The 55,000-nt window shown below is 47.7% G+C and carries 49 protein-coding genes, 1 tRNA gene, 3 rRNA genes, 1 other RNA gene and 2 riboswitches (2 of these 56 only partly in view); of the genes, 13 read left to right on the top strand and 41 right to left on the bottom strand.

Going from position 1 to position 55,000, the window contains the following annotated elements:
* From L6442_RS31815 to rpoE, 17 genes are all read right to left on the bottom strand, one after another.
* Nucleotides 1-67 (bottom strand): 16S ribosomal RNA (locus L6442_RS31815) (it extends 1,487 nt beyond the left edge of the window).
* A gap of 340 nt (nt 68-407) precedes the next feature.
* The gene (locus L6442_RS31820; RefSeq protein WP_212981127.1) at nt 408-674 is read right to left on the bottom strand and encodes a pro-sigmaK processing inhibitor BofA family protein; all 267 of its coding nucleotides are present in this window, start codon (nt 672-674) and stop codon (nt 408-410) included.
* Between the two features lie 35 nt (nt 675-709).
* On the bottom strand, nt 710-1,042 hold the full coding sequence (locus L6442_RS31825) for a DUF2508 family protein (RefSeq protein WP_237100147.1): 333 nt from the start codon (nt 1,040-1,042) through the stop codon (nt 710-712).
* Nucleotides 1,043-1,308: 266 nt separating this feature from the next.
* Complete coding sequence (gene recR, locus L6442_RS31830; RefSeq protein ID WP_194234921.1) at nt 1,309-1,908, bottom strand: recombination mediator RecR; 600 nt, start codon at nt 1,906-1,908, stop codon at nt 1,309-1,311.
* A 27-nt stretch (nt 1,909-1,935) separates the two neighbouring features.
* Nucleotides 1,936-2,247 (bottom strand): YbaB/EbfC family nucleoid-associated protein, encoded by a 312-nt coding sequence (locus tag L6442_RS31835; protein ID WP_194234922.1) that lies wholly within the window; start codon nt 2,245-2,247, stop codon nt 1,936-1,938.
* A 46-nt stretch (nt 2,248-2,293) separates the two neighbouring features.
* Nucleotides 2,294-4,042 carry a DNA polymerase III subunit gamma/tau gene (gene dnaX / locus L6442_RS31840; protein ID WP_212981128.1) on the bottom strand — a complete coding sequence of 583 codons (1,749 nt, stop codon included), beginning with the start codon at nt 4,040-4,042 and terminating at the stop codon, nt 2,294-2,296.
* 157 nt (nt 4,043-4,199) lie between these two features.
* An RNA gene (gene ffs / locus L6442_RS31845) (signal recognition particle sRNA large type) lies at nt 4,200-4,468 on the bottom strand.
* A gap of 43 nt (nt 4,469-4,511) precedes the next feature.
* Nucleotides 4,512-5,132 carry a hypothetical protein gene (locus tag L6442_RS31850; protein WP_212981129.1) on the bottom strand — a complete coding sequence of 207 codons (621 nt, stop codon included), beginning with the start codon at nt 5,130-5,132 and terminating at the stop codon, nt 4,512-4,514.
* The gene (locus L6442_RS31855) at nt 5,129-6,085 is read right to left on the bottom strand and encodes a helix-turn-helix transcriptional regulator (protein WP_212981130.1); all 957 of its coding nucleotides are present in this window, start codon (nt 6,083-6,085) and stop codon (nt 5,129-5,131) included. Before L6442_RS31855 ends, L6442_RS31850 begins: the two co-directional genes overlap by 4 nt.
* A gap of 260 nt (nt 6,086-6,345) precedes the next feature.
* Complete coding sequence (gene rpmE / locus L6442_RS31860) at nt 6,346-6,543, bottom strand: 50S ribosomal protein L31 (protein WP_194234924.1); 198 nt, start codon at nt 6,541-6,543, stop codon at nt 6,346-6,348.
* 111 nt (nt 6,544-6,654) lie between these two features.
* Complete coding sequence (locus L6442_RS31865; RefSeq protein ID WP_212981131.1) at nt 6,655-7,935, bottom strand: radical SAM protein; 1,281 nt, start codon at nt 7,933-7,935, stop codon at nt 6,655-6,657.
* Between the two features lie 30 nt (nt 7,936-7,965).
* Nucleotides 7,966-9,303 (bottom strand): transcription termination factor Rho, encoded by a 1,338-nt coding sequence (gene rho / locus L6442_RS31870; protein WP_212981132.1) that lies wholly within the window; start codon nt 9,301-9,303, stop codon nt 7,966-7,968.
* Between the two features lie 172 nt (nt 9,304-9,475).
* A complete protein-coding gene (locus tag L6442_RS31875) occupies nt 9,476-10,729 on the bottom strand; it encodes a UDP-N-acetylglucosamine 1-carboxyvinyltransferase (protein ID WP_194234927.1) in 1,254 nt (417 codons plus the stop codon).
* A gap of 203 nt (nt 10,730-10,932) precedes the next feature.
* Nucleotides 10,933-11,787: a class II fructose-bisphosphate aldolase gene (locus tag L6442_RS31880; protein ID WP_212981133.1), complete on the bottom strand. Its 855-nt coding sequence runs from the start codon at nt 11,785-11,787 to the stop codon at nt 10,933-10,935.
* A gap of 172 nt (nt 11,788-11,959) precedes the next feature.
* Nucleotides 11,960-12,343: a response regulator gene (locus L6442_RS31885; RefSeq protein ID WP_194234929.1), complete on the bottom strand. Its 384-nt coding sequence runs from the start codon at nt 12,341-12,343 to the stop codon at nt 11,960-11,962.
* Nucleotides 12,344-12,670: 327 nt separating this feature from the next.
* Nucleotides 12,671-14,275, bottom strand: coding sequence for a CTP synthase (locus L6442_RS31890; protein WP_212981134.1), 1,605 nt, complete (start codon nt 14,273-14,275; stop codon nt 12,671-12,673).
* A 389-nt stretch (nt 14,276-14,664) separates the two neighbouring features.
* Entirely contained in the window at nt 14,665-15,222 is a 558-nt protein-coding gene (gene rpoE / locus L6442_RS31895; RefSeq protein WP_212981135.1) for a DNA-directed RNA polymerase subunit delta, read from the bottom strand.
* 655 nt (nt 15,223-15,877) lie between these two features.
* On the opposite strand from rpoE, the gene L6442_RS31900 reads away from it, so the two are divergent.
* Complete coding sequence (locus L6442_RS31900; protein ID WP_194234932.1) at nt 15,878-17,038, top strand: S8 family peptidase; 1,161 nt, start codon at nt 15,878-15,880, stop codon at nt 17,036-17,038.
* A 281-nt stretch (nt 17,039-17,319) separates the two neighbouring features.
* Here L6442_RS31900 and L6442_RS31905 read toward each other — a convergent pair whose 3' ends face one another.
* The 5 genes from L6442_RS31905 to L6442_RS31925 all read right to left on the bottom strand — a co-directional run bounded on the left by L6442_RS31905 (nt 17,320) and on the right by L6442_RS31925 (nt 23,006).
* On the bottom strand, nt 17,320-18,429 hold the full coding sequence (locus L6442_RS31905) for a replication initiation protein (RefSeq protein ID WP_212981136.1): 1,110 nt from the start codon (nt 18,427-18,429) through the stop codon (nt 17,320-17,322).
* A 58-nt stretch (nt 18,430-18,487) separates the two neighbouring features.
* Nucleotides 18,488-19,888 (bottom strand): sensor histidine kinase, encoded by a 1,401-nt coding sequence (locus tag L6442_RS31910; RefSeq protein ID WP_212981137.1) that lies wholly within the window; start codon nt 19,886-19,888, stop codon nt 18,488-18,490.
* A complete protein-coding gene (locus L6442_RS31915; protein WP_212981138.1) occupies nt 19,885-20,550 on the bottom strand; it encodes a response regulator transcription factor in 666 nt (221 codons plus the stop codon). The genes L6442_RS31910 and L6442_RS31915 overlap by 4 nt, the downstream gene beginning before the upstream one ends.
* A gap of 357 nt (nt 20,551-20,907) precedes the next feature.
* Nucleotides 20,908-22,587, bottom strand: a complete 1,680-nt coding sequence (gene argS / locus L6442_RS31920) for an arginine--tRNA ligase (protein WP_212981139.1) — start codon at nt 22,585-22,587, stop codon at nt 20,908-20,910.
* On the bottom strand, nt 22,584-23,006 hold the full coding sequence (locus L6442_RS31925; RefSeq protein ID WP_194234937.1) for a YwiB family protein: 423 nt from the start codon (nt 23,004-23,006) through the stop codon (nt 22,584-22,586). Before L6442_RS31925 ends, argS begins: the two co-directional genes overlap by 4 nt.
* 304 nt (nt 23,007-23,310) lie before the next feature.
* Here L6442_RS31925 and L6442_RS31930 point away from each other — a divergent pair, with 304 nt between their 5' ends.
* Nucleotides 23,311-23,895 (top strand): GNAT family N-acetyltransferase, encoded by a 585-nt coding sequence (locus tag L6442_RS31930; RefSeq protein ID WP_194234938.1) that lies wholly within the window; start codon nt 23,311-23,313, stop codon nt 23,893-23,895.
* Nucleotides 23,896-24,123: 228 nt separating this feature from the next.
* Here L6442_RS31930 and speB read toward each other — a convergent pair whose 3' ends face one another.
* Entirely contained in the window at nt 24,124-24,993 is an 870-nt protein-coding gene (gene speB, locus L6442_RS31935; RefSeq protein ID WP_212981140.1) for an agmatinase, read from the bottom strand.
* A gap of 15 nt (nt 24,994-25,008) precedes the next feature.
* On the bottom strand, nt 25,009-25,836 hold the full coding sequence (gene speE / locus L6442_RS31940; RefSeq protein WP_194234940.1) for a polyamine aminopropyltransferase: 828 nt from the start codon (nt 25,834-25,836) through the stop codon (nt 25,009-25,011).
* A gap of 563 nt (nt 25,837-26,399) precedes the next feature.
* Between speE and L6442_RS31945 the strand changes: the two genes are divergently transcribed.
* Together L6442_RS31945 and L6442_RS31950 are read left to right on the top strand one after the other, a co-directional pair.
* A complete protein-coding gene (locus L6442_RS31945; RefSeq protein ID WP_212981141.1) occupies nt 26,400-28,484 on the top strand; it encodes a transglycosylase domain-containing protein in 2,085 nt (694 codons plus the stop codon).
* 260 nt (nt 28,485-28,744) lie between these two features.
* Nucleotides 28,745-29,806 (top strand): endonuclease/exonuclease/phosphatase family protein, encoded by a 1,062-nt coding sequence (locus L6442_RS31950; RefSeq protein ID WP_212981142.1) that lies wholly within the window; start codon nt 28,745-28,747, stop codon nt 29,804-29,806.
* Between the two features lie 280 nt (nt 29,807-30,086).
* Here L6442_RS31950 and L6442_RS31955 read toward each other — a convergent pair whose 3' ends face one another.
* Nucleotides 30,087-30,596, bottom strand: a complete 510-nt coding sequence (locus L6442_RS31955; RefSeq protein WP_212981143.1) for a YwhD family protein — start codon at nt 30,594-30,596, stop codon at nt 30,087-30,089.
* A gap of 246 nt (nt 30,597-30,842) precedes the next feature.
* On the opposite strand from L6442_RS31955, the gene L6442_RS31960 reads away from it, so the two are divergent.
* The 6 genes from L6442_RS31960 (at nt 30,843) to L6442_RS31985 (ending at nt 36,802) form a co-directional block, all read left to right on the top strand.
* Nucleotides 30,843-32,825 carry a M1 family metallopeptidase gene (locus L6442_RS31960; RefSeq protein ID WP_212981144.1) on the top strand — a complete coding sequence of 661 codons (1,983 nt, stop codon included), beginning with the start codon at nt 30,843-30,845 and terminating at the stop codon, nt 32,823-32,825.
* Nucleotides 32,826-32,836: 11 nt separating this feature from the next.
* A complete protein-coding gene (locus L6442_RS31965; RefSeq protein ID WP_212981145.1) occupies nt 32,837-33,670 on the top strand; it encodes a hypothetical protein in 834 nt (277 codons plus the stop codon).
* Between the two features lie 288 nt (nt 33,671-33,958).
* Nucleotides 33,959-34,099: riboswitch (cyclic di-AMP (ydaO/yuaA leader) on the top strand.
* 5 nt (nt 34,100-34,104) lie between these two features.
* Entirely contained in the window at nt 34,105-34,572 is a 468-nt protein-coding gene (locus tag L6442_RS31970; protein WP_194234946.1) for a C40 family peptidase, read from the top strand.
* 387 nt (nt 34,573-34,959) lie between these two features.
* A riboswitch (cyclic di-AMP (ydaO/yuaA leader) is annotated at nt 34,960-35,098 on the top strand.
* Between the two features lie 4 nt (nt 35,099-35,102).
* Nucleotides 35,103-35,594, top strand: coding sequence for a C40 family peptidase (locus tag L6442_RS31975; protein ID WP_194234947.1), 492 nt, complete (start codon nt 35,103-35,105; stop codon nt 35,592-35,594).
* A 195-nt stretch (nt 35,595-35,789) separates the two neighbouring features.
* Nucleotides 35,790-36,281, top strand: a complete 492-nt coding sequence (locus L6442_RS31980; protein WP_212981146.1) for a GNAT family N-acetyltransferase — start codon at nt 35,790-35,792, stop codon at nt 36,279-36,281.
* 158 nt (nt 36,282-36,439) lie between these two features.
* A complete protein-coding gene (locus L6442_RS31985; protein WP_194234949.1) occupies nt 36,440-36,802 on the top strand; it encodes a c-type cytochrome in 363 nt (120 codons plus the stop codon).
* Between the two features lie 93 nt (nt 36,803-36,895).
* Here the strand turns inward: L6442_RS31985 and L6442_RS31990 are convergent, their stop codons facing one another.
* Both L6442_RS31990 and L6442_RS31995 read right to left on the bottom strand, forming a co-directional pair.
* Nucleotides 36,896-37,201, bottom strand: coding sequence for a 4a-hydroxytetrahydrobiopterin dehydratase (locus tag L6442_RS31990; RefSeq protein WP_194234950.1), 306 nt, complete (start codon nt 37,199-37,201; stop codon nt 36,896-36,898).
* A gap of 193 nt (nt 37,202-37,394) precedes the next feature.
* Complete coding sequence (locus L6442_RS31995; protein WP_194234951.1) at nt 37,395-37,688, bottom strand: hypothetical protein; 294 nt, start codon at nt 37,686-37,688, stop codon at nt 37,395-37,397.
* A 314-nt stretch (nt 37,689-38,002) separates the two neighbouring features.
* Here L6442_RS31995 and motA point away from each other — a divergent pair, with 314 nt between their 5' ends.
* On the top strand, nt 38,003-38,803 hold the full coding sequence (gene motA / locus L6442_RS32000) for a flagellar motor stator protein MotA (protein ID WP_212981147.1): 801 nt from the start codon (nt 38,003-38,005) through the stop codon (nt 38,801-38,803).
* Nucleotides 38,787-39,590 (top strand): flagellar motor protein MotB, encoded by an 804-nt coding sequence (motB, locus tag L6442_RS32005; protein ID WP_194234953.1) that lies wholly within the window; start codon nt 38,787-38,789, stop codon nt 39,588-39,590. The genes motA and motB overlap by 17 nt, the downstream gene beginning before the upstream one ends.
* A gap of 140 nt (nt 39,591-39,730) precedes the next feature.
* On the opposite strand, the gene rluF is transcribed toward motB, so the two are convergent.
* Nucleotides 39,731-40,435, bottom strand: coding sequence for a 23S rRNA pseudouridine(2604) synthase RluF (gene rluF / locus L6442_RS32010; protein ID WP_194234954.1), 705 nt, complete (start codon nt 40,433-40,435; stop codon nt 39,731-39,733).
* Nucleotides 40,425-42,740, bottom strand: coding sequence for an ATP-binding protein (locus L6442_RS32015; RefSeq protein WP_212981148.1), 2,316 nt, complete (start codon nt 42,738-42,740; stop codon nt 40,425-40,427). Before L6442_RS32015 ends, rluF begins: the two co-directional genes overlap by 11 nt.
* A 468-nt stretch (nt 42,741-43,208) precedes the next feature.
* Here L6442_RS32015 and tadA point away from each other — a divergent pair, with 468 nt between their 5' ends.
* A complete protein-coding gene (gene tadA / locus L6442_RS32020; RefSeq protein ID WP_373871862.1) occupies nt 43,209-43,730 on the top strand; it encodes a tRNA adenosine(34) deaminase TadA in 522 nt (173 codons plus the stop codon).
* Nucleotides 43,731-43,857: 127 nt separating this feature from the next.
* On the opposite strand, the gene L6442_RS32025 is transcribed toward tadA, so the two are convergent.
* The 12 genes from L6442_RS32025 to L6442_RS32080 all read right to left on the bottom strand — a co-directional run.
* The gene (locus tag L6442_RS32025) at nt 43,858-44,940 is read right to left on the bottom strand and encodes a hypothetical protein (protein WP_194234956.1); all 1,083 of its coding nucleotides are present in this window, start codon (nt 44,938-44,940) and stop codon (nt 43,858-43,860) included.
* 285 nt (nt 44,941-45,225) lie between these two features.
* On the bottom strand, nt 45,226-45,384 hold the full coding sequence (locus tag L6442_RS32030; RefSeq protein ID WP_194234957.1) for a small acid-soluble spore protein P: 159 nt from the start codon (nt 45,382-45,384) through the stop codon (nt 45,226-45,228).
* Nucleotides 45,385-45,404: 20 nt separating this feature from the next.
* On the bottom strand, nt 45,405-45,581 hold the full coding sequence (locus L6442_RS32035) for a hypothetical protein (RefSeq protein WP_194234958.1): 177 nt from the start codon (nt 45,579-45,581) through the stop codon (nt 45,405-45,407).
* Entirely contained in the window at nt 45,578-45,943 is a 366-nt protein-coding gene (locus L6442_RS32040) for a hypothetical protein (RefSeq protein ID WP_212981149.1), read from the bottom strand. Before L6442_RS32040 ends, L6442_RS32035 begins: the two co-directional genes overlap by 4 nt.
* A 155-nt stretch (nt 45,944-46,098) precedes the next feature.
* Nucleotides 46,099-46,184 (bottom strand) — tRNA-Ser (locus L6442_RS32045).
* Between the two features lie 74 nt (nt 46,185-46,258).
* Nucleotides 46,259-47,545, bottom strand: coding sequence for a serine--tRNA ligase (gene serS, locus L6442_RS32050; RefSeq protein ID WP_194234960.1), 1,287 nt, complete (start codon nt 47,543-47,545; stop codon nt 46,259-46,261).
* A 256-nt stretch (nt 47,546-47,801) separates the two neighbouring features.
* Entirely contained in the window at nt 47,802-48,380 is a 579-nt protein-coding gene (pdxT, locus tag L6442_RS32055; RefSeq protein WP_212981150.1) for a pyridoxal 5'-phosphate synthase glutaminase subunit PdxT, read from the bottom strand.
* Between the two features lie 19 nt (nt 48,381-48,399).
* Nucleotides 48,400-49,281 (bottom strand): pyridoxal 5'-phosphate synthase lyase subunit PdxS, encoded by an 882-nt coding sequence (gene pdxS, locus L6442_RS32060; RefSeq protein WP_194234962.1) that lies wholly within the window; start codon nt 49,279-49,281, stop codon nt 48,400-48,402.
* Between the two features lie 82 nt (nt 49,282-49,363).
* Entirely contained in the window at nt 49,364-50,683 is a 1,320-nt protein-coding gene (locus L6442_RS32065; RefSeq protein WP_212981153.1) for a D-alanyl-D-alanine carboxypeptidase family protein, read from the bottom strand.
* A gap of 222 nt (nt 50,684-50,905) precedes the next feature.
* On the bottom strand, nt 50,906-52,363 hold the full coding sequence (gene guaB, locus L6442_RS32070; RefSeq protein ID WP_212981151.1) for an IMP dehydrogenase: 1,458 nt from the start codon (nt 52,361-52,363) through the stop codon (nt 50,906-50,908).
* 1,009 nt (nt 52,364-53,372) lie between these two features.
* Nucleotides 53,373-53,489, bottom strand: a 5S ribosomal RNA gene (gene rrf, locus L6442_RS32075).
* A gap of 152 nt (nt 53,490-53,641) precedes the next feature.
* Nucleotides 53,642-55,000: ribosomal RNA gene (locus L6442_RS32080) — 23S ribosomal RNA — on the bottom strand; it runs 1,570 nt beyond the window's last position.

Below are 55,000 nucleotides of genomic sequence, written 5' to 3' on the forward strand. Positions count from 1 at the left end.
GCTCGACTTGCATGTATTAGGCACGCCGCCAGCGTTCGTCCTGAGCCAGGATCAAACTCTCCAAGAAAGTTGATATAGCTCATTTTGAATCTGACGAGAAATTAATTCTCATTTGCTCGATCATCGGTTCAGACAGTTGTCATGAACCCGACAATCTCGCATTTCGGTTTCGTTACCGAAACCTTTATCTCACTCGTTGTTCAGTTTTCAAAGATCAAAATCTTTCATTTTTCGTTACCGCCGTTTAGCTCAGCAGCAACTTTTATAATATATCATGTTGCCCTTCATTTCGTCAAGTGCTTTTTTTCTAAAAACTTTTTTCAAGTTTTTGCTTATCAATTTGACAAGCTTGTACCTTCCTTAAAGGGACGAGATATAATGTACCACAGGATATAGAGCTACGTCAACTACCCCATCAAAGATAATTTTAATCCGTATAATAAGGCCACTCCGGGCAAGCCTAATACTGTCACCGTACCCACTGTCGTCGGGTTCAGGGGAATATACACCTCCGGGATGAGCCCTGAGAAATTAACTATATACAACCCCAATGCAGCAAGTACCAAATGGGTGCCGAATGCCGTCAACCAGCCAAAGCCGATTTTTTTTCGAACCACGATCATCAAAAGCAGCAGTAAAGACACTGCCATGATTCCAATAGCTGCTAACTTCATTTTTCATCCCCTCCTCATTTAGGAACTCCCGGTCTTTATGCTTCAGCGCTATGATGAAGCGGAAGCCGCATCGAATTAATCTTCAGGCGTTTCGCTGCCTTCAGATGCATTTGGTATTTAAGCTCCGCAGCTTCAAGCATATAGATCGCATAATCAATCTGCTCTTCCCCCACAGCTTCTTCAAAATAATGCCGCGCCCGCTCCCACTCCGATTGGGCCTTCATTACATCCATATAGACTTCAAGCTCTTCTTCCCGCGCTTCTTTTGCCTTCCACACCAAATCTTTCGAAGTTTTGTTCCCGAACCACCGCATATTCCATCCCCCGATTCGTAAAATGATCCCGCCTTGGCGCACTTCCATTTTCATTCATACGATCCGGAGGACAAACTTAGAACATCAAAATGATATTTCGTATTACGCGCACTTCCAACTGCTATACAGCAGCGTTGCATGGTGACGGTTCACCTTTTCACATTCCACAGGAAGAGATGTCGATCAACGGCGAGGAATGTATAGTATATTTCCATGCTCCAAGATTGCTCTCCAGCGGATTCTTATAAATACAAAAAAAGGAGCCCCGTCGGGACTCCCTTAAGATATTACTTATTTTTGCTGATAAGCTTAACATGATATCAATTTAACTGACGCCGTCCTTCCAGCGCTTTGGATAACGTCACTTCATCCGCGTATTCCAAATCCCCGCCTACCGGCAATCCATGCGCAATCCTGGTAACGGTGAGCTCAAACGGGCGGACAAGCCGCGAAATATACATTGCCGTCGCTTCGCCTTCAATATTAGGATTGGTCGCCAATATAAGCTCTTTCACGCGTTCATCGCTAAGACGCGTCAGCAGCTCTTTCAGCCGGATATCATCCGGTCCTACCCCTTCCATTGGCGAGATTGCGCCTTGCAGAACATGGTAATAACCGTTAAATTCCTTGGTACGCTCCATGGCAACAAGATCTTTGGGGTCCTGTACCACGCAAATAATGGATGAATCGCGCGTTTTGTCCTGGCAAATACGGCAAGGATCGGTGTCCGTGATATTGCAGCAAACGGAGCAGTAATGGAGATTCCGCTTCACGCTGACGAGCGCCTTGGCAAAATCAATCACGTCGTCTTCCTTCATATTCAGCACATGAAAAGCCAGACGGGCCGCAGTCTTCGGCCCGATGCCCGGCAGTCGTGTAAATGCGTCGATCAGCTTAGAGATCGGTTCGGGATAATACAAAATGCAGGACTCTCCTTCTGCTTAAAATTAGAACAAGCCCGGAATTTTCATGCCGCCTGTAAATTTGCCCATATCCGCGTTAGCGATTTCGTCTGCCTTAGTCAACGCGTCGTTAACGGCTGTCATGACCAGGTCCTGCAGCATTTCCACGTCATCCGGATCAACAGCTTCCGGTTTAATGGTTACAGACAGCAATTTCTTATGACCGTTCATTTCCACAGTAACGACGCCGCCGCCGGAGGTGCCTTCTACCTTTTTATCAGCAAGCGCTTCCTGGGCTTTCAACATTTGCTCTTGCATTTTTTTCACTTGCTTCATCATTTGGTTCATATTATTCATAAGTATCGTCTCCTTTTTTAGCTTTAGACGCACTATAAAGTGCGGATTAATCCTTTATGATTACGAGATCTTCTCCAAATATTTGGAGCGCCTCATCAATCCATGGCTTCGCGTTCGGATCTTTGCCCTCATGCTCATGCTCCAGCTTCAGTTCCTCTTTCTGCTGGGGACCTGCCCCTTCCAGAGCATCCGTCCAATCCTTTTGCATCATCGTGACCAGACGATAAGGTTTGCCGAGCTTCTCTTGCAGCACGCCCTCGATGACCTGCTTATTAGCCGGCTTTTCGGTCGTCTCGCGGTGAATATTGTTTTTAAAAGCAACCAGGATGGTATCTTCCAGCACCGATACTGGATCCCCGTCCATGAACCAAGCGTGAACGGTAACCTTCTCGTCTTTGACGCCTTGAAGAATCTGTCCCCATTGCCGCTGTATTTCCACAAATTCGGGGCTGCTCTTATGAGCCAGAAATTCCCGCAGATTAGCCGGGATTTTGGCAGCCGAGGAAACACGTTGCGCGGGAGCGCTATGGGACTGCCGGGCAGATCCCCCTGCAGAAGCGCCTGCCTGCACCGAGCCGCTTTGAACAAGTTTCTCGAGCTTCTTTTCCAGGGCGGCCACCTGGCGTTTAAGCTGATTTACTTCCGTAGAATCCGCAGGGGCTGCCGTTTGCTGCTGCGCTTGGGATTGTTCATGCCCCGCGAAAGCTCCTTGCGGAGTATTGCAGAGCTTCAAGAGCGCCACCTCAAACAGCGTCTGCGGCTGGGAAGCGTATTTCATCTCGCTTTGATAGTGATTCAAGGTGTCAATCATATAAAAAAGCTGCTGTCTGGAAAAAGAAGCCGCGATTTCCTTATATTCTTCCGGGTGCAGTACCCGGTCCGTCAACTGATCAGCGTTCGGAATCATTTGAATCATCAGAAGATCACGGAAGTAGTACAGGAGGTTCTCCATGCATTTATCGGCGCTTTTCCCCTCCTGCATGAAATCTTCCACCATTTGCAGCACCAGGCCCGCATCGCCCTTTCGGATAGCCTCAGCCAGTCTGCCGAATTGTTCGGAGGCAATCCCTCCGGTCATACTCAGCACCTGTTCATAGGATACATGACCACCCGTAAAGGATGCAATCTGATCCAAAATACTTAAGGCATCCCGCATGCCCCCGTCGGACAAACGAGCTATATATTGAAGCGCCTCATTATCGGCTTCCATTCCTTCTTCTTGCGCAATTTGCCGAAGCCGCTGCGTCTGCTCTTCCAAGGAAACTCTGCGAAAATCAAAACGTTGACAGCGGGAAATGATGGTCGCCGGCAGCTTATGGGGCTCCGTAGTCGCCAAAATAAACATCACATGCGGAGGCGGCTCCTCCAGTGTCTTAAGCAGAGCATTAAATGCTTCTGTCGTCAGCATGTGCACTTCGTCGATAATATACACCTTTTGCCTAACTTCCGTTGGCGCGTATTTCACTTTCTCACGCAAATCACGGATTTCTTCCACGCCCCGGTTGGATGCGGCATCGATCTCCTGCACGTCCATCACCGCGCCGGCCGTAATTCTCTTGCACGCCTCGCATTCATTGCAGGGTTCGATTGCCGGACCGCGTTCGCAGTTAACCGCTTTGGCCAATACTTTGGCCGTCGTTGTCTTACCGGTTCCTCGCGGACCGCTGAACAGGTAAGCATGGGAAACCCGCTGTTCGCGAATGGCGTTCTGCAGCGTTTGAATAATATGCTGTTGTCCAACCATGTCCTGAAACGACTGCGGCCGCCAGGCACGGTAGAGCGCTACATGTTTCACTTGCTATACCCTCTTTCAACTTCCACTTGCGTGCATGTTTGTCGCTTCATCATTATACTATAATCCGCCGCCAGACAAAACGTCTATCAGCAGCGCTTCAAAAAAACAAAAAGCATCTTTGCCGATAAGGCAAAGATGCTGATTTTCAGAAGTTATACCGCGCACCTGTTATTGATAATTGCGATCCAAGCGGCACCCCTGAGTAACAACTCGGGCTAGGCTGCCCTCCGGCACAAGAGCGGACTTGCTTATGGCTGCTTCCTTCCGGACCTGACCAGGTTCACAAGTGCTCATTGCGGAGGACCCAGCCGTCAACATTGCACTCAGGGACCAAACCTCACATCGGCAAAACCTCTAAACAGGAATTAAACCTCGCTACAGCGGATTGCGAGTTACAGGGCACCGCTACCTCCCCGTCTAGCGCGGTATAACATAGTATAGACGATTTGCTGCAAAAGTGCAACCAATGTCAATTGTTAACAGAAATCGCGCCGCCTTCATCTTCTGTTGTTTCCACCCCGAATTCTTGTTGCTGCAAATATGTGAAGAAAAGACATATTGCGGCGCTTATGATGCCTGCTGCGATATCGATTCCGATCATCTTGCCGGGCAGCGGATAAACCCACTCGACGACGCATGCCGATAGCATGGCCCACACAAGCGTAAATGTGATCCAGAACACGTCTGGATTCAGATCCTTTTTTCGTAATAATTCCAGTATAATCATGCCAACCAAAGCGCAACCTACCACTATCAGGCTAAGCCATGCAAGTTGAATACTTGTTAAAATCGGCCAACCCCAAGCCGGAAAGGACTTTGCCCCAATCTGGAAAGCTCCATATACGAAACCTGCAACAATAAAGGTTGAAGCGACTGTGATCAGAACTTCACCTATGACGTTTCGCACTTCTCTATCCGAAACCTGCTCCCCCTCCATTTTCAAGCGCTGCGGTCTGCGATGGCTCCATTCTCCGAATACGGCAAATAACGATCCCAGCACAAGCGTTGCTCCAACGACCGAAATCGGCAGCTCGCCTTTCAGAATATGCCATAGAAATCCGAGGCTAAGCATCAACAATTTTTCTATCATTGCCCGGAAACTCCATTTCCTTCAAAGCCCATTTCAAAATCTAGGTTAACCGGCTCATCAGGCAATTGACTATTATCTACTACGCTTCCGGTTGTCGGCACAGACTGATCCACAATATCAAAGCGGATACCATCTAGCCATACCTTGCCCGGACCGCTTAACAGTACGCCAAATGCAACTGCTTCGGCATAAGGCGGAATGTCGAGCACAACTTCATATTGGCCCCACGCCGTCGTCCCCGAAACGGGGCGATCACTCATATTATCAAAATTTAACGGCACCTCATCTTTGCCATCTACGCGCATCCATAATCCAGAACAATCCTTCACATTTTCCGTCTTTAGAAACCCGGATAATCGGAGGCGCTGACCGGCGTATTTTCCTGGTTTGAACATCTGCATCAATGTGCAGAATCCTTGGGGATCCGCATCATCAGCCCCCCGAACCATCCCGGAGGCTTTCCCCCGATGGACATGGATTGGGTCTATGTTTACTTGATACTGATGAGTATACACTCCGGAAATCATCCATCCCTTAGGAGCCGCCTGCCTTTTAATAAGCTGAGCTTCCTTGTTTTCTTCGAAATCTTTCATTCGGTTCTCCTCCTTAGCACGCCTGAAGCATCGGAATCCTTTGCGATATTCATTCGGGGTCATGCCATACAATTGCTTGAAGGAACGGGTAAAAGAATCTTGTCCGGAAAAACGGTATTCCAGCGCGATGTCCAGAATCCGTTTATTCGTCGACAAAAGCTCTACCGCCGCTTCCGCCAGCCGGCGTTCCCGTAAATACACGGCAGCATTCAGACCGATGTGGCGACGGAACACCCGATGGAAATGAAAGCGGGATACAGAGCAGTATTCAGCGATGTCGGCAACATCCACATCTTCTCTCATATGCCTTTCGATGTAGGCGACTGCATCCTTAACCCATTGTTCATGCTCCCGCCACATAACAATCCTCCGTTCTTCCTTCGTCTTTTGCTTGTTTCGTCTTTCCAGTATTAACCCCGATTGATTCTATCCTATCGCATTCACCGAATTTCGTTTTGACATTTTGTGCGATTTAGGCGCGATCAAAAAAATAATAGACCATTAGATATTTTTGATCGCGCCTAGAAAAGATGGTTTAAGAGCCTGCTCGAACCCAGACACAAAAAATGGACCCCCTAGGCCGTTGCCAGCAAGGGAGTCCATATTTATAAGCAGATGTATTAGATACCGTATTTCTTCTTAAATCTATCAACACGGCCGCCGGCGTCAACAAATTTCTGTTTGCCTGTAAAGAATGGATGGCAGTTGGAGCAAATCTCAACGCGCAGATCCTCTTTTACGGAACCTGTTTCGAACGTATTTCCGCAAGCACATGTTACGGTAGTTACGTGGTATTTTGGTTGAATTTCTTGTTTCATGTCTTTCACCTCTTTTTGCCCTGAGTCTCATGCGTACACAGAGTTATATAATGACACAATAAATATATTATAACAGGGACAAACACAATAATCAATGTATTGTTGAAAAGTTTAATCCCTTGCGAGCACGGGCTTTTTCGGTCTTCTATGGCCTACAGGCGGCACGTGGGTATAAGAACCAATGACGACATCCGGGAGTTCAGCCTGGAATATCTCAATCATTTGCTTCATGCCCAAAATATCCCCTTTAGCCGGTGGAATCAACTCGAGATAGCTTTCCGGATCGATGTTCAAATTACGCATCTGGATCAACTTCAGCCCGGTGCGGCGTACAAATTCGATCATCGCTTCAATCTCTTCCTCACGGTCGGTAACCCCAGGGAATATGAGGTAATTAATCGATGTATATACCCCTTGATCGGAAGCATATTTCAAGGATTTCTCCACATTGGCAAGCGTATATTTGCGCGGCTTGTAATAAGCATTGTAATGATCATCAAGAGCGCTGATCGTGCTTACGCGCATCAAATCAAGACCCGCATCAACGATGCCGCGGATAAAATCGGTTAAGCCGGCATTGGTATTAATGTTGATATATCCCATGTCGGTCACGGAACGAACCTCGCGCATTGCCTCAATAATGATTTTAGCCTGCGTCGAAGGTTCGCCTTCACAACCCTGTCCAAAGCTGATGATCGAATCCGGTGTTTTGAGATGTTCAAGCATGATCTGGACAAGCTCTTCCACCGTCGGTTTAAAGTTCATGCGCGTTTGCGGAGCCACAAATCCGCTGTCATCAGGCTGCTCGGAAATACAGCCGAAACAGCCTGCATTGCAGGAATAGGATACTGGAACCGCACCTTCCCAACGATTTAAAAAGGTATTGGAAGCCGTAAGGCACTCATAACCTAACGCGCAGTTTGACAGATGTTCATACAGGCGGTTATTCGGGTATTTTTCGATCAGCCGCTTGACGCCAAGCTTCAGTTCCTTCAAATCGCAATTCAGCGGGTTCCATTTTTCGGGATCATCGGAAAGGCGGGCTGTTGTATAGAAACGCCCATCCTTCCACACCACCGCAGAATATCCGAATAACGGCAGTTTATATTCTTTATCCGTTTTCACATATCCAGGCAGACACAACCGGGTAAATCCTTGCGGAAGGAGCGCGCCAACAGCCTGCGCATCGCTAGGCATCGACATCATCTCCCCGGTTTCAGGGTCCATGCCGATCGCACGCGTGTTTGGAAGTCCAACCAGCGTAGCCCCGTCAGGCAGTGGTATCAGTTCATCCTCCAAGATTTCTACGATCATATCGCCGCTGCGGGCAAGCCCATAAAGCGAAGGATGATCGAATACATTGCCTTTCTCATCTGCATATACCAGGTACATGATGGTTCTCCTCTTTGTTCGTAAAAGTTGTTAAGTAAGCGGTACGGAGGCTGCGGCAGTTCTCGTCGTCCGTCTGTTGCCGCCGTTTTGGCTGCCCGATCCCTTGCCGTTTGAACTTGCGCTTGCATTGACGTCAAAGGATGCCAAAAATTCCGCATTGGTCTTGCAATCCCGCAGCTTCTTTAAGAAGCCTTCTACAAAATCAGCCGATTCATTCATGTTTTTGCGGATCGCCCAAATGGTATCAAGTTCTTCCTTCGTTAAGAGCACTTCTTCACGCCGTGTGCCTGAACGACGGATATCGATCGCAGGGAAGATTCGGCGCTCGGCCAGCTTGCGATCCAGATGCAGCTCCATGTTGCCCGTCCCCTTGAACTCCTCGTAAATGATATCATCCATCCGCGAGCCCGTATCAATCAGCGCCGTTGCCAAAATCGTCAGACTGCCGCCTTCTTCCACATTCCGGGCCGATCCGAAAAAGCGCTTGGGACGATGGAATGCAGCCGGATCGATACCGCCGCTTAACGTACGTCCCGATGGCGGAATAACCAAATTATAGGCACGCGCTAAACGGGTAATGCTATCCATTAATATCACAACATCCTTCTTATGCTCCACCAGACGAAGCGCGCGTTCCAGAACCAGCTCAGCTACTTTGATATGGTTCTCCGGCAATTCATCAAATGTTGAAGCAACCACTTCTCCTTTAACAGAACGCTGCATGTCCGTCACTTCTTCGGGACGTTCATCAATAAGCAGTACAAATAGTTCAATTTCGGGATTGTTGGTAGAGATGCTGTTGGCAATTTCCTTTAAGAGGAGCGTTTTACCTGCTTTCGGAGGTGCAACGATCAAACCGCGCTGTCCCAAACCGACGGGAGCAAGCAAGTCCATAATTCGGGTAGACAAATGGTTGGGGGATGTTTCAAGCACAAGTTTCTTTTGCGGAAAGAGAGGCGTAAGCGCAGGGAAGTGAAGACGTTCCGCAGCGGTTTCCGGGTTTTCTCCGTTGACCGCATTCACTTGCAGCAGACCAAAGTACCTTTCATTTTCTTTCGGTGCCCGGCATTTCCCTGAGACCAGATCTCCTGTCCTTAAATCAAACTTGCGAATCTGCGAGGCTGAAATATAAATATCCTCCGTACTCGGCAAGTAGTTGATTGGACGCAGAAAACCGTATCCTTCAGGAAGGATTTCCAAAACACCCTCCATGAACATGAGTCCGCTATGCTCTGCCTGTGCCCTCAGAATGGCAAAAATCAGTTCTTTCTTCTTCAGCTGCCCGTAGTACGGAATTTGATATTTCTTTGCAAGCTTGTACAGATCGGTCAGCTTCATTTCTTCCAAATCGGCAATTTGCAAATCCATGTAATAACCACCTATTCAATTTTATAAGTGCAATCTAACTAAAACCATGTTTGTTTCTATAAGTCTATGAAAAATCCTTATTAGGATAGCATTACCCAAATTAGAAGGAGATATGCAATTTGCCGTAAAATCAAGTTTCCGGCAGTAAACCTATCCCCTTCATTGTAACGGTTTATTCCTGTTCACGCCACACATCCGCACCCAGCATACGAAGGTTAGGTACCAGATGGTCATACCCCCGGTCGATGAATTCAACACCGGTAACTTCCGTTATGCCTTCCGGAACGGTAAGTCCGGCAATGACAAGCGCAGCCCCGGCGCGAAGATCCGTCGCCTTAACCTTGGCCGCATTCAACCGGCTGCGTTCAATAATGGCCGACCGGCCTTCCACTCGGATTTTGGCGCCCATGCGCACAAGCTCCGGCACATGCTTAAAGCGGTTGCTGTATACGAAATCGCTCAATACGCTAACGCCTTCCGCTTGCGTCAGCAAACTGGTCATCGGCGATTGTAAATCCGTAGCAAATCCTGGATAAATCAGTGCTTTCACGTCGACATGCCCATATTGCTGCTGACCGATAACACGAATGCTCTCATCCAGCTCTTCGATACCAACCCCCATTTCGATGAGTTTGGCCGTAAGCGCCTCAAGATGTTTAGGAATAATATTATCGATGAGAACATCACCGCGGGTAGCGGCAGCGGCAATCATATAAGTACCTGCCTGAATTCTGTCTGGGATAATGGAGTGGCGGCAGCCGTGCAGTTCGGAAACACCTTCAATCCGGATGGTCTCCGTGCCTGCCCCTTTAATGACGGCCCCCATGGAATTGAGAAGAGTTGCTACATCTATAATCTCAGGCTCTTTGGCCGCATTTTCGATAATTGTGGAGCCTTTGGCTTTTGAGGCCGCCAGCATAATGTTAATAGTCGCGCCTACGCTGGCTACGTCCAGGTAGATTTTGGCGCCCTTCAGCTCCTTGGCATGAAGGTGAATCGCCCCATGCTCATTGGTCACCGTTGCGCCCAATGCTTCAAATCCCTTAATGTGCTGATCAATTGGACGGGGTTCGAAATTGCATCCCCCGGGAAGGCCGATCACCGCTTCCTTGAAACGGCCAAGCATGGCGCCCATCATGTAGTAGGAAGCTCTCAGCTTTTTGACAGGGCCGTTCGGCATCGGAATCGCCTTAATATCGGAAGGGTCGATTTGCATCTGGTTTTCCTTCCAACTCACTTTACCTCCAAGTTCCTCCAAGATCTCGGCATAGACCGCCACATCGCTCAGAAGCGGCAGGTTATCTAGCACGACTTCGGACTCAGCCAGAATCGTGGCAGGAATCAAGGCAATTGCGCTGTTTTTGGCTCCGCTGATTGTTACGGTACCATGTAGTGGGCGCCCACCACTAATCATCAATTTTTCCATACGTTTCAGGTTCCCCCCACATACTTCGCAGCAGCAACATCGTCTGGTGCCAATTTTGGTGTATGAAATGGAAAAACACCGGCTAAGCGGTGTGCCTCCATTCCAACCTATATGATTGGACAGCCCACGCCAGGGCTGTCCACTTTCCTATCATAGGAATTAAATTCTTGAGTGCAGAAATGCACGGAATGTAAAAAATCGTTTTATGCTTTGTTGTTAGAACCGAATTCGCGGATTTTTCCGATAACCGTTGCTTTAATTGCATCGCGGCCTGGAACGATATATTTACGTGGATCATAAGCATCCGGTTTAGCAGCAAGCACTTCGCGAACGACTTTCGTAAACGAGATTTGGTTCTCCGTGTTTACGTTGATTTTGGATGTACCCAAAGAAATGGCTTTTTGAATGTCATGTGTAGGAATGCCTGTACCGCCATGAAGCACGAGCGGGATATTCGTTGCATCTTTGATTTCTTCCATTTCTTTGAATCCAAGGTTTGGTTCGCCTTGGTAAGGACCATGTACGGAACCAAGCGCAGGCGCAAGCGTATCGATGCCTGTTTCTTTGACGATACGGATGCAGTCTTCAAGTTTAGCATACATGATGCCGCCGACAACATCGTCTTCCTGTCCGCCGACAGTACCTACTTCAGCTTCAACGGAAACGCCTTTGGAATGAGCATATTCAACCACTTTTTTGGTGGTTTCGATGTTGTGCTCAATCGGGCTATGGGAATCGTCGATCATAACGGAAGTGAATCCGGCATCGATCGCTTCTTTACATTTTTCAAAACTGGAACCATGGTCCAAATGAATGGCTACAGGAACCGTGATTTTCATATCTTCGATAAGGCCCTCAACCATTTTTACTACCGTATAGAAACCGCTCATATGACGAGCAGCACCTTCGGATACACCGAGAATTACCGGAGATTTTTCTTCTTCAGCGGCACTAAGAATCGCTTGAGTCCATTCAAGGTTGTTGATGTTGAATTGACCCACAGCGTATTTTCCTTCCAGCGCTTTGTTTAACATGTCAGTCATGGATACCAATGGCATGGTTTCAATCCTCCTAGGTTTGTTTTTGTCTCTGGTTTTAAGCCGACTTCTCTCACTTCGGAATTATTATACCACATCATGTTATAAATACTAAACAAGCATTTGAAAATAAGCTGTGCCCTATGATACAGGAAACAAAAAAAGAATTCTGCCTAAGCAGAATCCTGGTCTGTCACCCATATTGCACTGGGTTATGTTTGAGCTGCATATTTACCGCAACGCGCATTTCGTCAATGTCAAACGGTTTGGTAAAATGCATTAAAGCTCCGAGCTCGGTGGCTTCCTTAATCATATCGAGCTCTCCGTAGGCGGTCATCATAATGACTTTGATGGCTGGGTTCATTTCCTTGATATGTTTCAGAATTTCCAGCCCGTCCATACCTGGAATCTTCATATCAAGCAGAACCAGATCGGGCGCATCGTTTTCTACGATTTCGAGCGCGATTTTTCCATTGGCTGCCTGGTATGTCGTATAACCCTCGCTGCTGAATACTTCCATTAATAATATCCGTATTCCGTTCTGGTCATCGACAATCAAAACCTTCTTCTTATCCACTTAAGCAAACCTCCCCACATCAGCCTGACCCTGCCTATTCTAAATCCGCACTTCATGCTAAATAACACATACATATCCAGTTTATGTTATTCGCCCTCTAGTTACGAATTCCTGCTGCTGCATAAAAATGAAAAAAGGACCCGGAAAAGGCCCTTTTTTTAAGAATATAGAATATCTATAAGTTTTTAGGGTCCCCGCAAAGTATTTGGAATAAGCATCAAAGCATAAGCTCCACTCCGTACTTTTGCTCCGCAAAAGCGCCCCTCTTTGAGAGGCGCCCTCACTTCTTTCCGATACTCTTTGTGGGGTTATTTCACAAATGGCGAATTATATCGTTTTATGCGCAATCGATGCTTTGACGAATTCGCGGAACAACGGTTGCGGACGGTTTGGACGGGAAGTGAATTCCGGATGGAATTGCACGGCCAGGAACCAAGGATGGTCCGGAAGCTCCACGATCTCAACCAGGCGGCCGTCCGGGGAGGTACCGGAAATGCGCAGACCCGCTTTCTCAATCGCTTCACGGTATTGGTTGTTGAACTCGTACCGATGACGGTGTCTTTCGTACACAAGCTCGTCATTGTAGCATTTCATTGCCAGCGAGCCTTCAACCAGCTTGCATGGATACAGGCCGAGGCGCATCGTGCCGCCAAGATCTTCGATATCCTTTTGCTCAGGCAGCAGGTCGATAACCGGATACGGAGTAGCCGGGTTGATCTCCGAGCTGTTGGCGTCGTCCATACCCAAGACGGAACGGGCATATTCGATGACCGAAACCTGCATGCCAAGGCAAATGCCGAAGAACGGAATTTGCTTCTCGCGCGCATAACGAATGGCGGAAACCTTGCCTTCGATGCCGCGGTCCCCGAATCCGCCCGGAACGAGAATGCCGCCTACTCCGCCCAGCAGCTCGTTGACGTTTGCATCGGTAACTTCCTCTGCATTGACCCAGCGGACTTTCACATCTGCGTTAGCTTCAAATCCGGCATGGGAAAGCGACTCAACCACACTCAAATAAGCATCATGAAGTGCGACGTATTTGCCGACAATGGCAATCTCCACCGTTTTTTCAAGTTTGCTGATCCGGTCTACTAAGCTTTCCCATTCGGTCATATCCGGTTTTGGCGTCGTCAGCTTCAGGTAGTTTACAACGATTTCATCCAGACCTTCGTCGCGCAGGTTCAGCGGAACCTCATACAAGGTCGAGGCGTCGCGGCATTCTACAACCGCATTTTCATCGATATCGCAGAAGAGGGCGATTTTGGCCTTCATGTCGGCCGACAATTCATGCTCCGTACGGCATACGATCACGTTCGGCTGAATGCCGATGCTGCGCAGTTCCTTTACGCTGTGTTGGGTGGGTTTTGTTTTCACTTCACCCGCAGCTTTAATGTAAGGAATCAGCGTCACATGGATGTACATCACATTTTCCCGGCCGATTTCGCTTTTGATTTGACGAATGGCTTCGAGGAAAGGCAAGCTTTCGATATCGCCTACCGTACCGCCGATTTCGGTAATGACCACATCGGATCCCGCTTCGCGGCCCGCACGGAATACACGCTCTTTGATTTCATTGGTAATATGAGGAATAACCTGTACAGTGCCGCCCAAATATTCGCCGCGGCGTTCCTTGCTGATCACTGAAGAATATACTTTACCAGTGGTGACATTGCTGTTCTTGGACAGGTTGATGTCAATAAAGCGCTCATAGTGCCCCAAATCGAGGTCTGTCTCGGCCCCATCATCTGTCACGAATACTTCGCCATGCTGATAAGGACTCATGGTACCCGGATCCACGTTCAAATAAGGATCGAATTTCTGGATCGTTACCTTCAATCCCCTGTTTTTCAGCAGCCTGCCCAATGAAGCAGCAGTGATCCCTTTACCCAGGGAAGACACAACCCCGCCCGTCACAAAAATATACTTTGTCACAATAAAAACCCTCCTATTTAAAGTCCAGTAAAATCAGGCGACATATGATGTTTAGCGTAACCCTTTTTCATGAATTCCACCCGAAAAACAGGCCGCGCCGGTTCTATTGCATTTACCCCCGCTTGAACAACAATGCGCCATTTGAAATCAAATGGCACAAGTCGTAATCCGGCATCTATATAGAGTGAACTTTTGACGTGCGAGTCCATTCTACAGAAACAAAACAGTCCAATCACGGAAACTGTTTTGCATCAAAAAACAAAAAAAGTGACACCCGCGCAAAGACGGGGCACTTTTTATTATTTTACGCATATTTAAATCTCAATCATAAGCCCAAGCAATAGTTTACCCGTTGCCTCCCCCTCTGTCAAGAGAGAATGGCAAACCGATTAATATTTATTATCATCGTCATCGGTATCGTCTTCGGATTCCTCATCTTCATCGAGATCTTCGTCTTCATCAAGCTCTTCATCTTCGATGATGCCGTCCTCTTCGATATCCTCTTCGGAATCGTCGTCGGAATAAATATCGTCATGGTCATCGTCAAGACGGTCGAAATCTTCGTCGCTGTCATCCACATTGAAGCTATCGTCTTCATCCGTGAACTCGTCGTCTTCATCCTCGTCATCGTCATCATTGATGATGCGCGGACGCTTGGAGCTTGCAATCGGATCTTCGGAGCGGTCGATCGGATACCAGCGTTTCAATCCCCAGAGATTCGTTCCTACGCAAGCAAAACGGCCATCGATATTAATTTCTGTATATAGCTGCGCAACGGTTTCTTTCATTTCTTCTTCCGTCAAGCCGCGAAGCTTGGCAACCTCTTTCATCAGGTCAAGATAATAAAATGGCGTATTCGCTGCCTTCAGTACGGCAAAAGCCAAATCCACCAATGGCATTTCCCTGATCTTTTCAGGGTCCAGCTTTAATTGGAGTGAATTACTCACTAACGGACACTTCCTCTCACGCAATGTTCACTTATACGGAAATCTTGAAGTTGTTAAGCCCGTATAACAACCTACTTAGGCGCGATCAAAAAAATAGTGAATCAGATTTACACGGAAAATGCTTGAGGCAAATCAAATGGTCTATTATTTTTTTGATCGCGCCTTAATAACAACATATCCATTATCAAAACTAAGTAAAACCTATTTGGAACTAAATTGCAAGTTTTTATCCGCAAACAAAAGGCAGGCCTTAAGGCAGCGAAATAACCCCACAAAGTGGAGCCTATGCTTCGATGCTTATTCCAAATACTTTGCGGGGGCTCAAAAAAATATAAATCTCGAAAAGGGCAGGGTTCCCCCCCTGCCCTCTGACTGTATCCACCCGGACATGGCTTCCCCTGCCGGGAATTTCGGAAGAGTCGCCTTTCGTCTCTTCCATTTATCTTATGTCCCCAAGTGTTTTTTGCCATTCAGGGCGAGGCCTATTTCCGTAAAAACGCTTGACGCACCCGCTTAGCTTAATGGCGAATGCACCCTGTACCACTGAAAAATTTATTCAATCAATATGCTTTTATAAGGGCAAGTTCCCACTCGAAGCGACACCTCTTCACATACAATGCTAAAGCAGGGTTCATTATGAGGGGGACTGCCCAATATGGACTACACCGGATTCATACAAATGCTGCTTGAAGACATGGAGAGTCCCGCACCATCCGGAGCTAAACGCATACTCACTTTTACAGATCCCCGGGACTACAACGCATTCCAACAAACGTGGCAGGAGCTTAAAGCCCTTCATCCCGAATGGCCAGACATCCCATCATCCCATGTGCTCAAATCGATCATCACGCCTCTGTCCGGCAGCGGAAAACATCTGAATCCTTATAAAAATGACATTCTAATCGAGGAAGACAGCCTGGTTCAGGTCCATACATTGGCGAACAGATCCAATCAGGGCCCGGGCATTCCCTATGGCGTCAAACAAATCCAAGCTCCGAAAGCTTGGTCCACCTCCACAGGATACCGGATTAAAATCGGTGTTATCGATACCGGTGCCGACTATTATCACCCGGATCTCCGCCAATCCTTGGCCAAAGGCATCAATCTGCTGAACCGGCATATGTTACCATTTGATGACAATGGTCATGGTACACATATTGCAGGCACCATCGCGGCTGCCAACGGCACGGAAGGCATGATCGGCGTCGCACCTCGGGCCACCATTTATCCAGTCAAGGCATTTGACCATAACGGCTCGGCATACGTGTCCGATATCATCCAAGGTATCGACTGGTGTATTCGGAGCCGCATGCATCTCATCAATATGAGCTTCGGGATGAAAACACGCAGCAAGGCTCTGCTGGATATCGTAAATAAAGCCTATATATCCGGCATATCGATCATCGCTTCCTCCGGCAATGACGGAAAGCGGCGCAACATCGACTATCCCGCCAAATATCCCCAAACCATCTCGGTGGGGGCAACGGACAGGAATCGGCGTATCGCCAGCTTCAGTAACCGAGGTGAGTATATTGATATTTATGCGCCCGGAGATAAAATTATTTCTTCATGGACTCACGGGAAATACCATGAGATGAGCGGGACCTCCATGGCCACTTCTCATGTGAGCGGCGCGATTGCCCTTTTACTGGCGCAAAATCCCGATCTGCAGCCGGCGGAAATCAAGGCATTGCTTCAGCAAACGGCCACTCCCTTGAGAAACAAAAGGGGACAACGGCGGTCAGGCGATGGCCTTGAAGTCAATGCGCTCAAACTGCTGAAGGAAGGTATGAAAAGAAAATCGTCCAAACCATAGAATGAAAATAAATGCCCATCTTACTTGGAACACCGTTTTAGCCGACAACCAAAAGAAAGCTCTATCGCTGCAAGTGCGGCATAGATGTCTTATAGTTTAGCAAAGAAGGCTGTCATTGGCCCGTTAACCGGGCCAATGACAGCCTTCCCTTATTGATGATCACCAAACTCGCAAATACCAAGCAGAGACCGGCAATATTCACCTGCACAAGCCTGATTATAACGAAAATACCAGCGCGGCGGCCTCCATGAATTTCCTATATGGAATTCAAGCTGGGCAGATTATTTGCCGCTTGCCGCCGGATCGTAAATCAGGCACCGCAGCGTTTTTTCAGGATAACGCAGCTCTACGGTATAGGAACTTCCGTCCTTCAGTTCGATGGATACGGCAACAACGCCGCGCTTATCATAGACCTGATCCTGAATGATTGTCGATTTTTGAATGGCGCGCGTCTCCCCCTGTTTTTTGAGGACAACGTTTTTTGCCGCTTCAATCCAGCTTGGATCCTGTCTGATCTGCTTATTCATTTCAGATGTGATCGGCGTTTTTTTATATGCCGAATTAAAAATCGTGGTGTCGATCACTGTCCCGCTCAAAGCATCGATCATGACATCATACATCATATAAGCACTTCCGTTTGCATCCAGCGTAAGGGCTCTATAAGGCTGAAAATGGACGAGCCACTCTCCCTTTTGTTCCGGCCCAAATTTATTAAATGCCGCACTCGCTTTCATTTTGGATATATCGGCATCAAACAGCTTGCTCACACTTTCGCGGGCCTTAGCCATTGCTTCTTCTTTTCCTATATCTTTCGCATCCGGCTGCTGATTTTGATACCGTTTGGACAAAGCGAAGTTAACCCGATAGTTCCAGTCAATATGTTGCAGCAGTTCCTCATCTGTCAGCTCGCGGTCAGGATAAATCCAAATATCCTTGCTCATGTCAAAGTAAAAGCTCGAAATGCCTGGTTTAAGAGGCAGCTTGTTTTGGGGGCGGACGCCGTCATAGACATATCGATCTTCCAACGCCTGCCGCCGTTTGCTCTCTTGGGCGCTCATTTGCCGATTCGCTTTTAGGAATTCATTCTTGCTGTTGTCGACATAATTGTATATTTGCTGCATCTCTTCAGCCGTCATCGTTCGTTCCAGCTCATCTTTCACGGTCGAGACCGGAACTTTCTCTTCTACATTCAACACCGGAACATTGCTGCTTGCGAGTGTGATTGCCGACTTCTCTTGCGTTGCCGACGCTACAAACGACTGTGGAGCATGGGGGTTGGTTTGCGTTAACGTTGCAATATTCGGAACCGCATATGCGTTGAATGCAAGCAAGCCGCCAGAAACCGCGCAAAAGGCAAGCGCCGTCAATATATTTTTTGTCTTGTTTTTCATCTGCATAACCTCCATTTATAGACCAGGCCCGGCCAATCCATACTTTAAACCAAGGATGTTATCGAATAAGGCCTTCGTTGTTATGGAGTTGTAAAAAGATGCGGATACAGGTCCCCTCATTTTCCCGGGATTCGAGAGATAATGCCGCCTGATGCGCCTCCGCTATTTGTTTGCAGATCGATAATCCCAAACCGGCTCCCCCATATTCCCGCGAGCGGGCTTTATCCGCCCGATAAAAAGGTTCAAATGCCCGCTGAGATTGCCTTTCGCTCATTCCCTTGCCGAAATCCCGAACTTCCAGCACCGCAGCTGAATGTTCCTCATAAGCCGACAAATGGATTTCGGAACCTTCCGCCGAAGCGTGGATGGCATTGTCGATGCAATTGATCAGAAACGACGCAAGCAGATCCGGATCTCCCCATACGCTGTCTATGGAATTATGAAGGATAAGCTTCATGCCGGCTTGCTCCAGATTTTCCCGTTCCATCTGCTGGACAGATTGAAACAGCTCATCAACTGATAAACGGTTGCGTTCCACCGACTGATGGCGTAAAACGGACAGGTCCAACAGCTTGAAGACCAAATTTTTCAAACGAAGCGTCTCGCTCCAAATATAACCGCTTGCCGTGATCCGTTCCTCCTCGTTAATATGGGCAGAATTCAAATACTGCGCAAAACCCTGCATGCTTGTCAATGGGGTGCGCAATTCATGGGCCAGATTATCAACGATACGCTGTTTTTCCTCCGCCATGTCGGAAAGCTCGGTGACGTGCTGCTCAACGGCCTCCGCCATCTGATTGAAATTTTGCGCAAGTTCCCCGAACTCGTCATTCTTTTTTAATGCCACGCGTTCGTTGTAATTCCCGCCGGCGATCGTTTGGGTCGTCTTGGACAACAACCGCAAAGGTTTGGTTAATTGGCGGATCAGGACATATAACAAGAAGGCAAGAATCGGACCGGCAATGACATTGACGTAAACAAAATAACGATTCAATTCCTTTTGACTTGTATACAGTTCTTCAATATTCCGTTTATACACCAGCTTCAACTCTTGATACGGAGCAGGCAGCTCTCCTGAGGTTACAATTTCATGAACATTTTGTTCTTCCGTATGCGTTTGAGCTAAGCCTTGCTGCTTCTTGGCCGTTAAAGCCCCATCGTACACAAGCTGTTCCCGATCCCACAATTGCAGGGAAATGTTTTGCTTCAGATAATACTCTGCATAGGAGCGCGCCACATCAAACAATACGTCGTCACTCATGGTCATGCCCCGCGATTTGATCGAGTTTAAGTTCTCATAGATGTTGTTGGCGATTAATGCCTGCTCATTGGAAGATCTCTGCATCTCCCTTTCCATATTCAGCTGCCAGCTTTTATGCATAATCATAATAACGCTGACATCGAGTGCCACAATAAACAAAATCAGCACGACCAACAATGTTTTCTGCCAAAATCTCATCGTTCACCCGGCACTTCCAGACGGTATCCAAGTTTGAAAACGGTCTTTATCCGCTCTTCCCATCCCAACTTTTTGCGCAGCTGCCGGATATGCACGTCGACCGTGCGTGTCTCCCCTTCATAATCATACCCCCAGGCCAGCTCCAGCAGTTTTTCCCTGGATAACGCAATATTCCGGTTTTGGACCAAAACTTCGAGCAGTTCAAATTCCCTTGCGGTCAATTCCACGGCACTTCCAAGTTTATATACCTGCCGCTCCAATGGCCTGAACTCGACATCATCGATAATCAATGCGGATTGCTCTTTGGTACTCCGGCGCAGCACCACATTGATCCGGGCCAGCATCTCTAAAATTTCAAAAGGTTTGATAATATAATCATCTGCGCCCAGCTCGAAACCGGTAATGCGGTCAGCCAAAGAGTCTTTAGCCGTAATAAATATAACCGGAATATTCAGGCTTCGAATTTGCCTCATCAGTTCAAAGCCGTCCAATCCAGGCAGCATCACGTCCAATAAAATCAGATCAATATTCTCCCGTTCCAAAATAGACGGCACTTCCGTTCCGCTGAAAGCCTTAAAAAACCGATGTCCAACCAGCCTCAAATTCATCGTTATCAGATCATTGATCGGTTTTTCATCTTCAACTACCAATATGGTCGCCATGTTCCGATCCCCTTTCCCCTGTGTCTCCGAACATATTCAGACGGGCGTATTTGGTCGTTATTCTACAATAAACGGTTGTTTCCTCTATAATTCAACAAAATGATGTTTCTTTGTCCATAAGAAAAACGTCTATCGACGTACTTTCTAGGAAGACAGACCGCATTTAGCGGATGTTTTTCTTGCGATTATAGGATTTCTTAAGCTCCGCTTAAAATTTATAAATTCTATAATCTTCAAAAAAACACCCCTAACCGCCTGCGTTGGAAATCCACAAAGGTTTCCAATTCCTGAGGGGAAGGGGTGATTGTGTCAATCAAGCCTCACATCTAAAGGCCGATTGATCCGCTCAGCAGCTCGCTACATTTGTTCCGGCGCGCTTACGCCCACAAGTCTGAGCATATTGGCAATGACCGTACGCACGGCGCCAAGGAGGGCAAAACGTGCCTGCGTTTGCGCAGCATCTTCCGTAATGACGCGCTGCGCTCTATAGTAGCTGTGGAACAGCGACGCAAGGTCATAAACGTAACGGATCATGCGATGAGGCGCATAGTTGGCCGCAGCCACGGCAATCTCCTCCGGAAGCTCGCCGATTTTGCGGAGCAGGTCATATTCATGTTCGGTATTCAGCAAGCTCAAATCAATTTCGGACAGCGGCAACAGCGTAATTCCCTGCTCCTCTGCCTGGCGGTAAATACTGCAGATACGGGCGTGGGCATATTGCACGTAGTAGACCGGGTTTTCATTGGAAGTGGAAACCGCCAAATCCATATCAAAGTCCAAATGCGAATCCATGCTGCGCATCGTAAAGAAGTAACGGATCGCATCAACGCCCACCTCTTCCATCAGGTCTTCCATCGTTACGGCTTTGCCTGTTCGTTTGGACATTTTCACCTTTTCCCCGTTCTGGAACAGGCTCACCATTTGGGCGATCAATACGATCAACTTCTCCGGATCATAACCGATCGCTTCCATAGCCGCTTTCATCCGCGGGATATATCCATGGTGGTCGGCGCCCCAAATGTTGATCACGCGGTCATAACCGCGCTCATACTTATTGCGGTGATACGCAATATCCGGCGTCAGATACGTGTAAGTTCCATCATTTTTCACCAGCACGCGGTCTTTGTCATCGCCGTATTCGGTGGTGCGCAGCCAAGTGGCTCCCTCCTGCTCGTACACTTGCCCTTTGGCTTTCAGCTCATTCAGAGACTCTTCAACCAAACCGTTCTGATACAGCGAAGTTTCGCTAAACCACTCGTCAAAGTGAACTCTGAACCGGTTCAGATCGCGCTTGATTTTGTTCAATTCCTTTTCAAGTCCGTACTGGCGTAAAAATGCGGTCCGCTCTCCCGGCTCCATCTGCAGCAGAGAGTCGCCTTTTTCGGCCACCAGCTCTTTGGCAAAACCTTTGATATCTTCCCCATGATATCCGTCTTCAGGCATTTCAGCATTTTGGCCAAGCTCCTGCAGGTAACGGGCTTCAATCGACTTGCACAGGTTCTCCACCTGATTGCCGGCATCGTTAATGTAATATTCCCGCGTCACTTCGTATCCGGCAAAATCAAGCACATTACACAGCGCATCCCCTACGGCCGCCCCGCGCGCATGGCCCAAATGCAGGCTTCCCGTCGGGTTGGCGCTGACGAATTCCACCTGCACTTTTTGGCCATTGCCGAGATTGGTACGGCCGTAATTTTCACCCTGCTCATTCACCTGCTGAATGATCGGATACAAGTAGCTTTTGTTCAACGTGAAGTTGATAAAACCCGGACCGGCAATGTCGGCTTTTTCAATGGAAGCCTTGCTCATGTCAAAATGCTCCAAGATCGCTTCAGCGATCTGGCGCGGATTTTTCTTCGCGATACGGGTCAACTGCATGGCGGCATTCGTGGCCAAATCCCCGTGAGACTTGTCCTTTGGCACTTCCAGCGCAAATACCGGCAGCTCTTCGCGGCTTGCGATCCCCGCAGCAACCACTGCGTCGGCAAGCGCTTCGGTCACCAGCTGATTAATATGTTCTAATGGATTGGTTGTCATTGAGTGTCCTCCTGTATATGCAAACTAATATTAAAATGTCCCGTGCATTCTTCATGGACGTACAGATCATAAGCCCAGCGGATCGTTCCTGCGGTACCGTTCAGGCGGATCTCCAGCAGGCTTGTCTGCGTCGAAAGATTAAACGAGGTATAGGGTGAACGATAAAAGCCCGGAAGCCTTTGCCCTTCCTGAAAGGACTGTTCCGATTCCACCGCACCGTGACGGATCATCTTCAGGCTGTCCGAGGTAATTTTCAGCAGCGTACGAATCTTTTGTCCTTGCAAATCCGTTTCCGGCTCCTCATATTTCAGATAGAGCGCACCGCCGCGCTCGAACACCTCGGCTTCCGTCTTCTGCACCACATCCTCGCCTTCATGGCGGCTTTGAAGCTGAATGCGGGCTTTTTTGGCATCCTGCATAAGTATACGGCTCCATTCTGTTTCTTTCCTATTGTAATACTATATCCAGTTCAGTGTCTCAATTCAACAGGAAGAGATATATTGAAAATAACGCTGCCGCCCCTTTCCCTTCTGCTATTATACAGCTTTCCACCTGCTGTTTTCATATTCTTTCGCCCCAAGCGGCCGTTGTATATCCAAATTGCGGGAAAGAATTTTTTAAAAAAAGGAAACCGGGACCGTCATGCGAATTTTAAGGGGTATCAGGATAAAAACAAGCATTTATACCTGCATCATCTTTCATAGATACTAAGGAGGTCATGGTTTGACACTATACAAGGATAACAATCTGATCATCCGGCCCGTTCGCGAGCAGGATTTGCCTCAATTATGGGAGCTTTCGGTCAAAGAAGAAGCGCCGGAATGGAAAAAATGGGATGCCCCCTATTACGAACATAAATCCACTCCCTTCGAAACATATATGGAAAGAAAGGAACAGCTGGTCGCACAGGACGACTTTTGGGCAATCGAGGTGGACGGGCAGCTGATCGGCACCGTCAGTTATTATTGGGAACATGAGCCTTCCCATTGGCTTGAAATGGGGATCGTTATTTATCATCCTTCCTATTGGAACGGAGGTTACGGAACACGGGCGATCACGCTTTGGATTCATCATCTGTTCCAAACCCTGCCCCTGATGCGCGTCGGATACACCACGTGGTCAGGCAATTACCGGATGATCCGCCTCGGCGAAAAGCTGGGATTTACGATGGAAGCCAGACTGCGGAAATGCAGGCTGTACAACGGTGTTTACTATGATTCGATCCGTATGGGAATCCTGCGCGAAGAGTGGGAAGATTTCGTGGAAAAAAACGGGTTATCCGGGATGCTGGAACATGCGGGCAAATGAATATACTTTCTGAGATCTAAAATAACCCCACAAAGTGGAGCCTATGCTTCGATGCTTATTCCAAATACTTTGCGGGGACCCCCAAAAAAACTTATAAATTCTATACTGCTAAAAAAAAGCATCTTAAAAGGTTCCGCCAGGATCAGACTTTCGTCATCCCTGGCGTTCCTTAAAAGATGCTTTTGGCATTGCGTTATATCATTCTAAGCAACCGAAATTCCCGAATCCCTACTTTACAAAGCCGAGCAGCATTTCACGAATCAGTTTGGCTGCCACAATTTGCGTTTGCTGAGTAGGATCGTAAATCGGCGCTACTTCAACCAAGTCGCAACCGACGACATTCACCGCGGAACCGGCAATCAGGTGAACGGCTTCCAGCAGCTCTTTGGAGGTGATGCCTCCGGCTTCCGCCGTACCCGTGCCCGGGGCTGCGGATGGGTCAAGCACGTCGATATCGATCGTCACATAAACCGGACGATTGCCCATTTTCGGAAGAGCTTCCTTCAGAGGAGCCACCACCTCAAACGGATGGAAATTAATATGCTCATACCCAAACTTAAATTCCTCGCGTGAACCGGACCGAATGCCGAATTGATAGATGTTCTTCCCGCCCATCAAAGCCGCAGCTTTGCGAACCGGCGTGGAGTGCGAAAGCGGCTCGCCTTCGTATTGCTCACGCAGGTCGGCATGCGCGTCGATATGGATCAGGATCAGATCCGGATATTTGGCATGCATCTGCTCGATGATCGGCCAGGTTACCAAATGCTCGCCGCCAAGACCGATCGGGAATTTATCGTCATCCAGCAGCTTGCCGACATATTCGCGGATAATGTCAAGGCTGCGCGATGCATTGCCGAAAGGCAGCAGCAGATCGCCTGCGTCAAAATAAGTGATATCTTCAATGCTCTTGTCCAAATAAGGACTGTATTCTTCAAGGCCTACCGACGCCTGACGAATGTGGGAAGGGCCGAAACGCGAACCGGGACGGAAGCTGACCGTATAGTCCATCGGCATTCCGTAAATGACAGCTTTCGAACCTTCATAATCCTCGGAACTGAGGATAAACACATTGCCGGAATAAGCTTGATCGAGTTTCATCGTGTCTATGGCCTCCTACTTCGTCAAATCTTCCACAAATTTGGGCAGTACAAACGCCGCTTTATGGAGGCGAGGCGTGTAGTATTTCGTATCCATTTCCGGAATATCCGCTTCGTTCACTTCGAGCGGATCGTGTTTTTTACTGCCGATCGTAAAGGTCCACAGACCGCTTGGGTACGTAGGAATGTTGGCCCCGTATACACGCACGATCGGGAAAATCTCCTTCACGTCGCGGTTTACCTTTTGAATCAGATCGGCTTTGAACCAAGGATTATCCGTTTGAGCTACGAACAAGCCGTCATCCTTCAGCGCTTCATAAATGCCTTGATAAAAACCGCGCTCGAACAAAGGCGCAGCAGGGCCTACAGGCTCGGTGGAATCCACCATGATCACGTCATATTCGTTTTTATGCTCGTGAATATGCATGAAGCCGTCATTCACATGCACCTCAACGCGCGGATCTTCAAGCTTGCCCGCGATCGATGGGAGATATTTTTTCGAATATTCGATGACCTTGCCGTCGATGTCGACCAGCACCGCCTTTTCCACTTCGGGATGCTTGATAATTTCACGGATGACGCCGCCGTCTCCGCCGCCGACCACAAGCACATGCTTGGGGCTTGGATGCGTGTTGAGCACAGGATGCGCCACCATTTCATGATAAACGAACTCGTCCTTTTCGGTGGTCATGACCATGCCGTCCAATAAAAGCATATTTCCAAATTCTTCAGTCTCCACCATTGCCAGATCCTGAAAATCCGTTTTTTCGTTTACATAGGTTTGTTTGATTTTAGCCGTAATCCCGAAAGCGGGGGTCTGCTTCTCCGTGAACCACAATTCCATCGTTATTACCTTCTTTCCGCTAGAATAGAGGGGATTTTGTTCAGTTGTTCCTTATTCCCGGATGATTCCGGCTGGGCTGAATCCCCGCTTTAGAAAACCGCCTTTTTTGCACAGCCTGTTTTCCATGAATTTCATGAGGGGAAAAGTGTTTCCTTGGATAAAAAATTGAATATTTAACCTCTAGAAATCAAACTTTCCGCCTGGCTTTCTTCTTCGAACATTCGGCATGCTAAATGCGGTCTGTCTTCTTAGAAAGGACGTCGATAAGACGTTTTTCTTATTGTACCAAACTATGGATGCTTAACACATCTTTTGCATTATACGCGATTGGGGAAATGGATGTAAAGAATGTCTATCCATAAACATTTATTACCAATACAGCCTTAATTCAGATTTAGTTTTTTTGATTTTATGATAACCAGTTGAAACCACCTTTCCCTCTCTTTTTGCATTTGTTCAACAAGCTTCCGTCCCTGTCAAACCACTGCTTTCACAAGTTCCCATCCCGCTTTCCTCCATGCTTGGCCGAGCAAAATGAATATCCCGTCCGCTCCTTTCCCATAATGAATGTATATAAATGGAAGGGAAGAAACGCCGTGCCGCAGTCACATAACTCGAAGCCCCGACGAAAAAGCCGGTTGGCCGCGTTGATCAAGCTGATTTTGGCCTCCATAATGGCCGTTGTTCTCGCTTTAGGCATCTTGTTAGGGTTTCTATACAATAAAAGTCTTCCCGTCGCTGACACCGACCGCAATTCCCGTCTGCTGGACAGCCAGGGCGGCATCGTCGCCACTTTCTCGGCAAGCGGCCGCAGATACGAGCCCGTGCAGCTCAATCAGATTTCGCCGCTGCTCGTTCAAGCAACGCTTGCTGTCGAGGACCGGAAATTTTATGACCATATCGGGTTCGATCTTAAGGGAATGGGCCGGGCCATTCTTGTGAATTTGAAGGAAATGGAACGGGCGCAAGGTGCCAGTACGCTAACCCAGCAGCTGGCGCGCAATCTGTATTTATCCCATGCCAAAACATGGACCCGTAAAATAAAAGAAGCCATGTATACCGCCCAGTTGGAGATGAAATACAGTAAAGACGAGATACTGCAGATGTATCTGAATGAAATTTATTACGGTCACGGTGCTTATGGCATCGAAGCCGCTTCGCTGATGTATTTTGGCAAACATGCCTCCGAGCTTGATTTGGCGGAAAGCGCAATGCTGGCGGGGATACCGAAGGGACCGACCTATTATTCACCGTACAACCATATGGATCATGCCAAGAAACGCCAAAGAACCGTCCTTGGCACCATGGTTGAAAACGGCGATATTACGCAGCGGGAAGCGGACATGGCCGCGGCCAAGGAGCTGCATCTCAAGCCTCAAGGCGGGCTGCAGGCCCGCATGGCGGCCCCCTATTTCCGCGACTATGTCAAACACCTGGTCACCAGCCAGCTTGGCATTAGCGAGGAGCTTTTGGATCACGGCGGGCTGAATATCTACACGACGCTTGATCCCGAAACGCAAGCCGCGGCAGAGGAGTCTGTCGCCCAGGGCATGGACCCGCAAAGCGAGCTGGAGACGGCGCTCGTCTCCATCGATCCCCGTACGGGCTATATCAAAGCGATGGTAGGAGGCAAAAATTATAAAACCAATCAGTTTAATCATGTGTTCGCCACAACGCGCCAACCCGGCTCGACTTTTAAGCCGATCATGTATTTGACGGCTTTGTCTTCGAAAACCATGTCGAGTCTGAGTACGTTCAACAGCGAACCAACCCTGTTTCGCTATGACAATAACCGGAAGACATACCAACCCAGCAACTTCGGCGGAAAATATTTAGGCGAGATCAATATGCAGGAGGCGATTGCGGCCTCGGATAATATTTATGCCGTTAATACGCTCCTGAAAGTGGGAACAGGCAATGTGATCGCAATGGCCAAAAAGCTTGGTATCGAAAGCCCGCTCAAACCCGTCCCTTCGCTTGCGCTTGGCACCTCGCCAATCAGCCCGTTCGAAATGGCCTCGGCTTTTGCCGTGATCAGCAACGGCGGCAAACGGATGCCGCCCGTCGCGGTAATTAAAATCACGGACGCCGCCGGCGAGGTGCTGTACCAGGCTCCCGAATCGAACGGCGAGCAGGTGGTGGATCCCGCTTCAGCCTATGTGCTGACCCATCTTATGGAGAGCGTATTCCAATCCGGGGGAACCGGAAGCCGCGTCTCTACGATGATCAAACGGCCTGTCGCCGGGAAAACCGGCACGACCGAAACCGATGGTTGGATGGTCGGCTACACGCCGGAGTTAGCCACAGCAGTCTGGGTGGGTTATGACAAAGGCCGGAACATCACTACGCTTGACGGACACCGCGCCGCTCCGATTTTTGCCCGGTTTACCGAAAAAGCGCTTGAACATGCGCCTCCACGGATTTTCGCCATCCCCAGCGGGGTTGTTACGGTATATATCGATCAGGAAACCGGCAAATTGGCAACCACAGATTGTCCAGACAAAAAACTCCAAGTATTCGTCGCAGGCACAGAGCCGACAGAGTACTGCCCGACTCACGTGGGAGAACACAGCAATTCAAACAATAAGTCCGAAAACACCGTGAAGCATTCATGGTGGGACTCCTTCAAACGTTGGCTGACAAGATAAAGGATTATAGGGGGCCTCCTCTGACGGCATGCAAATGACCTAGAGGAAGGCCTTTTTTACATATCAGAATTTCCGGGGTCCCCGCAAAGTAATCGGAATAAGCTTCGAAGTCGACACGTCACTTTGTGGGGTTATTTTATCTGGACCCCGCCCATTTCCGCGTGATACATTAGGGATGCATTCAAGAAGCGTATCAGAATATGTTCGGCTTTTCTTATCAAAAGCGGACTTTTTAAACAACCTCATAAAGGAGTTTTTGAATGGTTAGAAAAATGCTGTGGAGCCTGGGCGGTATTCTGCTGGCGGCCGTGCTGCTCGTCGGCGGCTTTTTGCTGTACGTGACTTTGACCGACTACAAACCGAAGCCAACCGAACCGGTTGCGGTCGCAAATAATCCGGAACGGATGTTAAAATCGGGAGACCCTTTTACGATCACCACCTTTAACATCGGGTACGCCGGACTGGATCAGAATGAAGATTTCTTCATGGATGGCGGGACTCATTCCCGTTCAAGCAGCAAGGAGCAAACCCTGACGAATCTGAACGGTATCGGAAGCTTTTTAACCAACATGAACTCAGGCATCATTTTGATCCAAGAGGTTGATGTCAAATCGTCGCGTAGCTATGACGTGAACGAGGTTGACGCGCTGCAGGCCGTTCTGCCGGATTACGGTCTTTCCTATGCGGATAATTACAAGGTGCCGTGGGTGCCTGTACCACTGCTTCATCCCATGGGCCATGTCCACGGCGGAATCATGACGCTTTCCAAATACAAAAGCACTGCTGCCACAAGGTTTGACCTGCCCGGCAAAGAAAAGTGGCCCCGTCAGCAATTTGATTTGGACCGCGCCTTCATCGAAAACCGGATTCCCGTGGAAAACGGCAAAGAGCTTGTCCTCGTCAATCTCCACCTGTCGGCATTTGATAAAGGCGGAAGCATCCGCAAACAGCAGCTGCAGTTTTTGGGAGAATATATAGCGCAGGAAGCGAAGAAGGGAAACTACCTTATCCTGGGCGGGGATTGGAACCACTCGCTGCCCGGTACCGATCCCAAGGCATTCCAAACGACTCAGGATTGGCCGGAGTGGCTGCAGCCTTTCCCCGAGAGCTTCAAGCCGAAGGGCTTTGAGTGGGCGGTGGATAAAAACACGCCTTCGGTTCGGACAGTGGATGTCCCATATCGGGAAGGCGTGAATTTCCGGGCTGTCATCGATGGATTTTTAGTCTCGCCGAACGTGGAGATCGTCAAGGTTAAGGGGCATGATTTAAAGCATGAATTCAGCGACCATAATCCGGTAACTGCCGAATTCCGGCTTAAATAAGCCTCCGCATGCAGCACGGCAGAAGCACAATAAACGATCCACAATCTCAACAAAATAATCCCACAAAGAGTATCGGAAAGAAGTAAGGGCGCCTCTCAAAGAGGGGCGCTTTTGCGGAGCAAAAGTACGGAGTGAAGCCTTTGCTCCGATGCTTATTCCAAATGCTTGCGGGAACCCCAAAAAATTTATAACCTCTAAAAAGGGTCTGCCCTGCTTTGCCTAACCACAGCAAACTACCCGGCAGACCCTCTTCTATTTCTTTGTACGGCAGAAACTGCAATTACGCTTCGAGAGCCTGCTTCAGTTCTTCAGGGGATCTTTCCCACCATTCTTCGTTATGGGAAACGAGCAGGTCTTTAAGAAGCTTTTTCTCCTCGGAGCCGAGCTCATCCAGCATAAATTTGCGTTTTAGCGAGGCATCCATCCGGTTGACATGATCCGCGAGGATTTTCCAGCCCCGGCGCGCTTCCTCATCAATCCACATTTCACAGGCGGTTGCCCCGCCGTAGAATTGGCCTTCTTCATTACGGTCCACCGCTACCCATACAATCCACACCTGGCGTCCATTCGGCACATCTTCACGATTTCCGGAAAAACGGATCCGGCGTTCCGGCTTGCTCTTGGCATGCATGGCACCGATATCGATCACGGCTTCGCCACGGTCAATGATTACCGGCGAAATGTTGTTCAGGTCAATGGAACCCGCTCCAAACCCCATTTTATGTTTGCTTTTACCGCTCACGATATTCAGGGCAATCTGTTTCTTGCCTATCTGCTCCTTGTTTTCCATTTCCGTGTTCCTCCTATTAGAAAAACGTCTATCGAACGGCCCCCGCAAAAAAGCGCTTCTCGGCCGGGTGCGCTGTCCGAATAGGCGTCCTGCTCTTCATCATTTTTATTAGGGGCGATTAAGAAAATGGCTGCTCAATTTTCCTGATCGCGCCTTATTGAACAACTTAATTTTATTTTAACTAATAATCGCTGGAAAGCCAACATATACATGCTGTAGATGCTTGTCAACGGGAGGTATTCGTATATGGCACCAGCACGCGCCAAAATCGTCATTTCGTCGTTACTAGCCCTATGTCTCCTGCTAGCAGGGGCAAAGTGGCTCATCTCCAGGGATACACCGGAATCGCAGCCTTCCTACGCTCCGGATCAGGCCAAGCCTCCCAAGGTATCCACCCCAATGGTACAGGAAAGCGTACAGAAACCGACAGCCCAGATCCTCAGCAACCGGGTTGTGGAATACCATATTGACACCACGCTCGATCCTGAGAACCGCGTCATCAAAGGAACTCAGACTATGACATGGTCCCACCCCGGCAAAAAAACGGTAGGCGAGCTGTACTTCCATCTATATCCCAACGCCTTTTCATCAATGGACACCACTTTCATGAAAGAATCCGGAGGCAGACTCCGGGATGACAAAATGCCTACAGACGGCTTCGGTTCCATGACCATTACGGATATGAAAACTTCGGAAGGTCTTTCCCTCATGCACCGCATGCAGTATGTTCAGCCTGACGACGGAAACGTAAAGGACAAGACCCTGGTAAAAGTTCGGCTCCCCAAACCTGTCAAGGGTGGAGAGAGCATCACGCTCAGTATCCAGTTCGAAGTCAAATTGCCCAAAATCTTCGCCCGAATGGGCACTGCTGATGAGTTTGTCATGGCCGGACAGTGGTTTCCCAAAATCAGCGTTTACGAACCCGTAGGCCTGAGAGGCCGTACGACGGAAGGTTGGAATCTGCATCAATACCATGGCAACTCCGAATTTTACTCCGACTTTGGCATTTATAGCGTCCGAATTCATGTACCTGCCAACTACATTGTCGCAGGCACCGGTATTATGCAGTCCTCCCAAATCCGAAACAAGGAAAAAATCTATCAATTTTATGCGGATGATGTGCATGATTTCGCCTGGTCGGCATCGCCGAATTTTATTTATGCCGAAGAGCCGTTCTCCTCTGCCGAAGTGCCGGGCGTGAGAATCAAGCTTTATTTGGACCCTGTCCACAAGGACCTTAAGGAAAGATACTTTTTTGCCGCCAAATCCGCGTTGAAATACTTCAGCAAATGGTACGGAACTTATCCTTATTCGACATTGTCCATCGTCGTTCCGCCCGATTCCGGCAATGGCGCCGGCGGTATGGAGTACCCAACGCTGGTCACGGCCTTCGGAGCCAAAGATGAATCACCGGGTTATGATCTCGAGCGCACCGTCATTCATGAAATTGGACATCAATATTTTTACGGCATGATTGCAAGCAATGAATTTGAAGAAGCCTGGCTGGATGAAGGTTTTACCTCTTATGCCGAGGATAAGCTCATGGAGCAGGAATATGGCGTCATTCCGAATTTGCCTATACAAGCCTCCCTGATCTCATCCCCGATGTCTTTAACGCAGGAGGCATGGAAATACGGTTCGCAGGATCAATACGCCTTGAATGTTTATTATCGCGGCAAGCTGCTGCTGAAGGCGATGGAGCAGCAGGCCGGAAGCCAAACCATGAATAAAATTATGAGGACTTACGCCCAAAAGTTTCGGTTTAAGCATCCCGCCACGGCGGATTTTCAAAAAGTGGTCGAGCAGGTCACCCGCAAATCATGGCAAAACTTCTTCGACCAGTATATTTACGGCAAGCAGATGGCCGACTTCGCGGTCGATTCCATCTCAGTAAAGAAAAAAGAGGGCGAAGCCGGTCCGGTTTACGAATCCACAATCAAAATATTAAAAAAGGGCGGCGACTTCCCGGAAGTTCCGATCCGGTTTACCTTTACCGACGGCCATACCTTGAACAAGGTCTGGAACGGTTCGGGCGACAGCGCCGAATACAAGTTGGAATACAGCGCTCCGCTCGCCTGGGCGATGGTTGATCCTGATTACTCGATCGTGATCGAGAACAAGCATATCAACAACTATTTGAAGGCGGACATGGATAAAAAGGTGCTGATCCGCTGGAACGCTAGCATCACCAAGCTGATTGAGACTCTGCTTGGAAGTCTGTCCTGGTGAGGTGAGAACTGGTGAAAGCACATATTGCAAATGGCTGGAAAAGTCTAAAAAACCAATTTTATATCGTCATTCTTCTCTTTTTATACCAGCTGATCTGGGGATACTTCTTGTACCGCCTGGTTCATTCGGCCGTCACACCGCTGCTGATGCGATATCCCGATCCGCCGCCAAATGAAATAAGCCAACTGCTCTACTATATTGAGGGCAAAATGAGCCTCGCTACGAGCGGGAAGGTTCATATGTACCTTGGAATTCTGCTCCTCATGTTCCTCATCCGCCTGCTTCTGACGCCATTTATTCATGCCGGGATTTTCCATGGGCTGCATCGGGAACGCGAAGGCGAGATCGGTCTGTATTTCTTTCAGGGAATGAAACGCCATGGGAAAACCGTGCTTTTATTTCATCTGTTCGAATGGGCGCTCATGGCCGTCCCGGCTTACTGGATTGTACTCAAGGTGTATCGAACTATCCTGAGCGGTATGCCGATGGAAACCATAGCTCTGCAGCTTCTTCCATATATAGCGGCCTGGCTTTTATACAACTACATCATTCACCAATTGATCCTTTTCATGCAGTTCGGCAAAACCGGCGGCACGGGCCTGCTGGCTCCCCTGTGGTTATGCTTGCGCGGCGCGCTGCCCCTCATCGCTATTTCTGTTGTCCTTGGTATGATCAGTTTGCTCCTATTCGGTCTTTTTGCAGGCATTTCATTTTTCTGGTCCGGAATCATTGCTCTCATTTTGCTCCAAGGTCATCATCTGGTCAGCTGTACCATGAAAATTTGGGGCATTTCAGCTAAGTTTGATCTTTGGCATCATCAGGCACATAGGAGCTCAGAGGAATAAAAACTAGAATAAAGGTTAAATTTTTGTCATTACTTCAATCCCATGATAAAAGAAAAACCCCACCCTTTTTGTTAGAAAGGGGCGGGGTTTTGTCGGTTTTTATCGGTTCATGGATTTGCAAATACAGCAATCCTCTGTTAAAATAATCCGAGTAAGACTTAGTAACAAGTTTGTAATATTTGCTGTAACTTTTCAAATTCATTTCATTCATGCTGTAACGATTTTTCAACGAAAAGAAACCGAAAGAAGTCAATGGATAAAATAACGAGTTAACGATTTATAAGGTGCAACGATTAAAGGCCGAATTCCTTGGCACCGGGAAGCGGGGGAACCATTTATGGGTGAATTGATCTCGCAGTCGAGGGATCATAGGGGGCGACCTTCTACCGAATCCTTTAGCTAACTTCGCAGGCAACCGGAAGGGGTTTATTTTTTTGAAAAAGAAGTTTGCAGCAATTGCACTTGGCGTAACACTTATGTTTTCGATGGGAACCGGCAGCGCTTTTGCGAATTCATCATTAAACAGCGTTGTTCATAAGACCGTCGGCGTTTCATACAAAACTGGCGGATCAACCACTAAAGGATTTGATTGTTCCGGATTTACGCAATATGTATTGAAAAAAATGGGCGTTTCCGTTCCGCGCCAATCCAATGCCCAATTCAGAACTGGCACTCCCGTCTCCAAAAGCCAACTTCGCGCAGGAGATCTGGTATTTTTCAATACGACTGGCGGCGGCGTTTCCCATGTTGGTATCTATATTGGGAATGGAAGCTTTGCACATTCATCCTCTTCCAAAGGGGTTACGATCAGCAAGCTTAGCAACAGCTATTTCGCCAAACGCTACATAGGCGCAAAACGAGTTATGAGCAATGCCAAATATAAGGCAGCAGCCTTCAATTAAAATAACTTCATAAATGTTTACGATCTGGCCCGCAAACGGATGATTTTTGCCGAAATCACCTTGCGGGTTTCTTACTGTTTCGTGCTCATACTTATTAGACGAATGAGACGCGCAAAAGGTAACAGTTTTTCAAAAAAAACTTTTTGATAATTTTTTCCTGTCCATTTCCATTTACCCTGTTTATCCAACAAATAAACATCTTTTCCTATTATATGTTCTATAAATCCGCCCTTTCTTATGAAAAAAACTAATTTTTTTTGAATCTTTGTGGTAGAAACAATTGCCAAAGTGGTGTTCCTTTGTTACAATAAGTCCAGTGAGTTAGTAACAACTTTGTAATCTTTATAAAATCGTTTGTAACCAAGGACGTTTCCTGAATTATATAGTGTAAAGCATATGCCGAATTCTCTCACACTAGGGAAGCGGGGGAACCATTTATGGGTGAATTGATCTTGCATCAGAGGGATCATAGGGGACCTTCTACCGAATCCTTAAGCTAACCTCGCAGGCACCGGAAGGAGTATATTTGTTTGAAGAAGAAACTTGCAGCAGCTGTCATGAGTTTTGCCATTGTCTTCACTGTCGGGGCCGGAAGCGCTTTCGCGGACTCCAAAATGGACAAAGTCATCGATGATGTTCTAGGTACAAAGTACAGAACCGGCGGCACGACTACTAGCGGTTTTGACTGCTCCGGATTCACCATGTATGTCTACAAACATCTCGGCATTAATTTGCCTCATCAATCCGGATCGCAATTCAGTATGGGCACTTCTGTTTCCCGCAGCGACCTCAGAGCGGGAGATCTGGTATTCTTCAATACCTCCGGCGCTGGCATTTCCCATGTCGGAATCTATATGGGCGACGGAAAGTTTGCACATGCCTCTACTTCACGTGGTGTAGTTGTAAGTTCGCTTAGTGAAAGCTATTACGTTGATCGCTACGTCGGCGCTAAACGAGTCATGAGCACGGATACATATGAATCCACTGCTATTGATTCCCCGGATAACGATGACGTACAATAATTCCAATTAGTTGCTACACGGTTGTACGAAAGGCCCGTAACGAGATTTTTGCCGAAATCTCAGTACGGGCCTTTCGTACATGGAGCGGGCTTCCCCTTCCATGTGTACCGTGAATGTCCTTCATAGGAATAGTTTTTTAAGAATGTTCAAATCCTATGAATCAACGCACTTTCGCAAGGAATGAGGTCGTAAGCCATGAGCGTTGCCAAAAAAATTTTTATGGTCATCCCGATGATGCGGGAACATGCCGAAGTTTGCAGCAACTGGAAATATGAGCCTCCATACGACCGAATTTACAGCTGGCTTCCCTGGGAGCAGATGGAGGCGCTCGGCATTGAATTTGGGGATCCTGATATACGGGAACGCCAATATGTATCGATTATGGACGCTGAAGGCATCCTGTGCGGGTTTGCCCAGCTTTTCCCGATGGTCAATGTTATTCGGCTTGGAGTCGGCTTACGGCCTGATTTATGCAATTTGGGAATGGGTAAGAGCTTCTTGGAGGCCATCGTCGCGGAAGCCAAAAAGCGATATCCGGAACTGCCTGTTGATCTGGAGGTGCAGGAATGGAATCAACGCGCAATCCGCGCATATTTAAAAGCGGGCTTCGAGATTACCGACACCTACGAAAAATGGACGCCTGAAGGCCTCGAACGCTTACACTGCATGGTCTATCGGGAACATTAAAAACGTCAATGATAAATGGTACAAAATTGTGTATTTTTGGTGGCTTTTTCTCTGCTTTTCGTTTGATTTTTTGTCACAAACTATTTGATGTACAAGCTTGTTCCGTTATAATGAAGAAATGAGAGGACTGTCAGTATACATAGAAAGGACGAAAACGGATGCAAAAATGGATCATGAGCGGTTTGATAACAATCGCATGCGTATTTGCCATTGTGCTTATATTTACGCTGCCTGGCAAGGAAGAAGTAGCTGAACAAAATAAACCACCAGCCATGCCTGAAGTAACCATGGACGCAGCGGCGGCTGAAGCTACACTCAAAGCCCAAGGCTGCATTAGCTGCCATGGTGACCAGCTGCAGGGAGGCGCCGGACCTAATCTGCAAAAAATCGGATCACAGCTCTCTGCCGAAGAGATCTACAAAATCATTACCAAAGGCCAAGGCGGAATGCCTTCGTTCAAAGACAAGCTGAAAAGCGAAGAAATTGCCAACGTAGCTCAGTGGCTTGCAGCCAAAAAATAATCCTTTTTTTCCTAAATAAAAAACACGCTTCATGGGGAACCCTTTCAGGACTGCCCAAGCGTGTTTTTTTGCCGTTTCGAACATATTCGTTTGTTACCGTTTCTCTCCGGATCGCATCTTTTCAAATAACTCGTTAAACTGATGAGCTTCCTTGATATCAAGGGCGGTAATGCCCCCTTCATCCCAGGAGGTCAGCCGTAATGTTACATTCTTATAATCAATTGTGATAAAGGGATGATGATCAAAGGCTTCGGAGATCGTTGCTACTTCATCGACAAATGAAATCCCCTTCATGAAGCTTGCGAAAACATATTTTCGCACAATCCAGCGTCCTTCTTCCAGCTGCCAGCCCTCCAGCTTCGCTAAATGCGCTTCCACTTCTTCTTGTGTATAAACCATTTTTCATATCCTCCCTGAAACCCACATCCCTACGGATCGATGACCCTCAGGATGCGTCTTTGCCTGGCTTTCCATCAACTTTTTCCATTGTATTCCGATCACTGAGTGTTTATGAATATGGCCGTGCTCAGGCCCCATCGCTTGATTATATTTTAACACGCCAAATATTCAAAAATCTAATCCGCCCCTCGGATTAGATCAACGGAACTACCGTCAGCTCATCTTCTCCAATCAGCAGATTGATTCGATGCTGTTGCTTGTCATACATGACAACGCCGCATCCGACCTCAATTACCGGCTCCGCACCCAACCCATAAAAAAGATCCTCGGCCAGCGCTTCATGCACCTCTTGTTTCTCCCCTGGGCTGAGCTGCTGCCACTCGTTTCCTTCCATCTCGAAAAAAAGATAACTATCCGGGATTTGCCCGATCGCTTCCGTCAGATCTTTTAATATTTCGCCATATTCCCGTCCATGTTTTACACCCATATTTGTTACCTCCACCCTGGTCTCATTTTGTCTATACTGAATAGATTGACGAAAGCCTCACTTTCGCCCATGGGGTAAGCGCTATCTCAAAAGTTAGCCTTCCCGCTTCTTTAGTACAATCTATGGAATAGAGTTGTTGCTGGATAGGGCTCGCCCTCCCTTTGTTTCATTATACCGGAAAAACCCCCTTAAAAAAAAAGCCGATCCTGACGATAAATAATATATTACGTTCTTGGTGCAGCACACCATGTTGCAAGGATGCAAACTTGGTGCACGAAAGGATTCAATTCTATTTCTCATGGATGAGGTGTGCAATGGAAATTTCAACACTTATCGGCCTAATTCTTGGTGTGGTCGCAGTCCTTGTCGGTATGTTTCTCAAAGGGGCGCCTTTAATCTCTCTTCTCACCCCCGCGGCTTACGTCATTATTCTCGTGGGGACCGCTGCAACATTGTTTATTGGTTTCCCCATGTCAGAGCTCAAGAAGTTTCCGAAGCTGCTGAAAATGGTATTTGTGAAGCAGAAATTAGTGGAACGCCGTGAACTGATCTCCATGTTTATGGAATGGGCGTCCATTACCCGCCGTGAAGGCCTGCTCGCTTTGGAAACCAAAGTAGAAGAGATTGATGACGACTTTCTCCGCAACGGCATGCGGATGATTATCGACGGCAACGACCAGGATTTTGTACGTGATGTTTTAATGGAAGATATCGCGGCTACGGAGGAACGGCACCGCGCAGGTGCATTGATCTTCTCCCAAGCCGGCATGTACGCTCCTTCGCTCGGGGTACTCGGCGCCGTTGTCGGTCTGATCGCCGCCCTGACGAAGATGGAGAACATGGGAGAGCTAGCACATGCCATCGGTGCGGCATTTATCGCGACCCTCCTAGGTATTTTCACAGGTTATGTGCTGTGGCATCCGATCTCAAACAAATTGAAGCGCTTGTCCAAAAAGGAAATTGAGCTGAAGCTCATGATGATCGAAGGACTCTTGTCCATTCAATCCGGCGTTTCCACGATAGCGATCAGCCAGAAGCTTTCTGTTTTTCTGACCCCTTCCGAGCGTGCTCAAATGAATGAGAAGGAGGCTGTTGCAGGTGAGCAAAAAGACTAGACGTGAACATCATGAAGAACATGCGGACGAATCATGGCTCTTGCCGTACGCTGACCTTTTGACACTGCTGCTCGCTCTGTTCATCGTAATGTACGCCATGAGCACGATCGACAACAAAAAATTCGAAGAAATGAGCAAAGCCTTTAATACAGCTCTTAGTACCGGTAACGGCGTGCTCAGCTTCAACTCCGAAGTTAAGACGGAGAAAAGCTCCAGCAAAAACAGTGACAACACCCTGCCGACCAGCTCGGACAAGAAGAAACAACGGGAGCTGCTGGCGAAGCAAGAACAGGAAGATATGGAAAAGCTGAAAAAACAGCTGGATCAATATATTAACAACAATGGGCTTACGAATTTGCTGAACACGAAGCTGAATCAATCCGAGCTGACGATTTCGATCCGAGACAATGCGCTATTTGACATAGGCAGCGCAGTCGTCAAGCCTGAATCCCGTCAATTGGCTGTGGCCATCAGCAATATGCTGCAGCAATTCCCTAGCTACAATGTGATTGTTTCGGGGCATACGGATAATATGCCAATCTCGAATAGCGAATATGCCTCGAACTGGGATCTAAGCTCTGACCGTGCATTGCACTTTATGAAGATTTTGCTTACGAATCCAAATTTGAATCCGTCGAAGTTTACTTCCACTGCTTATGGAGAATATCATCCGGTTGCTTCCAACAATTCGGATGTAGGCAGGGCAAAAAACCGCCGGGTCGAAGTCTCCATCATACGGAAATATACCGATGGTGGCGAACAGCAATTGCAAGTTCAAAACAAATGACATTCATTAAAACCAAAAGCTGTATTCCCCACTATATGAGGGATACAGCTTTTTTACTCACCGATATCCTATGGACTAAAGATTAGTCCTCTATCCTCGATTCTTACCTTATAATAAAAGAGATATCCGCTTTGGCTATATTATTGCAGCTGATAATGCAGCAAACGGCCAAGCTCCTCTTTCTCGCGATCCGTCAGATCCCGCCATTTTCCCTTCGGCAAAGATCCCAAATGAATATTCATAATCCGGATACGCTGCAGCTTGCGGACATGATACCCAAATGCGCTGCACATCCTGCGAATCTGCCGGTTTTTTCCTTCCGTCAAAATGATTTTGAAGACCCGCTCAGAAACTCGAGTCACCGTGCAAGGAAGGGTCATCTCCCCTAATATTTTGACTCCGCTGGCCATTCCCGTCAAAAACGATTGGGTAACGGGCTTGTCTACCGTCACGATATACTCTTTTTCATGTCTGCCTTCAGACCTTAAAATTTTATTGACGATATCCCCGTCGCTTGTCATCAGAATAAGCCCTTCCGAGTCCTTGTCCAATCTACCGATTGGAAAAATCCGCTCCGAATGGCCCACAAAGTCCACGACGTTCCCTTGAATATGGCGCTCAGTCGTGCTTGTGATGCCTACCGGCTTATGTAAGGCAATATACACATGGCTTTTTTGCTTGGCTTTCAGAGGCCGTCCGTCAATACGCACATCATCCCCTTCCTCAGCCTGGCTGCCAAGTACCGCGGTAACGCCGTTAATCGTAACTTTGCCGCTCTCCACTAACTTATCCGCTTCGCGACGGGAGCAAAACCCTGTTTCGCTAATAAATTTATTAATCCGCACCGGGATCTTCCCCCTTGTCATTGATGTTTTGCTCCCCAGCCAAAGGCAACACGATGTCAACCCGAGTCCCTTTGCCTTCTTTACTGAATATTTCCATCATACCCTTATGTCCTTCAATGATACCTTGGCTAATCATGAGACCTAAACCGGTTCCGTTCTCTTTGCTCGTAAAAAACGGCTCGCCCAGTTTCGGCAAATTTTCGCTCGGTATCCCAATACCTTGGTCCGAAATCGTTATTCCGACTTCTTCCCGGCTTAATCTGAACAATTCAATCGTAATGATTCCGCCTTCTTCCATGGCTTCAATCGCATTCTTAATAATGTTGATAAAAACCTGCTTCATCTGGTTTTCTTCACAGTGGACTTTATATACCTCCGGCTCGAATTCAAACTTGAATTCAATGCCAAACAAATGAGCCTGGCTGCTGAGCAGCGAAATGACATCATTCAGAATGTTTCTAATGTTTTTCACCTGAAACTGAGTAGCTTGCGGTTTGGCCAGAATCAGAAACTCGCTGACAATCAGGTTGATCCGGTCCAGCTCGGATAACATAATTTCATTATGCTGCGGCGAGAAACTATTATTCTCGCGCTGCAGCTGCAGAAATCCGCGCAGCGTCGTCAGTGGATTGCGTATTTCATGCGCGACGCCTGCGGCAAGCTGTCCAACCGTGGTCAGCTTCTCGGAGCGCCGCAGAAGCTCCTCCATCTTGTTCCGCTCGGTCATGTCCCGGGATACGCTGATAAAGGAAATGATATGGCCGTCCTCATCCTTGACGGGAGCTGTACTGATGCTGACTTCCACCAGAGAGCCATCTCTCCGGAGACGAAGGGTTTCTGTTGGAGGCAGCTGTTCTCCGCGCCGCAGCGCCTGAACGTTCCTGGCCTCCTCTTCCTCCAGAAAATCGGGCACGATCTCCAGCTTCTTGCCGATAATTTCATGGCTTTCCCAGCCGTATAAATCTTCGAAAGCCTTGTTCACCTGGATAACTCTGCCTGACCAATCTACGGTATGAATGGCATCGGCAATCTGCTGGATAATGGACTCCAAGTGGTCTTTAACGGACTTATTCTCATCGGCAGCCTGCTTCAGCTGGTTGGTATAGTGATTCAGGCTTGAGGTCATCGCGTTAATCCTGCTGGATAACAGCCCCATCTCATCTTTGCTGTTGATGATCAGCGGAGTGTCAAACCGCCCCTCTGTGACATCCTTGACCTTCACCAGGACCAATTTCATCGGACGGATGATGTATACCGCCATTACATAACTCCCGAGAACCACAACGAAAAGCAAGCAGACAGATATGATGATATAGTTGACCAGTTGCTCATGAAGCACCTGAGAGATCGCCTTGTAGTCCATCACGACACTGATAATATAAACCGATTGATCCGGATTAAAAATCGGAATAAAGCTTTTCAGAACCTTCTTGCCTTTAACCTTGGTGTCGAATGTTACGTTCGAACCGGTCTTAATCGCCTCGGCAACCGCTTCCCTATCCCTAAGCAATTCCCCGTACGCATAGGTCCCGTATAGAATCGGGCGGTTACGCAATTGTATATTATAACTGTCAAAATCCATGGATGTCATATTTCCATTGCCAAATGTCTGTGGATTGATGCAAGTAATCTCCAGGATTTGCTCATTCACTTGCTTGGTTTTATTGAGAACGGCCTCAGGACTAAAGATCTTCGCATAATCATTGACGGCGTCGCTTCGAATATACGGATTAATCATATAATTCCGTCTGCCGTCATAATAATAGCCCCATTTATCGATATAATCCGAATCCGACGCCGAATGCTCCAAAGGCCCTGTCCAAAATCTGTCCAGATACATTCCTTGGGACACCGTAACCCGCTGCATATTAAATAGCTGCTTTAATGCAATATACCAATATCCCCAATCCCGGGTGGACGTCCCCAATTCATCGGGGTTTGAGGATTTAACAACAACGATATCATCCCTGGCCCGTGCCAAAAGGGAAATATCAGTAACTCCGATTTCCTTGCTTAGCTCTTTAAGCTGATCATTATCAATCTCATGATAATCCTCCGGCAGCACCTTTGCTGCCAGGACAGAGGCCAACCTCAACAGCCTACCAACTTGTTTCTCCACATATTCCGAGCTGTATTGGCTTTGCTCGATGGAAGCTGCAACTTGCCTGGCCACATCAAGCATTTTATTTTCGCTGTCTTGTTTTAAATTGGCTTGTGTTGTATAAAAACTGAGGAGGATGTATATAAGCAATATCAGCAGCAGAGAGCCAGACATGATCAGAGTTAATTTATACTTAATGGACAAAGGATCACCTCTTGGCAAATGAGAACTTCGGCGGGAATGACAATACTCCTATCATCATAACTCCAAACCCTCTGGTTTGAAAAGACTGTGGTGAACCGAATCGCTTCATATATATGGTCTATGGTTAAATGATCTCACGATTGCTATTCGCTTGATCCTTCAATACAATAAGAAAAACATCTATCGATGTATTACCTAAGAAGACAGACCGCTCTTAGCAGTAGTTTATTCTTGCGATATCAGGATGCTCCTCCTCGTTGTTTTTACATGTCTGATATCTAAAGAAAAACATCTATCGATGCAATATCCGTTGAAAATTATGCACATATTCACATTTAACTAGGAACAAAATGTGGATAAAGTTGTGCGTAACCTAAATGTTATCCACAGAAGTGTGCACAGCATGTTAACAAACGAATGCACGTTCGTGGAATAACAGTTCTGTAGTGTAAAAGGAGGCTTTTTATCTTGAATGAACAACAGAAACATCCTTCCGTTGGGGATGAAACTGTGGATAAATCTGTGCATGAACGGTGGATGAACGAAGCTATTGCTCAAGCACGAATGGCTGAAGCCATTGGAGAGGTTCCGATTGGAGCTGTGATCGTGCGCGGAGATGAAATCATCGGCCGCGGATATAATTTGCGCGAAACGTCGCAGGACGCCACCGCCCATGCGGAAATCGTCGCCATCCGCGAAGCCAGCCGTGCTATCGGTGCCTGGCGATTGCTGGAGTGCAGGCTCTATGTAACGCTGGAGCCTTGTCCCATGTGCGCCGGCGCAATCGTTCAATCCCGGATCCCACAGGTGATTTATGGAACGGGTGATCCCAAAGCAGGATGTGCGGGTACGCTGATGAATCTGCTGCAGGAACCGCGTTTTAATCATCGCACCGAGGTCATTGACGGGGTTTTGCAGGAGGAATGCGCCTCTATGCTGACCAATTTTTTTCGCAGCTTACGCCGGAAGGACAAAGAAACCAAGGAATAACTCTGCTCTAAAACAAAGTGGAGCCTATGCTTCGATGCTTATTCCAAATACTTTGCGGGGACTCCAAAAAACTTATAAATTCAAACAAAAACAAACCAACCCGGCCGGGTTGGTTTGTTCGTTTACATTAGTTAGCTGCGTTTCCTGCTTCTTGTTGCAGCTGTTCCATTGTAACGGTCTCGTCTTCTTTTGGAATGCCGATTTTGAAGGTTTGTTTTTCATTTACTTTGCTGTATTGGTTTGTGAGCTCCATCGACAATTTAACGTTTTCTTTTGTCTCTGGATCGTTCATCTCAACATTAATTACAGCATTTTGGTATGAAGGGAAATCCTTTTTATCGATGGCGGTGTTAACGCTGAATTGATTGATCTTCAGGTAATTTTTCAGATCGTTCAAACCTTTATTGAGCTCCTCTTTGTTTGTAGAGTTCAGATCTTTTTTCGCCTTTTCGATATCTTCTTTCGTTGCGCCGATCATATCACGGTATTCGTCTTTAGCGAAAATATCCATCATTTTAGGCAGCACTTTGTTTACGAAGGTTTCTGCAGCTTCCTTCACATTGTCATTGGTGATATTGAACTGCACCACTTGTTTGGCGTCAACGCCGTCCGGAAGCTTCGCATCTTTGACATTAACATCTTTGAAGTATTTTTGAGCGTCATAATCTTCATACAATACATTCAAGAGTTCATTGGAGAGCTGCTGCGCTTTTTTCGTATCCAAAGATCCCGGATTAAATTTCCCGCCCTCTTGTTGAGCAAGTTCCTTCGCATCCATAACAAGGTATTTGCCTACCAGGTTTTCCGGAACCGGGAAAAATGGAACTTGTGGGATTTTGACATACAGCTTTTCTTTCGTGATTACCATAGGAATATTAAAGCTCATGGACATATCGCCCTTCAGATTAATTCCCAAGGTGAACTCGGATTGCATTGGTTCCGTTTGATATACCCCGTCAACCGTAAGATCCGCATCTTTGAGCATGCTCATCATTTGGCTGGCAGCTGGATTGCTTTCTGTCTGCGGAGTGGCTATTTGCAGATCTTTAATGACCACCTTGCTTTTAATTTCATACGAATCCATCTTCACTGCATTTGCAGTGGCATTTTTCATAGCTTCTTTTGGATCCTTTTTGCTTGTGCATCCTGCAAGCGCCACTGTCATGGACAAGATCAGTGTAAGAATCAGGATAGCCCACTTCTTGTTCATCAAACTCTCTCCTCTCTTTTCTCTAAGGAAAATAACACACCTATTAATCATAATCGATTTTGAGGATAACTTAAATATGTTTTTGGAAATTTTATGATTCGAAATTAATTAATTTCCTTTTTTTCCTGCCGTGTGAGCTCACAAATTGTAATACGGAGAGTATTTCAGAAAGTTCCAATAAAAACACACCTTAATTTACATACGTTTTTTTATACATATAAAATAAAAAAAGCACTTCGAGCTAAGTCGAAATGCTTTTTTCTATTTCCAGTTTTTCAGAGGGTTTTAACCCTCTTTATTCAAATGAGACACATGATTACGATTTTTCACTTTTTTTGATCCGGAAAGAGGCTCCTGCATCGTATTTTCATTGTCCCGCCCACCATTTCTGCTCTGCTCCTGCCGCTGCATTTCCGGGACGGGAATCGCTTTTGGTTTACTCATCTGTTGTTCCCCCCTTGGGCTTAAGAGTGCGGATGCGTCAGGTCGGTCGTTTTGTCGTGATTCAGGGCATCTTGATGCCTGCGGTCATTTTTATCCTGCTGAATTTGCTGGGCATGATGGCTGTTTACCGGCGCCTCATCCAGATCACCGACAACATTACTCAGATTTTTATCCAGCCCCGGTTTGGCCTTAGTCATTTTCTTCCCTCTTTCCTTTGTGCGTGATGGGTCACATCGTGAAGCGCCTGAGCGCATTCATGAATTTGGCGGGTATACTCTTGAGCCATATCCTGAATGACTTCCGTGCGTTCATCCACGGTTCGGCCTTCCCGTTCCACATCCACCAAATCCACCTTTACCTCGCGCGTATCCAAGTATGAACATTGAAAGTCAAAGGAATACATTGTGCGTCCGGCCGTATCAATATGAATGCGGAGGGCACTTGGATTGGCTTCATCGGCCAGAACTTGGGCGGTATCCGAAGGATCCAGGTTTTGCGGCAGTTGGGCCTGCCAGGCATCGACGAGCTGGTCTTGGTTCAGTTGAAAATCTCGGTTCAATTTATCACACCTCCCCTACACTTTTAATGTGCGAAGAAGCTCATGGATTTATTCGTATGAAGAAAAGCTTATGTTGTTTTGCGGATAAGGCGGATTTTCTGAAGTAAACTAAAAAAAGAAGCCACCCTTCAAAAGGATGACTTCTTCTATTCTGACGGAGAGGATGGGATTCGAACCCATGTGAGCTTGCACTCTAACGGTTTTCAAGACCGCCCCGTTATGACCGCTTCGGTACCTCTCCATGTGGTAAAATATTTTCAATTACTTAAAGCGTAACAAAAATATCATACCACAAATTATTATCATGAGCAAGCCTTATTTCTCTTTGGGAGTAATAACCTTGACATTCCCCATATAAGGCTGCAGAACTTCCGGAACGACGACGCTTCCGTCGGCTTGTTGATAATTTTCCAAAATGGCGGCAACCGTCCGGCCTACGGCCAGTGCAGAACCATTCAGTGTATGCACAAACTCGGGTTTGGCTTTCGGTTCCGGACGGAACCGGATATTCGCACGACGGGCCTGGAAGGCTTCCGTATTCGAGCAGGAAGAGATTTCACGGTACATATTGCTCTCAGGGAGCCATACCTCCAGATCATAGGTCTTGGCGGCAGAGAATCCCATATCTCCCGTACTCAGCGCCATGACGCGATAAGGAAGCTTCAGAAGCTGCAGAACATGTTCGGCATCGGCCGCCATTTTCTCCAATTCCTCATAGGAAGATTCCGGCGAAACCAGTTTGACCAGCTCTACTTTATTGAATTGATGCTGACGGATGAGCCCCCGGGTGTCGCGACCGGCAGCGCCGGCTTCCGAACGGAAACATGAACTGTATGCCACGAAATGCTTCGGCAAGTCCTGCGCCGACAAAATATCATCGCGATAATAGTTGGTTACAGGCACTTCAGCCGTTGGAATCAGGTAATATTCGGTATCGCGGATTTTGAACAGGTCCTCTTCGAATTTCGGAAGCTGTCCTGTTCCGCGCAAGCTGTCCCCATTAACGATGTATGGCGGCAGCATCTCTTCGTATCCATGCTCACTGCTGTGCAGATCCATCATAAAGTTGATCAGGGCACGCTCAAGACGAGCCCCCATCCCTTTATAAAAGGTGAACCGCGAGCCCGTTACTTTGGCAGCAGCCTCAAAATCCAGAATATCAAGCCCCTGAGCTATATCCCAGTGAGCCTTCGGTTCAAAATCAAACTTCGTCGGTTCCGACCAACGGCGCACTTCAACGTTATCATCCTCGGAGGCACCGACAGGAACGGATTCATGCGGCATATTCGGAATGGACATCATTAAATCGTTAATTGAAGCCTCAATCTCCCGAATCTCCTCATCCATGGCTTTAATCCGATCCGAGACTTCACGCATCTCCAGGATTAATTCTTCCGCATCTTCTTTATTCTTTTTCCGTTTAGCTACTTCTCCCGACACCGTGTTGCGGCGATTTTTCAATGCTTCGCTTTCCTGAAGCAGCTCTCTGCGGCGTGTATCCAGCTCAGGAAAACCTGCGATCAATTCCAGTGATTTGTTACGGTTCTTGAGCGACTCTTCGACCTTGCCAAAATCGCTCCGCAATATTTTAACATCCAGCATTGGACTATTCCCCCTATATATCTACGGATATCAGCCATCCACCAAGATGTTCTAAGATGGCGTCAGTTAAAAAAAATAACCCCGACCCTTGTGGAGATGTACACCAGCTTGCCCATTTCCGCTCCGCTTAAACGGTGGCAAACAAGCCGATGTACAATTCCCCCATCTAAAGATCCCCCTATTTATAGGGTTTTCCTTAGAACATAAAAAGAGTCAAGGTGTCTGTCATGTTATATATCGGTACAAAAGCAGGGTTTTATGACGGTTGACTGGCTTTAACCATGTCCACAAAATATTGATGGAACCGGTAATCATCGGTCAGTTCCGGGTGGAACGATGATGCCAGCAAATGTCCCTGCCTTGCCGCTACAATCTCTCCATTGTAAGAGGATAATACGTCTACTTGGTCTCCTACGCTGCGAATGAGCGGTGCGCGGATAAACACGGCACGGATCGGTTCATCAATCCCTTTTATATCCAGATCAGTCTCAAAGCTTTCTCTCTGGCGTCCAAACGCATTGCGAACCACGTTCATATCCATGAGGCCTAGATGAGCCTCTTCCATACCTTCTATTGTTTTGGCAAGTACGATCAGGCCAGCACAGGTTCCAAAAACCGGCTTGCCTGCGGCAGCAAATTGACGGATGGCATCGATAAAATCGTATTTGCGCATCAGCTTGCCAATCGTCGTGCTTTCGCCTCCGGGAATGATCAGGCCCTGAATGTCCTGCAGCTCTTCCTTCTTCTTAATGGCGACGCCTTCCGCGCCTGCAAGTTCAATACTGCGAATATGCTCTGCTACGGCACCTTGCAGTGCCAATACCCCGATTTTCATATGCCGCCAGCCCTCTCTCTTACCAGCCGCGATCGGACATACGCTCAGCTGCACTCAGCTTCGAAATCTCGATGCCTTTCATCGGCGTGCCAAGGTTTTTCGAAACTTCGGCAATTAGTTTGTAATCTTCATAGTGGGTTGTTGCTTCCACGATCGCGCGGGCAAACTTCTCCGGATTGTCCGATTTGAAAATACCGGAGCCGACAAATACGCCATCAGCGCCCAAATGCATCATCAAAGCCGCGTCAGCCGGCGTAGCAACGCCACCTGCAGCGAAGTTTACAACAGGCAGCTTACCGTTTTTATGCACATCGATAAGGAGGTCATAAGACACGCCCAGATTTTTCGCTTCAGCATAAAGCTCGTCCTTGGACATGCTTTGCACCTTGCGGATCTGGCTGTTGATTAAGCGCATATGACGAACAGCTTCTACGATATTGCCGGTTCCGGGTTCACCCTTAGTGCGGATCATTGACGCGCCTTCGCTAATACGGCGCAATGCTTCTCCCAAATCTTTGGCTCCGCAAACAAATGGAACGGTGAAGTCCCATTTATCGATATGGAACACTTCATCTGCAGGTGTCAGAACTTCGCTTTCATCAAGATAATCAACGCCCAGGGATTCCAGAACCTTAGCTTCTACAAAATGGCCGATACGGGCTTTGGCCATGACCGGAATCGATACCACTTTCATGACTTCTTCGACGATCGTTGGATCAGCCATACGGGCTACGCCGCCTGCCGCACGAATATCGGATGGTACGCGTTCCAAAGCCATAACGGCAGTAGCGCCTGCCGCCTCAGCGATTTTGGCCTGCTCGGCATTCATGACGTCCATGATGACGCCGCCTTTTTGCATTTCTGCCATGCCTCTTTTTACTCTTGATGTCCCTGTTTCCATGTCCATGCCTCCTGAATTATATATCATGTCATCTGCTTTCCCGCGCAATTAACAGCAGAAAATACAGCTGCATTACCATGACTTAAAAGAGATTTTTAATACTGTCAAACAAATCGGCGAACATCTCTTTGATTGCCCGGAAGAACAAACGGATCCAGCTTCCTTTTTCCACTTCCTCAGAAGTGACCAAGTTTACGGTTTTGGTTTGCTGTTGATCCATGCCTTCCGCTTTATACGTATAAGTTATCGTACCGACTTTGGTTCCCTTATTGATCGGTGCCACTAGCTTGTCCTCAGGTTCGAGCTGCGTTTTGAACTGAACGCCCTTGACTTCGCCGCCTTTTGGCACGATAAAGCTGACGTCACTGTCGGTTACGACACCAACGCTGGTTTCCACACCTTTTTTGACTGGAACAGTATCAAGACCTTTGACTTTGGACTTGCCTGCAACGACCTGCTTGATTTCAAAATGGTCAAAACCGAAATCAAGCAGTTTTCTCGTCTCCGTAAAACGATGGGCTTCTGAATCAGTCCCCATTACGACGCTAATTAGGCGCATGCCGTCGCGCACAGCGGTACCTGTGAAGCAATTGCCCGCATTTTGCGTATGTCCCGTTTTGAGGCCGTCCAGCCCTTTATATGCATAAGCTTTGAAGTTCGGGATATTCTTATTCGCTTCAAGCATCCAGTTGTAGTTTATGATCGGAGTTTTGTCGCGTTCCCGGAATTTATACGATTGAATGGAAGTGAATTTTGCAAAGTCCGGATGGTCAAGCACGATTCGTCTGCCCAAAATAGCCGCATCCATCGCCGACATGACATCTTCCTTGTCGGTATCCGGCTGGTATTTAGCAGGCATGTCCTTTTTGTCAAGGCCGGTGGCATTAATGAAATGGGCGGTCTTCATGCCCATCTGCTTAGCGGTTTCATTCATTAGCTTCACAAATTCCTGCTCGGAACCCGCCACGCGTTCAGCAAGGGCAATCGATGCGTCATTCGCCGAGCCTACGGCCATTGCTATGTAAAGTTCCTCAACCGTATGCACGTCTCCTTGAGCCAGAAAAATACGCGATCCAATCGTTTTAGCCGCATTTTCGCCAACGGTTACTTTGTCGGTCCATTTCAGCTTTCCTTGTTTTACCTGTTCCGCGACGATGTATTCCGTCATCATTTTGGTCATGCTCGCCGGAGGTAATGGTTGATCGGCATTCACGGACAACAGCACCTGTCCTGTGGTCGGTTCAATCAAAACAGCCGATAATACGTTAAGATCCGGTTTTTGGATACTGCCCGCAACCGGAGCCTGGCTGGTTTTCGTTGTGGTTGTCGCTTGTTTATTTGTCTTCTCGGCAAATACCATGGTGGCAGGCAAAGCCGATAAACAAAGCATATTCAAAAGCATCAACGACGCTACGCTTTTTTTAATGAGATGACGTTTCTGCCTTTTACGGCTCGTTGGTTTCCATTTGTTACTCAAAGTATGTTAACTCCCCTCTTGCCCACTAAAATCCCTACTTGTTCATTTTATTCTATCACAGGGAAATAATCAAAAAAAGACAGACAGGCCGAATTTCGGCCTGTCTTCAACTTAAAGATATTGGTTTGAATGCAAATATCTTCAGAATTATACGGAATAGTTTGGAGCTTCTTTCGTAATTTGAACGTCATGCGGATGGCTTTCACGAAGGCCGGCTCCAGTAATTCGTACAAATTGTGTATCTTCTCGCAGCTCTTCAAGCGTTTTGGTACCACAGTACCCCATGCCTGCGCGAAGACCGCCGATCAACTGATGAATGGTATCCTTAAGTGGTCCTTTATAAGCGACGCGGCCTTCAATTCCCTCTGGAACAAGCTTCTTGTCATCGTCCTGGAAGTACCGGTCCTTACTGCCTTGTTTCATTGCAGCCATGGAGCCCATACCGCGGTATACCTTATAACGCCGCCCTTGATAGATTTCGGATTCGCCAGGACTTTCTTCCGTCCCTGCAAACATGCTTCCGAGCATAACGGCATGTCCACCTGCGGCCAAAGCCTTGGTGATTTCGCCTGAATATTTAATGCCGCCGTCCGCGATGATTGGTACGCCATATTCGCGAGCGACTTTCGCGCAATCGTAAATAGCGGTGATTTGCGGTACGCCGATACCGGCAATAACGCGGGTTGTACAGATCGAACCTGGGCCGATGCCGACTTTTACAACCGAAGCCCCTGCTTCGATCAGATCGCGGGTAGCTTCACCTGTTGCGACGTTCCCTGCAATAATCGTCAAATCCGGATAGGTTTGGCGCAAATTGCGTACCGCGTCCAGAATATTGATGTGATGTCCGTGAGCGGAATCCACAACAATCAGATCGACGCCCGCTTTAACCAAAGCTTCGGCGCGCTCAAGACCATCCTTGGAGATACCGATTGCCGCGCCAACCAACAGACGTCCTTGTGCATCTTTAGCAGCATTCGGGAACTGAATTGCTTTTTCAATGTCCTTGATCGTGATAAGGCCTTTCAGCACATTATTTTCATCAACCAAAGGCAGCTTTTCGATTTTATGCTTTTGCAGGATTACCTCAGCCTCTTGCAGTGTAGTACCGACTGAAGCCGTCACGAGATTTTCCTTTGTCATCACTTCTTTGATTTGAATGCTGTAGTCATGGACAAAGCGAAGGTCGCGGTTCGTCAAAATCCCAACCAGTTTATGCTCCTCGTCCACAATCGGAACGCCGGAAATACGGAACTTGGCCATCACTTGCTCAGCATCGGAAACAAGGTGGTCAGGTGTCAGGGAGAATGGATTCGTAATAACGCCGCTTTCGGAACGTTTCACGCGATCTACTTCTTCAGCCTGCTGCTCTACGGACATATTCTTATGGATAATCCCGATCCCGCCTTCTCTTGCAATGGCAATTGCCATCGCAGATTCGGTTACGGTATCCATGCCGGCACTGATGAGCGGAATGTTGAGCTTCACATCTTTGCTTAATCTTATGGACACATCCACTTCCTTCGGCAGCACCTCAGACTTACGCGGCACTAGCAGTACATCGTCAAAAGTAAATCCTTCTTTATTGAACTTGTCTTCCCACACCTCAGAATTTCCCCCTCATTTGTCATGTATTGTATTCATCAAAACCCTTATACTACAAGGCTTGAAAATCATTTTCTGAAAATATATTATTGCCATCTTAGCAAAGCACCCTGAAGCTGTCAAGGAATTGAGCATGGTAAAAGAAACAGAAAATGACTTGTCTAATACATGAAAATACATGTCCACTGACAAAAGACAAAGCCATAAAATAACCCCACAAAGAGTATCGGAAAGAAGTAAGGGCGCCTCTCAAAGAGGGCGCTTTTGCGAAGCAAAAGTACTGAGTGGAACCTATGCTTCGATGCTATTTCAAATACTTTGCGGCGACCCCAAAAAACTTATAAAATCCATAGTCGTAAGAAAAACGTCTTTCGACGTACTTTTCACAGAAGACAGACTGCATTTTGCGGTAGTTTTTCTTGCGATATAAGGATGCGAGATCTTCGGAGTTTATACTTTCTTATATCTTAAAAAAGACATCCCTTGGTGGGATGTCCAATTTTCGTAAACTTCATACATTGTAATTATTTCTGCCCTGCTGCGGTTGTTCGGATTCATAGCGCCACGATGGCTAACGAAACAGGAGCTGCCTTGGCCGTATTCGCGCTCAAATCAGCTGCCGCCACCACAACGGCACAACGGCTAACGGAACTCACAATCGTTATTTAAGCAAAATAAAGCCTCCGAAAATTTTAACGAAACTGGGTATCACTATTGCTCAAAATAAACGGTCAAAAGCACACATTTAGCCCAATTAACGATCTGTAGTTTCGTTAGATTTGATTTAGCTACGTTTTTGGGGCAATAGCGTGGCTCAGTTTCGTTAGAAGTAACCAAGCGATGTTTTCGTCATGATCATACTTATACGTTGGTAGCATTTTGACATGTACTCTACTTAATTTAATAACAGTCCTATTAGGACAATTATTAGATAATTCAACACAAATCAGGTGCACTCCACCACAACACAAAAAAACCACCGTCGATTATACATCAACAGTGGTCCTTCGCTTGGCAACGTCCTACTCTCCCAGGACCCTTCGGTCCAAGTACCATCGGCGCTGGAGGGCTTAACGGTCGTGTTCGGGATGGGTACGCGTGGAACCCCTCCGCCATCGCCACCAAACGATTCAAGTGATTTGATCACCTGAAAACTAGATACGAAACGTTTTGCGTTTTAAATATTCTCCGTAGCATTTCCCGGTTTTAAATCCCGGGGCCCCCGAAAAGTAATCGGAATCATCCGCGAAGCATACGCTTCACTTTTTGGGGTATTTTTAGGATAAGCCCTCGACCGATTAGTATTGGTCAGCTCCATGCATTGCTGCACTTCCACCTCCAACCTATCTACCTCGTCGTCTTCAAGGGGTCTTACTAGTTGGGAAATCTCATCTTGAGGGGGGCTTCACGCTTAGATGCTTTCAGCGCTTATCCCTTCCGTACGTAGCTACCCAGCCATGCTCCTGGCGGAACAACTGGTGCACCAGCGGTACGTCCATCCCGGTCCTCTCGTACTAAGGACAGCTCCTCTCAAATTTCCTACGCCCACGACAGATAGGGACCGAACTGTCTCACGACGTTCTGAACCCAGCTCGCGTACCGCTTTAATGGGCGAACAGCCCAACCCTTGGGACCTACTTCAGCCCCAGGATGCGATGAGCCGACATCGAGGTGCCAAACCTCCCCGTCGATGTGGACTCTTGGGGGAGATAAGCCTGTTATCCCCAGGGTAGCTTTTATCCGTTGAGCGATGGCCCTTCCATGCGGTACCACCGGATCACTAAGCCCGACTTTCGTCCCTGCTCGACTTGTAGGTCTCGCAGTCAAGCTCCCTTCTGCCTTTGCACTCTTCGAATGATTTCCAACCATTCTGAGGGAACCTTGGGGCGCCTCCGTTACTCTTTAGGAGGCGACCGCCCCAGTCAAACTGCCCACCTGACACTGTCCCCGCACCGGATTACGGTACCAGGTTAGAACCTAGATACGATCAGGGTGGTATCCCAACGGCGCCTCCACCTAAGCTGGCGCTCAGGCTTCTTAGGCTCCCACCTATCCTGTACAGATCGTACCCAAATCCAATATCAAGCTGCAGTAAAGCTCCATGGGGTCTTTCCGTCTTGTCGCGGGTAACCTGCATCTTCACAGGTATTAAAATTTCACCGGATCTCTCGTTGAGACAGCGCCCAAGTCGTTACGCCATTCGTGCGGGTCAGAATTTACCTGACAAGGAATTTCGCTACCTTAGGACCGTTATAGTTACGGCCGCCGTTTACTGGGGCTTCGGTTCACAGCTTCGGATTACTCCTAACCGCTCCCCTTAACCTTCCAGCACCGGGCAGGCGTCAGCCCGTATACTTCGCCTTACGGCTTCGCACAGACCTGTGTTTTTGCTAAACAGTCGCTTGGGCCTTTTCACTGCGGCCCCCTCGTGCTATTCACACTACCGGGGCACCCCTTCTCCCGAAGTTACGGGGTCATTTTGCCGAGTTCCTTAACGAGAGTTCTTCCGCGCGCCTTAGAATTCTCTTCTCGCCTACCTGTGTCGGTTTGCGGTACGGGCACCTTCACCTGGCTAGAGGCTTTTCTTGGCAGTGTGAGATCATGACCTTCGGTACTGTAATTTTCCCTCCCCGTCAC

The sequence above is a fragment of the Paenibacillus azoreducens genome (genome assembly GCF_021654775.1).
Lineage (GTDB): Bacteria > Bacillota > Bacilli > Paenibacillales > Paenibacillaceae > Paenibacillus_AQ > Paenibacillus_AQ azoreducens.

Excerpts from the sequence above, each read along its gene's own strand:
- L6442_RS31820 (WP_212981127.1), bottom strand. The coding sequence starts at position 674 with ATGAAGTTAGCAGCTATTGGAATCATGGCAGTGTCTTTACTGCTGCTT.
- L6442_RS31825 (WP_237100147.1), bottom strand. The coding sequence starts at position 1,042 with ATGAAAATGGAAGTGCGCCAAGGCGGGATCATTTTACGAATCGGGGGA.
- L6442_RS31835 (WP_194234922.1), bottom strand. The coding sequence starts at position 2,247 with ATGAATAATATGAACCAAATGATGAAGCAAGTGAAAAAAATGCAAGAG.
- L6442_RS31850 (WP_212981129.1), bottom strand. The coding sequence starts at position 5,132 with ATGATAGAAAAATTGTTGATGCTTAGCCTCGGATTTCTATGGCATATT.
- L6442_RS31855 (WP_212981130.1), bottom strand. The coding sequence starts at position 6,085 with ATGTGGCGGGAGCATGAACAATGGGTTAAGGATGCAGTCGCCTACATC.
- rpmE (WP_194234924.1), bottom strand. The coding sequence starts at position 6,543 with ATGAAACAAGAAATTCAACCAAAATACCACGTAACTACCGTAACATGT.
- L6442_RS31865 (WP_212981131.1), bottom strand. The coding sequence starts at position 7,935 with ATGTACCTGGTATATGCAGATGAGAAAGGCAATGTATTCGATCATCCT.
- rho (WP_212981132.1), bottom strand. The coding sequence starts at position 9,303 with ATGGATTTGCAAATTGCCGATTTGGAAGAAATGAAGCTGACCGATCTG.
- L6442_RS31875 (WP_194234927.1), bottom strand. The coding sequence starts at position 10,729 with ATGGAAAAATTGATGATTAGTGGTGGGCGCCCACTACATGGTACCGTA.
- L6442_RS31880 (WP_212981133.1), bottom strand. The coding sequence starts at position 11,787 with ATGCCATTGGTATCCATGACTGACATGTTAAACAAAGCGCTGGAAGGA.
- L6442_RS31900 (WP_194234932.1), top strand. The coding sequence starts at position 15,878 with ATGGACTACACCGGATTCATACAAATGCTGCTTGAAGACATGGAGAGT.
- L6442_RS31905 (WP_212981136.1), bottom strand. The coding sequence starts at position 18,429 with ATGAAAAACAAGACAAAAAATATATTGACGGCGCTTGCCTTTTGCGCG.
- L6442_RS31910 (WP_212981137.1), bottom strand. The coding sequence starts at position 19,888 with ATGAGATTTTGGCAGAAAACATTGTTGGTCGTGCTGATTTTGTTTATT.
- L6442_RS31915 (WP_212981138.1), bottom strand. The coding sequence starts at position 20,550 with ATGGCGACCATATTGGTAGTTGAAGATGAAAAACCGATCAATGATCTG.
- argS (WP_212981139.1), bottom strand. The coding sequence starts at position 22,587 with ATGACAACCAATCCATTAGAACATATTAATCAGCTGGTGACCGAAGCG.
- L6442_RS31925 (WP_194234937.1), bottom strand. The coding sequence starts at position 23,006 with ATGCAGGATGCCAAAAAAGCCCGCATTCAGCTTCAAAGCCGCCATGAA.
- speB (WP_212981140.1), bottom strand. The coding sequence starts at position 24,993 with ATGAAACTCGATCAAGCTTATTCCGGCAATGTGTTTATCCTCAGTTCC.
- speE (WP_194234940.1), bottom strand. The coding sequence starts at position 25,836 with ATGGAATTGTGGTTCACGGAGAAGCAGACCCCCGCTTTCGGGATTACG.
- L6442_RS31945 (WP_212981141.1), top strand. The coding sequence starts at position 26,400 with ATGAATGTATATAAATGGAAGGGAAGAAACGCCGTGCCGCAGTCACAT.
- L6442_RS31950 (WP_212981142.1), top strand. The coding sequence starts at position 28,745 with ATGGTTAGAAAAATGCTGTGGAGCCTGGGCGGTATTCTGCTGGCGGCC.
- L6442_RS31955 (WP_212981143.1), bottom strand. The coding sequence starts at position 30,596 with ATGGAAAACAAGGAGCAGATAGGCAAGAAACAGATTGCCCTGAATATC.
- L6442_RS31960 (WP_212981144.1), top strand. The coding sequence starts at position 30,843 with ATGGCACCAGCACGCGCCAAAATCGTCATTTCGTCGTTACTAGCCCTA.
- L6442_RS31980 (WP_212981146.1), top strand. The coding sequence starts at position 35,790 with ATGAGCGTTGCCAAAAAAATTTTTATGGTCATCCCGATGATGCGGGAA.
- L6442_RS31985 (WP_194234949.1), top strand. The coding sequence starts at position 36,440 with ATGCAAAAATGGATCATGAGCGGTTTGATAACAATCGCATGCGTATTT.
- L6442_RS31990 (WP_194234950.1), bottom strand. The coding sequence starts at position 37,201 with ATGGTTTATACACAAGAAGAAGTGGAAGCGCATTTAGCGAAGCTGGAG.
- L6442_RS31995 (WP_194234951.1), bottom strand. The coding sequence starts at position 37,688 with ATGGGTGTAAAACATGGACGGGAATATGGCGAAATATTAAAAGATCTG.
- motA (WP_212981147.1), top strand. The coding sequence starts at position 38,003 with ATGGAAATTTCAACACTTATCGGCCTAATTCTTGGTGTGGTCGCAGTC.
- L6442_RS32025 (WP_194234956.1), bottom strand. The coding sequence starts at position 44,940 with ATGAACAAGAAGTGGGCTATCCTGATTCTTACACTGATCTTGTCCATG.
- L6442_RS32030 (WP_194234957.1), bottom strand. The coding sequence starts at position 45,384 with ATGAGTAAACCAAAAGCGATTCCCGTCCCGGAAATGCAGCGGCAGGAG.
- L6442_RS32035 (WP_194234958.1), bottom strand. The coding sequence starts at position 45,581 with ATGACTAAGGCCAAACCGGGGCTGGATAAAAATCTGAGTAATGTTGTC.
- serS (WP_194234960.1), bottom strand. The coding sequence starts at position 47,545 with ATGCTGGATGTTAAAATATTGCGGAGCGATTTTGGCAAGGTCGAAGAG.
- pdxT (WP_212981150.1), bottom strand. The coding sequence starts at position 48,380 with ATGAAAATCGGGGTATTGGCACTGCAAGGTGCCGTAGCAGAGCATATT.
- pdxS (WP_194234962.1), bottom strand. The coding sequence starts at position 49,281 with ATGGAAACAGGGACATCAAGAGTAAAAAGAGGCATGGCAGAAATGCAA.
- L6442_RS32065 (WP_212981153.1), bottom strand. The coding sequence starts at position 50,683 with ATGCTTTTGAATATGCTTTGTTTATCGGCTTTGCCTGCCACCATGGTA.